Origin of the sequence: Paenibacillus sp. Soil766 (assembly GCF_001428105.1) — a bacterium.
Taxonomy (GTDB): domain Bacteria; phylum Bacillota; class Bacilli; order Paenibacillales; family NBRC-103111; genus Paenibacillus_E.
This window is the reverse complement of record NZ_LMSJ01000058.1, coordinates 1-57,671: the sequence shown is the minus strand read 5'-3', so window position 1 is coordinate 57,671 and position 57,671 is coordinate 1. Positions and strand designations below refer to the sequence as shown.

Genomic DNA, 57,671 nt, shown 5'->3' with positions numbered 1-57,671 from the left:
TTGGCTGACATGGGACGGAGCATGGGAGTTAATTAATGGCAAACCCTATAATATGCCGCCCGCTCCGACATCATTGCATCAATATATTGTAGGAGAGCTTTATTATGCTCTACGGACTTTTTTGCAGAATCGGAATTGCTTTGTTTTTGTGGCTCCATTTGATGTGTTTTTTAGCGAAAGTGAAGATTATGAGTCGCCCGATCATGTCACCCAGCCCGATCTCTCAGTCGTTTGCTCGAAGGATCAGATTGCAAAAAGTGGCTGCCAAGGTGCTCCAACTCTAATCATTGAAGTGCTATCCCCATCTACGGCATTGAAAGACTTTAATGAGAAGTTCAATTTATATCAGAAATATGGGGTACAGGAGTATTGGATTGTCGATCCAGGCAATCGAACAGTTCACGTATACTGGCTGCAGGATGGCTGCTACCAGGTACAGCATTTATATACAGAACAGGATACTATCCATTCTTTCCTATTCAAAGATTTGCAGGTGCCGCTAAATACGTTATTTAGCTTAGAATAAGAGGAGAAGCTCGTGCAGTTCAGACTGAAAGCACTAGACAGCGAGGATTAATAAGGGACCTACGATTCCGAAGAGGAACGTGGGTCCCTTATTTACTTGTAAATCGTGGTTATCGATGAGTTTGAGTTCGGGAACGTCAGTTCGTTATTTTCGATTTACACACGTATATCAAGATTTCCGCCTAAGTTCGGCTGTACACTGCGTTCAATCATTTGAACCATTTGCTGGCCTTGGTCGGCCATTTGCTCTTTCGCCATTTTCATTACACTAATTCCAACTGCTTGGGATAAATTGTTTTGGGCTAATGACATTGACATAGCTGGAATGTCCATGAGGTTCCTCCTATATTTCTGAGTATCTGACCATTTCTATATCGGAATATTGGTCTGCAATTTTTAGCGAGATTTCCTTTTTTCAAGCCATTGACATCGCTATGCGAATGCAAAGAAGGAGGTTGTCAAACATTTAATCGAAGAATAGTGTGTTGAGGATAATAGTAACATATCAACCATCCTAACCTTATTCTCTCCTACAATAATGACCCCAAATACAAGATTATTATCTGGAAGCGCCGGTAACGGCGTATATTTGCTTTTCACCTACAAGTGCGTAGATCAGAAGTGCTATAGAAAGTACTGCTGAATTTGGGGTTTTGGTAATAAGCCTAATGAACTACTTGTGTTCCTAAAATGGAGGAATTCGGTAAATCTATGTCGAAATAGATTACTTTCCTGTGCTAGAATGCTTTTTTTTTCATCCTTTGTCCCATCTTTGTATGATATATATTAAATTTGATAGGATATAAAAATGATGGAAATCAGAGCTTGAGGATAAGTAATCGAAAAGTAAGAACGGTTGCTAAAGAAATTGTTTGAGATACTTGGGACTCTGTAAAGCGCACTGCTGTTAGTGCGTGGGAAGGTGTAAAGAGTTTTGGAAGAAGACTCTTTGCTTGGTGAGTTGTGAAAAATATTTGATATAACTAAAAGAGGAATGCGACTATGGACTCAAAAAAAAATGCCTTTAGCTCGTACCTTAAGTATGTAGAGCAGGAACTTATTGATGCTTATGTATCCAGAGGAGGGGCGACATGTCGTTTTGTGGAGGGGGATCATGCAGAGCGACGGGGTGTGTTAACTCAATCGATCAGACAACTTGCGCTTTGGAAAGGCCTGGTAGTCACCGAGGTGGAACTTTCAAACGACCTACCGTTAAACGATTGGAAACAGATTACGCAGTATGTATTGAAAAATATGGAGGCCAACATCAATGGCATTCTGGTTAGGTCGTTCCCTGCGATTGTTGCCAAAATAGCTGAAGTTGGTGAAGTGGAGCTGGAGATGTTGCTTCAGAAGGATCACTCGCTACCGCATGCCGGATTTAGGAATGCGATTTGGTGGTTATGCCAGAAGGAACAGCAAGGCTTAGCTCAGGACGAAGCGCTTCAATCTTTTTTACTGGGAGAGAAGGTTTCGGTGGCTGAGCTTAATAGTTTCGGACTGAACGGTGTCAAGGGCTCACTTACTCAGAAGAATGCTGAGTTGATTCTGCAAACGGTATTCTCTGCCTTAACAATGCTAAATGCCTCGGGTTCCCTACTCCTTCTGACCGAACAGGAGGACCATTTCGTCTATAACAAGCAGTCAACTGCTTTGGAGAAGCTCCGTATTTCCGCCAATGTCATTCGTCGGTTGATAGACGGATGCACGACGGGTGTTCTGAACGGCACGCTCGTATTTACTGTTAGCCGAAAGGGTTTCCTTGAACGGTGTGCGGATGTTTATCCCGCAGTAGGCCAACGGCTTCAGATCGTAAAGAATGGCTTGAGGAGGGCCGCATGGCGGTTCCCGATCGCCTCACTGGACCAATTGACTAATGAGAAGGTGGAGTCATGGGAGCCGTATTTCGGTTTAAACGGTGATATGTCAGTGCTAAAATCGCTGGAATCCCTCCGTTTTGGCCTAGTTCCTCATAGACATGTAGAACGGCTAACGATTGGTTACGCTGAAATTGAAAGATGGGCAGAACAATGCCGTTCTGATCTTAACTTGCCTGGCATCCATTTGATCACCGGACCGTTTGGCACGGGCAAAAGCCATGTGATTGAAGTCCTACGACATACCGCCAGTAAAAGGGGTTCTGTCTTTACCAGGGTTGAGCTCGACGGACGTAGTGTAAGTATGAGTGAACCGAACCTGCTCTTCCGCGCCATCTGTAGAAACCTTCAGTTTCCGGATGGTGCGAATGAGAGCCCTGTCATCTCACTATATGAAAAGGCCATTGAGCGAGGGCATAATGTCCTTTCTTTTCCCTCGAGCGGCATGTACAAAATTAAAGATTACTTCGAGACGATTCAGCTATTGCAGCGTTTCGGGAAGCTAGACAACTTCGCATTTCAGCTGGAATCCGTCTTTTCGGGAGGAGAGGAATTCCCGATACGGAGCCTAATCCATGATATCGCAGTGGAAACAGGCTTGAGGCAATCACAGTTTCAGATTGAGTCGTTGATCGACAGAAGCTTGGACAAGCGGACGCATTCATTCTTGGAAGCGTTGGCGGGTCTTGCAATTCTTTGCCGTCTATCCGGTTATGATGGTCTGGTTGTGGCGTTTGACGAATTCGAAGTGGAGACACATGGGGATAAGAAACAGTTTGAACGTGTGCTGGCTTTACTTAGGGAAATACTGACTTACGTAGAGCAAAGCGGGTTGATTCCGCCCTCACCGGTGACATTAATCTTCTCTGCGGTGGGAAAGGCAACGGCAGGAGATGCTTTCTTGGAGCGCCTCACGGCATTAGCAGGAGGCAGCGTCTACAGGTTGAGTCAGTGGACGGATCATCAAACGATTGAACTAGCGTCCAGAATCTTTGAATTGTACGCTGATTCCTATGATCTGTGCGAATCTTTTGATTCGACGCTCGCTAGAAGCGTAAACCAGCTCTTACAAAACAATGGGATGGCCGGAAATACTTTGATACGTTCTTTCGTCAAGTGGTACTTAGCGCTACTGGATATGAAATACGGACCTCCGGTGCTGCTCAACACAAAAGAAAGAAGAGCATGAGTTCAGTACATAGCCAACTTATTTACCTGAAATACAATGAATAGAAGGAGTCGATTAATATGAATTACCGTGAAAATCTAATAAGTTTACTGGAACAAGTGAAAGAAAAGGGATTGCAAAACCAAGTAGCTCCCCACATTCTGGAGCAAAATGAATTAACTGAAGCTGAAATTATCAATTTCCGTATTCTCGTTCCACTAATCGGTACCTTTAACGCTGGAAAAAGTACGTTGCTCAATACTTTCCTGCAGCGTGATGTGCTGCCAACCGATTTCTTGCCCGAGACTGCAATTGCCGCTGAACTGCGCTATGGTACGCACGAGCATATCGTAGGTTTTAAGAAAAATGGAGAGATGGAATCATTTGAGCTGGAGTCTATCAAATCAATTACATCAAAAGATTTCTCCCATATTCACGTCTATTTACGTTCTGATGCTCTTCAAGAGCTGAACAATATCGTGCTTGTCGATATGCCTGGCATTGACTCCGCTTTGCAAGAACACAATAATGCGATATTGTCTTACATCCGGAATGGCGTCTACTATCTCGTCCTCACTGAGTCGGAATATGGCTTGAAGGACTCGGTGCTTGATTTTCTTAAGGAACTGAACGTGTATGAGATGGATTGCTCCATCCTCATTTCTAAATCGGACCAGAAGCTACCTTCTGATTTGGAAAGTATCATCAAGTTGGCCGCCCAAACAGCAGAAAATCTTGCTGGATATACGATAGATGTAGGTCATGTTTCTGCGAAAACCGGGAATATTGATTCTTTTCACCATACACTGGCATCCTTGAATCAGCCGGAATTGCTGGTTAAGCATTTGGAGCCGAAAGCACTGGAAGCAGTAGACCGCGTATATCGCGATCTTCAGATCCGTTACAAGCACCATACGCTCGACATTGCTGAGATCGAAGAGAAAATAAAACGGTTTGAACGAAGCTTGATACACCTCGAGAACGAAGTAGAAGCCGAGTCCCGCAACATCGCTCAGACCTTTGGGTACCAGACGGTGACGGAAATTCAGGATGACGTCCGTCTTGCGCTAATGGACAATCTGGAGACGTTGACCCGTTCGGTCAAAGGCGGTGCAGAGCCATTTAAGAAGACATTAAACCAAATTTTGCGTCCAGTACTTGTTCATTCCATCGAGAGCCGTGTGAGCGCTGTTCTCAGCAATAGTTACGAAAAGATTAACCGAAAGAACATTGAAATTGAGGAATTACTAGAACTTTCTTCGTTCGAGCAATCGGAAGGCCATTACCTAGAGAAATTCGTAGATACGATTTCTAATCCAGCATTCCGGGCGATGATCGGCGGTGTAGCGATCCTGACGGCGATCGTTGCACCTTGGCTGGAGGTATTGCTATTCTTCGCACCTGATATTATCAAGTTGTTTATGAATCAGGAGAAGCGGATTCGCGAGCATCTGGAAGCTAACGTCATACCGGAAATTCTAGAGAAGCTGCAGCCGGAAATTATTCGTTCATTGGAGGAAGTCAATCAACAGTTCATGCAGCAAATGCAGAGTGATCTTGCACAGCGGCAGACTGATGTTAAAGCGTCTCTGGAACAAGCCAAGCAGGACAAGTGGGAAGCTAAAGAGAACGACGATCAATTCCTGAATAATCTGAAGGAAACGATTGAAGAGTTAGAAGTGATTCGAAATCAGATCGTAGAGAAGAGGAATATTCTTGTCCATATGGGATGAACTTGATGATCTAGAGGACTTCGATCCGCTGAACCGATATATCTCCGATCGGGACTTAGGAATCCGACTTATTTCTGAGTTGGTAAACCGGTCGGACCAACAAACTGCGAGTCAGCAGGCTTATATTGATTTTAAAGAGCGGCTGCAGTGGCAATTTCTGCAGGAATTCCGGACATATTCATATCCAGTCTGTGAGGAGGTCTATCCCCAGCTCCTAGAGCTTTGCGAACGGCTTGGCCAGTGGATCGAAGTGCCAGAAGTGGCGGGGAAGCTGTTGGTGGCGATAGGTGGCGGCTTCAGCGCGGGCAAATCACATTTGATCAATTCCATTATTGGTCAGGATATTCTTCCTGTAGATACGACACCAACAACATCGGTACCTACCTACATCATGTCGGACAGTCGGACGATCTGTAAGGTAGTTAATGTTTATGGTAGCACAGCTATTTTGGATGAGGAGGCTGTAGGGGCTCTTACGCATGCTTTCGCTCAAAAGTACCGTTTGAATCTGGCTCCTTTGATTCAACATTTGCTGATTAGGGCTAAGATAGGCAAAGGATTTCCTTATGTTGTGCTCGACACGCCGGGATACTCTAGATCCGATCAGCATAAAAGTGAAGCTGATCGTGACGAGTCAGTCGCCCGCGCTGCTCTAAACCTTGCTGATGCGATTATCTGGGTTATCGATATCGAGAAGGGTGTCATACCTGAAGATGATATCCGATTTCTTCAGAGCCTGGAGCCGAATAGCGAGCTATTTATCGTCTTGAACAAAGCTGATGTCAAGCTGCCGGAAGAGATCAAGCGGGTAATTAACACTGTAAAAAAAACGCTTAAGGATCGTGGTATCGCCTGCAGCGGTGTGGCGGCGTATTCTTCTAAGCTCAAAAAGGAATACGCTCCTGATAAATTGGGAGCACATTTGAAAAAACTAGCGAAGGGCAAAAAGCGTATTGTTGATTGGACAGATGAATTCCGGGAGTTGGCAGACATATACAAAAAGGCTGCAAACGATGCCGTAATGACAGCAAGGCAATCATTGAAGGAGCTTAACCATCGTGCAGTTTTCGCTTCCAACAATACAGAAAGGGAGCTGCTTGTCCGTCTTATTGCGGAGCAGAGGGCATCGATTGCCACGCATACAACTAATGTCAGTGCGTATAACGATAGACTTGAGCCGTATCTGGTCATGTTAACAGGTATCCAGCTGATGATAAAGACGCCACTTCTGATTGAAAAGCTAATTCAAGAGGAGAAGACGGCTTATCGGAAGAAATTCATCTTACGTTTTCTGGAACTCCAAACAGAGTCGCTGCTTGAGCAGGATATCCAACCTCTCATCGACCAAATGGAGACTGGGGAACTACCGGTAAAGCTAGAGCTCCAGGAGCAGTTGTTAAGCCGGTTGGAGCATATGTTTGCCCGGAAAAAAACCACTGCGAGTCTATTCGAGAGCTTTCGCTTTCAACTGGAAGAGATGCTTAAGATTCGCAGCTATCGGATTGATGCCAGAGATATGAGTGTGGCATTCAGCAGTCAATCAATGCTGTTGGCCGAATCCATCCGCGAATCTGTCTTGAAGCGGATAGATGTAGTTTCAATGGAGCTGTTTTCTGATATTCCAACCTACCCTGTTGGACCAGAGACTCGTCTTCTTTTGCACGAAGAGCTCAAGTTATTGACCAACATAATGAAGGAATCCATATTGTCCACAAGAGAGCCTGTTTACGAGCTTCTCCTTCCTCCTGAACTTATGCAATACAACCTGCCTGTGCAAGGGCTGCCGTTACTGCAGCACTTACTTCGTAAGGAGCTGCAGACCTACGCCGTCAAAACTGCATCGGCTTTAGATGAGGCTTGTAGATCGGCTCTGTTAGAACAATTATCTACCGAGGAGACTGAACGTGAAAACTCAAAACCTAGAGACAATCAGCAAGTATATTCGGCTGTTTGAAAATATCACAGACAAATACAAGGTGCACCAGGATGTGCTTGGACTTGATCATTACCATACCATCGCTGAATTCTCGAGTTCTTTTCGTAAAGATGCGGAGTATGTGCTTGAGGAGAATAGGAAGTTGAAAATTGGTGTTGTCGGTCAGATCAAGGCGGGCAAATCCTCCTTTCTTAATGCGCTACTCTTCGACGGAAAGGATGTCTTGCCAAAGGCATCCACACCGATGACGGCAGCTCTCACCGTAATTACCTATGCCGATTCGCCTAGAGCGGAGATTGAGTTTTTCACCCGGGAAGAGTGGGACGTCATTCACAGCAAGGCTAAAAAGCTCCAGGAGCTAATCGATCGAATGAGGGAAAAGCTGTCTGAAGAGCCAACTGGCGGCATAGCGAGGATTGGCAGAAGAGTTAAGGAAATGACAATGAAAAAGGAACGGAAGCTATCGCACCAGGAAATCATTGCAATGTTGAATGCGCCCGACGAGCTTAAAGCTGCTCATGAGCTTGTCCTGTCTGTTCAACAAGGCGGACTACGCATTGATGATTACCTGGGTACGACAATAGAGCTCGCTGAGATGCAGGAGACAAGTCAACTCATCGGCGAGCTGCAGCAATATGTCGGGGCGGAAGGGAAATTTACGCCAATTGTAAAAAGCACCATACTGTACATCCCTGACGAATCACTCCAACACATGGATATTGTAGATACACCGGGGATTAATGATCCGATTCTGTCGCGTGGGCAGCGGACAAGGGATTATCTAGGGCAGTGCGACGTTGTCTTCCTATTAAGTTATACCTCACAGTTCATGGATTCGGTAGATGTGGAGCTGTTGACCCAGAATATTCCGGACAAAGGGATAGTCAATATCTTACTTGTAGGCAGCAAATTCGATCTTGTCTTGTATGGCGATGGCAATAAATATCCGTCTCTTCGGCATGCATTAAAATACATTACGGATAAATTGCAATCTCAAGCTGAAAATACTATTATGCCAATGATTCGAATGTATCCGGACAATCCGATTATGCAAAGTTTGAGAAACAGCATGCCGCCGATCTTTGTGTCATCCATGGCGTATACAATTGGGAAACATATGCAGAATCTGTCAAACGAGCAACAGCATGTACTGAAGTTGCTGCAGGGGACGTTCGCCACTGACAAGCTCACACCAGAACTGCTCATCGGATTGTCCAATATCGAGCAGATACGCGACGTACGTATTCCAGAGGTGCAAAGTCGGAAGGAAGAGATCTTGAAGAATCGCTTCGGCCATTTACTCATGGCACAGCAGGATGCATTTATCAAGCAACTATCAAATTTGATGGACGAGCTGCGGAATGACCTGAGGTTAATTAGTGAATCCTCGGGTGAGGATATCGAAAAAACATATAAGGCCGTTGTAATGACGATGGAGCGGGCCCGTAAAGAAGTGGATTTGATTTTTGATAACTTTATTACTAAGGTCAAAAAGAAATTCAACGAACTTCAAACAGAATTCAAAAGCATCGCCCAAAATTATCGTCGTTTCCAAGAGTCGAAGGAGTCTCGACGCGAATTCGTCAAGTCAGAAAGATACGGATTTCTATGGCTCAAGAGCCGTGACGTTTACGAAAACCGAACTTATTCTTATGCGAACGTCCACCAGACTATTGATCAGGTGGCAGATTTTGCGATTGAACTGGAGAAAGGCTTGAAAAGTTCTTATGATGAGATCATGAACCTGGAGAAGCTCGTCAATGATCTGAAAACGGCTATGTTGCGGATCCATGATCTTTCAGACGAGAGCTTCGATTTCAATGAAGTCATCGTACCGGTCCAGAAGACAATCAATAAGATATCACTACCTACTTTTGATCTGGATAGTGGTGTTTATCGGAAGCGGATTACAGATAAATTCGGTATGGGTAAGGTAGAAGGTGGTGACGTCGAGAAACTGAAACAGCTATTCTATGAACAAACTGATGTGATTCTGAATGATACAACAGATAAAATGAATCTTAAGCTGCGCGAGGTGGAGCACTCTCTTCAAGAAATCAGCTCCGATTTCATCAACGATGTGCTGAAGGAGTCGGAAGCGAAGCGTAACAAACTGCAGAAGAGCATTCAGAACCGGGATCAGGAAATGCGAAAATACGAAGAGGTGCTGGCCCTTCTTAAGCAGGATATCGAGAATTTTAATAAAATGGTTATATAATATAATCTTGCAAACGTCTTGTTTGGAGTGTCCGACGAGAAAATCGTAAAAATAGAATGAGAGAGCCTTCTTTTCTTATAGAACTGAAGACTCTTTTATCTCTATTTTTCTTGAGAATAGATTTTGTTAAAGGAGCTGCTCTATGAATTCGCACCAAAAAAGAAGAATGCGCAGATTTGAGTTAGATCTACCCTCAGTTGACAAGACATTTGCTCCATTGGATGCAGGTTTGACTATAGGAAGCCATTCAATGGCACAGTGGATGGCCCAGGAGTTCAACCATAACTTTGACGCATATGACAAAGCAATCGATTCTGTTTATAATTCCACCCATATCGGCGGCTCACAGTACCATCACTTGTTGGACGGACAACATAGCTTCCTAGGCTCTTTACAAGCGGTGAAAGATGTTAGCTCGGATGATTCGTTTGTTACGGAGCTTTCACAGGCAGCGGAACATCTCCTTCGTGATACAGCATCTGTAAGTGGGATTAATCCATTTTTATCATTTACCCAGCATCAATTCGATCGAATAGCCGATTCCTTGCAGCAGATAGGAATTTCAAAGCCGTTCCTTGCTGATGCCTTGACGATTAACAGTCCTGAGCTATTAGGTGGATCTATAGCTTTATTGGGAAGTCTGATTTTAGGGAAAAAAGGGGATCCGAGCCGTATATCTAACTTGGCGGGGTCTTATCTTGTCTCATCCATTGCCTCAGCTAATCCAGTCCTGCTACCTATTGCTGCAGGTGGACTTGTTTATTCATTGTACAAGTCAGAGGACAAGAAGAAGAGTCTTGTTCAAGCAGGGAAGGGAACAATCGTTTCAGGAAGTGCTTTAGCTGTGGGTACCTTAATAGGTGGACCCGTATGGATTGGCTGTTTAGCAGCAATTGGCACAGCTGTAGCGGTAAAGTATACGCTTGATAATCCTGATAAAGCGTTCAAACGAGTGCAGGAACTAGTCGCGCCGGCAAAACGAACACTTCGTCACATGATTCTACAACCTTAAAGTTGGAGGCTGACTAATGAGCAAATACCGGGTACTAGAGCCGATTATTGGATTGATTGCGTTTCAAGATACCTTTCGGCAATTAAAAGAAATTGATGAAAGCTTAGCGAATAATATTGAACAATCCTTAAAAGCATCAATTGACAAGTTCCACGTTGTTCTAACCGATCCGAATTCCCATAACCAGCAAAAACTCGTAGTTTTGCTGCAGGAACAAATCACGATTCAAGCCATGGCCAGCCAATATTTAAACATCTGTGAGCAGATGACTTTTCGGGAGAAACAGCTATGGCAGTACGTTCCGGAAAGTGTTGAGTCCTTTTTTGATAACTTATATGAAAAAATGGACGTTTATTTTTTGGCCAAAGAGAAATCCATGTGCAAAGAAGTTGAAAAAGATGGCGAATGGTATACAGGCATACGCGATACCGCTAAAAAAGCGGGGAGTGTAGTCAATTGGGTTGTAAAGAAGGCGAATGAAGCAAGTAAAGAAATAACTGGGTCCAAATTATCGCAACAGGATTCGGTCATCGATGATCGAACGGTAGTAGAACGGGTCATGGAGCAGTTCTTAAAGCCGCAACAAGTAGGTAAGGAAATGAGCGCTCTAATGTCACAGGCAGGAGAGCAGTATCAAGAAGATTGGAAAGCCCATATTCAAAATCAGGTACCGGATATAGAGCGACTGTCTGCCTTTAATTTGGCCAAGCAAGCCAATGATTCCATCTCTATCGATTTTAAAATGGGAGTCTCTGAACAAGCCTTTATGGTAGGCATGGGATCGGCAGTGGTCGGAACGCTTGGGCTGGCGGCGGGTTGGCATACAATAACCTATGCCTTGATGAACGTTTTTCCACCTATCGCTATATTTGCTGTTGCTGCTACGGTCCTACTAGGTGTATTAACGAAACAGCACGCCATAGAACAGCGGAAGAAGCAGGTCCGGGAAGCAGTCAAGCAGTACCAACGATATTTTATGATGCAGTTTAACGTGGTGCCGTTGCCGAATGTAAGCGGTATGACACTTAGGAAGTATATGATACATGTGAGTGAGAAAATTGTTAAGCAAACCTTAGAGCAATGGGAGAAAGGGTTACTTGGTCAATTCAAAATGGAGCATTACCGTTTGCTAGTGTCTTCCTTTTCAAAACATTTATTAATGATTCAAGAGGCAATCGATATTTTGGATAACTATTCCTAGATACAATATTTAGAATGGTTTTTTATTCCTATTTAATTACATATAAGGGTTTTACACCTTTTTTCAAACTATTAAATCCAGCTCTCCCACAATCCGTTAATGGAATGACCAACTAGTAAATTTATCTAAGTTATGTTGAACGTCTTACCGAAGCTTCAATGGCTAAAGCGAGTCGGCATCCAATAAGCACCGAAGGGTAGATAATATCTGTCCGAGCAAGACATGAAGCAAGGGAAAGTTTATTCCACTGAAGAGATGGTTGAAGAGATAGAGCGTGGTGAACTGTAATTGATTGTGCAATGGACCGAAACGGCGGGAAATCGATTCCGAGAAATTCAAAAGCGATCATTACAGCGTGCAGGAAACAAGCGTATATAAGATTAATTATTCGGCGAGTGGAGCAAAAGGTCGTTCAAATAGGGATAATGATGCTCTCTCGCGAATAGCACGACACCTATTATTACATGGAGGACCGATATGTCGTATCCTACAAGCTGCTAGATAACGGTGAGCTATACGTGAGTCCTCGTTCAAGATCGGCGGCATGAAACACAATCTTAACTGTTGATCATGAATCGATTACTAAATGAGTCAGTTTTTTAAATGAATGAAATATTTGAGTTGAAAAAGAACCACTGGGTAATCCGTGAACCCCAATGGTCCTTTTTACATATTGTGTAAGCGAATTATAATGATCTCCCCTACAAAGGTAGGCTTTCTCTCACAAAAACCTCCGATGATGCTTCTTCCCATCAAAGCTAAACAACACCGGCTTATCCTCCACCATCGTATGCATATGAATGGTCTTACCCCACAGCTTATAAATATACGGCAGTGTCCGCTCGACATACTTCAAATCCAGCTCCACGCTTTCATAAGCGTGCTTCAAATACAACTCCCCGTTACGCTGATAGTCACCATCCTCAACAACGATGTAAGGGAAACCACCGTTTACTCTGGAGTAAATGAGCTGATCTCGCGTATTTTCCCACGTTTTGTCCGTGATCTTCCACTCAGGACCTTTCTTCTCAAACACATATAGGTCTAACTCTTCAACCAATGGTTTATTCAAATAATTGCGGATAAATGAGGTGTCGGATTCATATTCGCGAACCTCAAAGATTTTCTTCCTGCCTTGCCCAGGTGTCCGCCCGAATTTGCGGATTTCCTCATCGGTCGGTGCATCCCAGCGCTTCTCGATGTCTTCAAATATTTTGACACCTAAATAATAGGGATTTAAAGAATGGCGAGAGGGAACGACGACAGAGGAGTTCAGTTTGGAGTACTCAATCGTTTCTTCCTCGGTCAAATCCATTTCGCGCAGGATGTGTTGATGCCAGTACGAAGCCCAGCCTTCGTTCATGATTTTGGTTTCGAGCTGCGGCCAGAAGTAGAGCATTTCATCGCGAAGCATGGTCAGAATATCCCGTTGCCAATCTTCCATATAAGGGGCATGTTCCTCGATAAAAAGAAGGAGATCCTTCTCGGGCTTCGGCGGAAAGCGCTTCGTATCTACTTTATCCAAGGAGACAGCAGCCTTGTTTCGGCTATCTAAGTCCCATAAATCCTCATACCCGTAGGTGGCTTCCGACCGCGCCGCTGGTGCAGCCGCTTTGTTATTTTCTTGGCGTTTGCGAGACTGGCCATACGTTAGCGTGAGTACAGGGTCAATGTGCTCTTGAATGGCAAGGACAGCATCTATGAATTGTTCAACCTCATCGATCCCATGCTCAATTTCATATTGGCGGATGCGTTCAGCCGTAGCGGACATGCTCTCGACCATATTGCGATTTGTTTTGGAGAAGCGTGCGTTATTTTTGAAAAAGTCGCAGTGGGCAAGCACGTGCGCGACGATCAATTTATTTTGAATCAGCGAATTTCCGTCTAAAAGGAAGGCGTAGCACGGGTCCGAATTGATGACCAATTCGTAAATTTTACTAAGTCCAAAATCGTACTGCGTTTTCATGCGATGAAAATTTTTGCCAAAGCTCCAGTGACTGTAGCGTGTCGGCATTCCGTAGGCACCGAAGGTATAGATAATTTCTGCTGGACAAATTTCGTACCGCATGGGAAAGAAGTCGAGCCCAAAGCCCTTCGCGATCTCCGTGATTTCATCAATGGCATATTCCAGCTTCTGGATTTCGGATTTACTCACTGTACAGGCACTCCTTCCTGTTTGGTAAAAAAGGTTTTTAACGCTTTATATACTTCACCTTTTTCACGGATGACGTAATGTAGGAATTTCGGATTGTTGATATGACGGAATGCGGACATAAGTGTAGAACTGCGGTTATATTGATTCACTTCCCCGTAGCCGAACATGTTCGAGCGCTCCATTAATTGTGTAATCAGCTTCACACAGCGCTCGTTATCGGAAGTTAAATTATCCCCGTCCGAGAAATGAAACGGATAAATATTGAACTGAGAAGGGGGGTACCTTTTATCAATAATATCAATCGCGGTTTGATAGGCCGAAGAACAGATCGTGCCGCCGCTCTCGCCTTTTGTGAAAAACTCTTCCTCTGTGACCTCTTTAGCCTCGGTATGATGCGCGATGAACACAATTTCAACGTTCTCATATTTCGTGCGCAGGAAGCGGGTCATCCAGAAGAAGAAGCTGCGGGCTATGTATTTCTCGAAGGAGCCCATGGAACCAGAGGTATCCATCATGGCAATGATAAGCGCATTGGAGTGCGGTTTTTCGATTTCCTCCCATGTTTTGAAACGCAAATCATCTGGTGAAATATGATGGATGCCCGGTGAGCTGCCTCGCGAATTGCGGCGCATGTTTTCGAGGATCGTCCGCTTCTTGTCGATGTTGGACATGATCCCTTTTTTGCGGATATCGTTGAAAATCACTTCGGTGGACGTCATGTTCCGCTTCTCTTTTTGCTGCAAATTCGGCAGCTCGAGCTCCGAGAACAGCATCGCTTGCAGCTCTTCCATACTCACTTCGGCTTCGTAATAATCATCGCCGGCTTGATCACCAGCGCCTTCGCCTTTACCTGGGCCTTGTGCAGGCTGCGGGTCTGTGCCCAGCACATCGCCAACCTGCGAATCGCCGTCGCCTTGACCGACATGCTTGCCTTTGTTGAAGTTGTAGCGGAAGCGGTATTCGTCCAAGCTTTTTATCGGTACCTTCACGACTTGTTTTCCATTGGACATGACAATGCTTTCGTCTGTAACCAGATCAGGAAGGTTCTGTTTAATGGCATCTTTGACCTTCTCTTGATGTCTGTTTTGATCTTGGTATCCTTTGCGGTGGAGTGACCAATCCTCTTTGGAAACGATAAATAAGGGCTCTGTCATGGGGACACCTCCTTGGCGTTTATGATAAGCAGACGCTAATCAGACATAGGGAAATAAAGCTTGTTATTAAATATATTCAAGTGTGCGGGGGATATGTGGTGAATTGTGAGTGAATGTTTTTGTGAAGAAATTAATGTTATAATAAATGAACAAGAGGATAGGTGGTGATCGTAATGGAAAAAGTAAATAGCTCCGAAGAACTTATGAACACTATCATCAATATGAGTAGTGAGCATTCAGTTCGTCAATTTCTTATTCCTGGAAAAGGAAAATTTACGGTTGTTCTTCAAGAGGAAGATCATCTTTCCATTAGTTCTGAAGTTACAGCGAATCCAGAACTTAAGAACATGATTACTGGAAGCCGTGAAGAATATAAACAAGGTAAGGGAATGTCGACTACGGAGCTTTTGAAATCATTGTCACCTAAGGATTTTGCATAATGAATAATCGCTCGATCATATGGCTCCCTACTGTTAGGGCAAAGCTAATTCAGTTTCGCAGTGAACGGTTTACTCCGGAAGAAACATTTGATTTCATTTCTCAGGTTGTTTTGGAAGTTGAAGATTACTTGAAGAATCCGATAATTGGCAAGGCCTATACGGAGGAGTTTGGTGAATACAGAGGAATAACCCGTATAGTGGTCAAAAAATTTAGAATCTATATTGAGCAAGTAGATGACGTATGCAACATTGTTGCTCTTTTATTTCCTGGCGAGAAGTAAGTGCCCCGGTAAATGGTAAAAAGTCTGCTTAATCTCCCACGGCTACTCTGGAGATTAAGCAGACTTTTTAGTTACTACTGAAACATCCATGAAACCAGTAGTTTCCATTATGGCAATAATTAACGCATTTGAGTGCAGGTTTTCGATTTCTTCCCATGAAACATAGACCATCTGGTGAAATATGATGAATACCCGTCGCGCTGCCGCGCAAAAAAGAAGGTAATATTTTCAGTAGTCTTCGTTAAACTGTTTAGAAGTTAATTTCTGATATAATAGAATCATCTCACTTTACTAGGAGCATGAATGCATGAATTTCAATTCGCGTATACGTACGCACTTACTATCATTAAAGAAAGTTAAAGTTTCTATTGACGAATTATATGCACTATTCGATGGCCAACCATGTACTTACGAACAATTCGCTCAGTCAGTACTTGAGCTTGAAGCTGAGAAGATCATTCAGATGGTTCAGAGCAAGGGGAGAACGGGTAAACGACCATCCCTTGCCTATCAATATAGCGTGCAGAAGAATCGGTTAAAAGTAGATACGCACAAGGACATCCATCAGGCCAGAATGCTGCTGCATCCTGATATTCAACTGGATGCCTATTATTCATTAGGAGCGGAAATTTGGGAGCAAGATAAGCTTTACATTGCAATGATCGACACTTATTTGAAGGAGTATATGCTTCCAACTACCCCAGTACCGGCACCAGAGCGAAGCTTCGAGCTTGTTGCAGATGAGAAATGGATAACAGAGAAGCGGGGAGGAGAGCTGCTGACCCGAATAGGTTTGTGGGACAAGTTCCTTATTCTTCTCGTTGATGACCCCTTAATGTTTGCTGTGAATCCATATGGTTTAACGAATGAGGTCCATAGGCATCTAATTGTTGAAAATAAAACAACGTATCAAGCGTTGCTGCAGGCATTGCCTGATGTTCCTTTTGCAACGCTAATTTTTGGTGGAGGCTATCGCATAACGAAGAGCATTGAGCTGCTGTCAATGCAGCTTCCGCTTAAGGATCCTGTGCATGAATTCTATTATTTTGGCGATATCGATAAAAAAGGTATTCACATATGGCATCTACTTAATGAGCAGGTGATTAAACTTTTTGGTAGACCAGCTAAATTGGCCTTTCCTTTTTACAGAGCATGTCTGAGCAGAAAATTTGCAAAAGGAAAAGAATACCAGCGTAGTCATGAGCAGGCCTTGCAAACTTTTACCTCTCATTTTACGGAGGAAGAACGGAAGATAATTAACCAGTGTCTAGCATCAGGAGGCTATTTCCCCCAAGAGATACTTCCATCACACGAGCTTTGCAGGATTTGGAGGCACACAGCATGGACTACGTAGAAATTGGTCAAGTGATTTCCGGGTTTCGGGAACGGATGACCAAGCTAGCGCTTTTTGATCCGCTTTATGAGCTGCAGAGAAAGCGGCAAACCGATCGACAAAACAAACCAATCGACTTTATGGAACTTGGGCTGCTCACGCTGCTTTATTTTTTTGAGCAGAAGTTGATGCGAAATAACAAGGCAGGTGTCAAAGACTTAGCGGAGTTTCTTCAAAAGGTGACGGGGATCTTCATCGATTTGGACGAAGCTGGATTTGAGGATCTGGCTAGGCAGATTACGCAATTGTTTCGCCCGACGACAGGGAAGAAACGGGATTTTACATTTATGAACTGGGAATCGGGGCAGACGGAGCATATTTACATATCGATTCTCAAAGCGAATGCCTTTGATTTAAAAACAAATACGCAGTACTACACGCTCGACGAAGATGGGTTGGAGCTTATTTTTGCGACCAAAGAATTTTATACGGAATTTCAATTATCCATCCATCAGTTGGTATTGCGTAAGCAATTGGAGAAGGGCGAGTTCGAAGGTGCGCTGCGCCAAATTAACGAAATGCGGATTGATGTGGAAGCTCTTCAGGAGCGGATGGTTAAGCTAGAGCATGAATTGAAAAGAAACATAGTGTCGGAGGAAACATTCGTACGTTACAAAGGTCTGTTAGAAGATATCTATTTGCGCTTGCACATGGAGAATGAGGAATTCGAAGAATTACGCCAATTCGTCAAAGAGACCAAGGATCGTGTTCAGGCACAGACTGTTAGACAGGCAGATCAGCGACCTTATGAGTTAATTTTACGGATATCCAATGAGCTGGAGAAGGTGCATGGTGAGCATTCCGTTCTTTTTCATCAGAGTATGGTGCTCAAATCACATGCCTTGGGCGCAGCACAAGAATCCTTATATTATACGGGACTGGATTCCTTTAATTTCGATCAGGATATTGCTTCTCTTATCTTCAGTACGCCGCTGCCGCCAGAGACGATGCAAGGCGTGATAGCACCGTTCTTACCGGTGCAAGAGTCGAAGATGTGGTCGCTTTTGACAGTGTGGGCTCAGCAAAATTTGCTGGAAGACAGCAGCGGTCAGGAGCGGGATGATACGTTTCTAGAAATTGGTGGAGACAGCGAGGAATACCGGTACCAAACGATACAGAAAAAATTGTACAAGCTTCTTATGGAGCTGCTTCTGCACATGATGGAAGAGCAGGACCATGTTGAAGTGAACGTTTTTATCCAACAATTCGAAGGACATGAACATGCAAAATTGCTAGCAGAGAGAGCTTTCTATGATTTTTGGATCTATCTGCATCAAAGAAGCCCCTTGCGCGCAGTGGATATGGATACAGAGCAAAATGAAGAACAGGGAACGTTGCTGGAAGATATGTATGCACTTCTAGGAAATCGCTGTTTGGTTGTGATTGAACAACAGGACATCATTAAGGTTAATGATAGATTTAGCATACAGAATATGTTAATTACATGGGGAGAACAGGATGACAATCGGACTTGAAAATGGAACGGTAATGAAGGCTTTTCGGATTTACACCTTGCTCGCGCGTGATAACGAGGTAGGGAAAGAGTGGCTTCAAGCCTACATGGCAGACGATGTGGTACGCGGACTTGTGGATCAATTTGCGCGTGAAGTCGATTGTGTAACGATTATTGCTGGCGAACAACTGTATATGATTCCGGAGACTAGGCTATCGCCTTTTCATATGAATAACGAAGTGATTAAACGGACTTATCTGCGGGCGAACGCCGTGAATGCGGATCTTTATTTGATGTATGTCAGCATTATCGTACTTATTGGTGCCTTCTATGATAGTTACCAAACGATGGAGCCGACGAGAAGTTTTATTGGGATTGAAGAGTGGACGGCGCTTGTGAATGAGCGTATTTCCCTATTGAAGACACATCCAGAAGCGGAATTAAAAGAGATGGAGAAGGAATTCTCCTATAACTGGACAGCCCTGATCGAAAAATGGAGTGCCATGGACGATATTAAGGAAACGGCCGCGAAGCAAAGCGGGAATACGATTAGCCGGGTCAGCTTCATGGATTCTGTCCGCAAGTTTCTCATCGCGCAAGAACTGGTGATCGATATTGGCAATCAAGAAATTACATTGACCGAAAAGGCCAAAGTGGTTGTGCAGCGATACTTCATGGAACTCGAGTATAACCGAGGTATTTTGGAGTTTTTATATCAAAGCCATACGTTTGAGGGGGAGGGAAGCGAACATGCCAGCGATCTCTAGAATACGATTTACAAATGTCGTCTACGAGGACGGAAATAAGCGCTACAACGATGAATTGTTTCATTTTGATGGACATAACGGCGCGATTCTGTTGGAAAATGGAGGCGGCAAGACGGTTTTCATCCAGTCAGCCATGCAAGCCATTCTGCCTCACGAAGAGTTAGCCGGACGTAAAATCAAAGATACGTTAAGTCTTGAAAATGGTCCTGCGCATATCGCGATCGAGTGGATATTAAGTGAAAGACCTCGGAGATATGTCGTGACCTGCATTAGTTTGTTTCTGACAGCAACAGGGATTGATTCGTATCGGTATGTGTATGATTATCCAGTGCTTGATCCCGATGCGATTGATCGGATTCCTTTTGTGAAGGGGAGTGCTGGCCATATTCGAGCAGCGGATAAGGGTGAAATTCATGATTACTACCACGGGATGACGGTGAAAAGAATGAATGCGAAGCTGCCATCCACGATGAAAGAATATAAAAAAATATTAGAAAACGACTATCATATCATCGCTTCAGAGTGGGAGCGGATTGCGAAGATTAATAGCTCAGAGGGCGGGGTAGAGAGCTTCTTTGATGAATGCAAAACAACGGGCCAGTTGTTTGATCGCTTGTTGATCCCGACAGTAGAAGATGCAATGGCTGGTTATGAACAAGGCGAGTTCGCGAATAATTTCGAGATGCACAGGGACAGCTTCAAAAAATATAAAGAATTAAAAGAAAAAATTGAAGAAAACAAAAAAATTCTTGTTGAATTGGACCAGTATGTGCTTCGCTATGCAACGATGGATACGAAGCAGGTAGCTTATTTAGCTGCGCAAGCTGAAACGAAGGCCTATTGGTTGCTCGTCAATGAACAGAAGAATGAGGAAACCGCCAAGCTTTCGGGGTGGCATCAGATGATGTCAGCATGCGAGGAGCAATTGCAGGGATTAGCACGGAAGAAGGAATCGCTCCATATTGCGAAGCAAAAGCAGGAGCAATCCGTTTTGGAAACAAAGCTAAGTTTGGTCGAGGAAGACGTTGAATTCAAAGAAAAGCTCGTGCGGAGTGCGAGAGAGAGCTACTATTCGTTGCGTTTGGCCGATTACAGGCAGCAGTGGACCTCGGCTGAGGAGCGCATGAACTATGTGCAGCGCGAACTTGAACAATTCGGTCATACCCAAGAAGAGGATGTTTTGCGGAAAGCATGGATCCAGAATGGCGGGCAAATTCGCAGTATTTACAGCAAGATGGAACAAGAGTGGCAGGCTGAAGAAGAGAAACTCCGTCAGGAAACAACAGCTCATCAGAATAGGTTAAACCTAGAGGAAACGATTTTGAATGAGCTTTCAAGTGAACTAGAGGGATTAAACAAGCAGCTCATTGCACACAGATCTCTTGTGCAAGCCCGCGAGAAAGATCGAGACGAGCTAAGAGCAAATAGTTTGGCCAATCCAGCTGTCGAGAGCATGGAAGGCAGCATGGCGGATTGGATTCAGCGTTATCAGAAGTTGGATGAGGGCAATGTTCTCCTAGTGCAGAAGAACAAGGAGTTGGCAACCGGTAAAGAGGAAAGTGAGAGACAACTAGTAGGCGTGAGTGATAACCTCAAGACCGCCTTCGTGGAGCGTGCTAATGCCGAGCATAAGCTCGAATCATTTAGAAAAGTGCATCAATCCATGCTTGAAGAAATTGCTTCATACAAGCCTTCTTGGGGGAGACTCTCTTCTGTTTATGAGAAGCAGAGTTCAATTGAAGAGCGACTTCATGAGGATACGGAAAAGCTGCTGCTTGAGAAGGAAGCTTACTTGCTGAAAGAGCGTCTTGCTTTCCGTTATATTGATGATTATAGTGCTCAGCCTACATTTTTCGCGGATGTCTATGTAGCGGGCTTAGTGGACAAATGGAGAAATCAGTTCGACTTATTGGAGACAGGTATTCAATATTTGCAGAGTTTGCAATTAACTGAGCGGGCGATGACGCACCCTCTGTGGTCTGTGACATTAATTACAACCGAAGGTGAGGTTGGGGTAGTCACAAACAAGCTGCGTCAGTACGCGGAAGATATGCAGTTCCCGATTCAAGTGATCTCTTCACAGGAAGCGGCACGGCTAGCCAATAGTGATACGCCAGTAGCCGCGGAGGATAGGGCTTGGGTTGAACCGCAGCATTGGCGTGACAATGCGGAGGATATGGAATTCATCAGCTGGAAGCATACGATCTCCCAAAAGGGTGAAGAAGTTCGGTCGGCTCGCAGAGAGAAGGAAAGAGATCTGCAGCGTACCTCTGATCTTCAAGCATCTTTTCGCCGATTCCTGTCAGCATATCCGCTTGAAATTGTACAAGAAATGGAAAGGCAAGTGGGACTTGCACGCGATTCTGTGCGTGAGCTAGAAGGCCAAGAGGATGCCATTCAGAAATCTATTCGCCAGGTCGAGCAGACGATTCATCAGCATAATGCCGTCATGGATAAGCAAAAAGAGGAAATGGTTCAGCTTGGGCAATGGATTGAAAAAGGGCGGAAATATGTCGAGTTGGGTAAAGAAATCGTTGCGTTGAACAGTGCCATCGAGCAGCTTGCTCAGCAGTCTGACGACCAGCAAAATAAGCTGGAGGGCAGGCGACGTTCGATGGAGCAAGCGAAGCTGCAGAGCGAATCCGTGAAGGGCAGAATGAACGCCTTGCGAACGGAGAAGGCGAGTCTTCAAAGCCAAGATCTGTATATGGAATTAGGAGATGTACAGCCTATAGAAGCGAATCATAGCTTAGATTGGCTGAAAACAGAAAGAAAAGATTTGCATCTCAAGCTCCATCATGTTTCACAAGGACGTCAACAGCTTGAAACGGAGTTGAAGCATGCCCAGGCTAGCAGAACAACGCTCGAACGAGAGATGAGCAAACTTCGCTTGGAACAAGCGGACTTGAATTTGAACGAGGAGCTTCCGTTCTCTGTGACGGGTGAAGATCAGATGTCACAGCTAATGCTCGAGCTCAAGGAACACGAATTACGGTTGACACGCGATAAAGAAGAACTGGTACGGGTAGGCAAGCAATTTAATGAATTGACAGCTAGGATTAAGTTACTGGTTGAACAGTATAGGGGTTCACATGAGGGTGAAGGGCCATTGACCTTTACAGAGTCGCTGAGCGCAGTAGATGTACATGTCCAAAGTGAGGATACACGTCTACAACAGATGAAATCGGGCTTGCAGCAGCAATATGCGCAAATTCAGGTGCAATTAGGTAAAATTGAAGATGTGATCCAATACTTAAATCAATACAAGATTTTGCACGGGTTTGAAAATCCACTCATTCCAGTAGCCTTTATCTCACAGGCACAGAGAGCGGAGTTTCCGAATGATAGAATGAAATGGGTGCGGAAATCTGTGGCGACGCTAACCGCCTTGATGAAAGAGCTGGAAGCAGAAGAGTCGACGGTGAAGAAGGCCAGACTGCATTTTATTGATTTTTGCCGGAAACAAATCAAGGATGTCAAGATGAGAGATATGGCTGAGCAAGGTGTTGAAAACAAGACCAACTATCAAGAACTAACACAATTTCAGCATAAAATGCACAGCCGTATTGAACGCGTCAATCATGTTGCGGAAGAGACGATGCGCACACACAATCAGCAACTCGAACAGTACATCATCCATGTGCACGGCCATTTGAAGCTGATTGCATCCGAACTTCGAGATATTCCGAATAAAACGAGAGTTAGAGTCGAGGATCAGTGGAAGCTTATTTTCTCCTTTCTCATTCCAGAATGGGATGAACTTGAGGCAAAAGATCACTTGCGTAAGCATCTGGAGTGGATTTTGACGGAACTGGACAAAGGACATTACCGCGATGATAACGATCAAGAAGTCAAAACAACGGTTCGCAAGGAACTTGAAAAATGGCTGGATACCAAGCAGCTTCTGCAGATTGTTCTGCAAGAGAAAGTCATGAAAGTTTCGTGCCGTAAAGTAACCAATGAGAATAACGTAACGAAGGCTTCCTTCTCATGGGAGCAGTCTAATAATTGGTCTGGCGGGGAAAAATGGAGCAAGAATATGACGTTGTTCTTAGGTTTGCTCAACTATGTCGCCGAGAAACGCCAGCATATTCAAGCGAACATGAAGCGGCATCGTACCGTGATTCTGGATAATCCTTTCGGGAAGGCATCGAGTGATCATGTATTAAGTCCTGTGTTTTTTATCGCAGAGCAGCTTGGCTTTCAGATCATCGCACTGACTGCACATGCGGAAGGCAAATTCCTCAAGGATTATTTCCCAGTTGTATTTAGCTGTAGGCTCAGACAGGCAGCGAATGGAAGCAAGCTGGTGATGACCAAGGAAAAGGAAATTAATCAGGCTTATTTCCGTGATCATGCGCCGATTTCTCTGGAAAGATTAGGGGACGTTAAGCAGATGGAGTTATTTATTTAGTGGTGTAAGTGGTTAGGGATTCAGTGGCTGAGATGGTGATAGTACCACTTCACTACATAGGAACTATAACAAAAGTCTGCTTAATCTTCCGAGGCTGTTCGTCGGAGATTATGCAGGCTTTTTGTTACGTCTGAAATCCTCGTAGAACCAAGAGCATCCCATCATCGCAATAGGAAAGGGAGTGCTGAGTTCTTTTTTTATCATCAATAATGATAATCATTATTGATGATGGTATAATCAAATAAAAAAGGATTGTTATTGCCGACAAGGAGAGAAGAATATGAGCACATCGGTTCAGGCTTATATAGCGGAAAATTACGGAGTTACAACGGAATCTCATCCGGACCCGCTTTTTACGATGGCAGGACAGCTGCTTTTAACGGAAAAAGGGATGCAAGAGCTCTTAGCTGCTTACGCACCACTGATGAAAGCGCTCGAGCCCGCAGCTGCTGGCGCCTATTTGATCAGCCGTCTCGGAAGTCTGAATGCGGCGATGCAGTATATGGTGACACATGATGAATTAGTTGATCTGTCCCCTGCGTTATGGTCGCTGCAAATGTATCGAAGTGAGAAGGGATTCATCGAGTTCCGTATTGTGCTTCAGGAATTAAGAAAATTGAGCGGTCCATCGTGCGGACTTCGAAGCGAATGGCGTGAAGAACACTTATCCCGCTGGTATGCTGGGACTATTCGTCCAATTGTCGAAGCGATAGCCGCCGCCGCAGAGATGGACATTATGCATTTGTGGAAAATTGTACCTATGCGCCTTCGGTTTATTTTCGGACAATGGAAAGAAACGAATACGTCAGAAGAATGGCATGCTCGTTATGAAGAGGACCATGTATTCGTTACAACGGAGTTACAAGGTGAGGTATTCGGTCGCCTTCGAAATCCCTTGTTTGTAAAAGTTGTGAATCTGGATTACCCTGGTAAACCTGGAGAGCCTGATACGAAAATTAAAATGAAGACGGCCTGTTGTATGTACTACCGGACAGAAGGCGGGCAATATTGCTATACGTGTCCACGGATGAAACCGCAAGAGCGCGAAGAGCGCAAAGAACGACTACGAATTCAATTCGCCGAAGAAGCAGCGGCTCAAATTGCTGCGAAATAACGCACTTATACATGTGTACTGGAATGCTTGCAAGAGTTCCACGAAAGTCTGCCTCAACTCTCCCGCGTCTGGGCATTGGAGATATGGCAGGCTTTTTTAGTTGCTTTTTACTGGATTATTATGCTAATTTATCTAACTAAATGGTATGATGATAAGGAGTATTTCCCCGTATTCATGTAGGGGTGGGGAATCCGCCAAAGGAGGACCTGTGTGTGCGAGGTCAGAAACCAAATGATGAATTAAGTATATCTTTATTCGACGACTATCCCTTGCTTACTACGAAATTATATATTCCGCATCAGCCTTCTTATCTTGTTACCAGAGAACACTTGATGGAGAAAATGTCTAGGGCGATGCATTGCAAAGTGACTGTGGTCACTTCTCCACCAGGATTCGGTAAGACGACGATGGTTAGTCAATGGATTCTACAAGGGCAAGCACCTGTAAGTTGGGTCTCATTAGATCAAGGTGAGAATGATTTGCTCCGATTTTGGACGTATGTCATTGCTGCAATAAATCGGATATGTCCCGGAGTTGGCCATAAATCGTTTTCGTTACTGAAGGCAATATCGTTTTCACCTGAACAAATGATTTCTTGGCTAATCAATGATTTATTTAACATTCCTGATCCAATCCTGCTTGTACTAGACGATTATCATCTGATTGAATCCGATGAGGTACATCGTTTAGTTGCGTTTTTTATTGAGCGAATGCCCTCCCAGATCCACTTGTGTATACTCAGTCGTAAACAACCTCCAATCCCGTTCGGTCAATTACGCGTTCAAGGTCAACTTAATGAAATCAACCTCTCAGAATTAAGATTTACGGGACAGGAAATAGCGACATTCTGGTATCGGCAAACAGGGGACTTACCTAATGAAACCTCGCTTCAACTGTTGTCTGATCGTACAGAAGGATGGGTTGCTGGTATCCAACTAGCTGTATTATCCCATTTATCAGGTCAACAGGATGCCTTGCATCATTTTAAGGGAGACCATCGCTATGTTGTTGATTATTTGATGGAGGAAGTGTTCGATCACTTACCCGAGGGAATTCGTTCATTTTTATTAAAAACGTCTCTGTTAGAGAGGATGAATGCAGAGCTCTGCGCGGAGTTGACGGGGGAGCCTGCTTACACAGGACGATTGCAAGAAATGGAGAAATTGGGCTTGTTTGTCATTCCTTTGGACGCTGAAGGCAAATGGTTCCGATATCATCACTTATTTGCTGATTTTTTACGGTGCCGTCTTCATCAGCATTATCCGGAAGAAGTTATTTCCTTGCATTGGGCAGCTTGCGAATGGTTCGTAAAGCACAATTATTTAGGTGAAGCTATAGAGCATGCTTTGGCAGCAGGTGCGTTTGATAAAGCCTCTGAGATCATTCTTACTATTGCGACCGAGCTGTTGAAAAGAAGGGAACTAACCACCTTGCATCGTTGGTTGCTCCAATTACCTGTTCCCATCCGAGAACGTCCGAGCATACTGATCATTCAAATATGGACGGAGCTGTTCATGGGTCACCAAGAGCAGATGGGTAAGCACGTGAAAACGTTGCAAAAGGAGCTTGATGCACCCAATAGTATGAACGATTCGCAGTACATTGGCATACGAGAAGATATGAAAGTTGTTAAAAATTTTCAAGCTATGCTGCTCGGTGATTACAAGCAATGTTATTCCCTGTTGAATGAGATGTATGAGGATGAGAATCTCCCCAATATTGAAGGGTTGCCTATGTTATTTGGCTTAGGCATGGAGCTGAATGACGGGACCATTCCACTCATCCGAAGTTATTATGGCTATAGTGGACGAATCAAGAAGGCAGAGCGATATCACCGATTTTATGGTGAGTTTATTGATAAGAATGGGTTTCACGCGTTTCCGTTCACGGCTTATCAGCGGGCGGCTCTATGTGAGGTTTATTATGAAAAAAATCAATTATCGGCAGCTTTACAACTTGCTGAGGATGCCATCCGCATCGCTAAACAGAATAACGTCATCGGGGCTTATGTCCCTGCCATGATTGTACAGTCGAAAATAATTTGGGAGAGAGAGGGTAAAGATGAGGGGATAGCCATTATTCACGAAGCGCTGGATTATCTTAAAATGACGAATCAGTTCCATTCACATTGGCACGGATTATTGCAGGCGTTCCTGACGCGTTGTCGACTTGATAACGGAGAGATGGATGCCGTGAATCACTGGATGAGAATGTCACCATGGAGCAGGCGTATTGAAATTAATGGGGACCAGGACTTTGAGCTTCTGGTTTATATTCAGGCGTTACTTGCTAAAGAAAACGGGGAGGAAGCACTTTCTTGGTGTGAGCAGCTACTCAAGAAAGCTAGAAATTCCAGCCGAATCATGACGGAGCTAGAAGTTCTTTTAGTACTCTCGCAGATTCATGGGAAAATGAACAACCCACATACCAGTATGATCCATCTGCATCAAGCTCTAATCCTGGGTGAACGGGAGGGTTATCTTCGCATTTTTATCGATAGGGATATTAAACCCTTGTTGCAGCAATATGCGGATGTGCGGAAGAACAAATACATGATTGAAGTGCAGGCTGATGGGGTCTCTATCCACTATCTTCAAGTCGTTCGATCTCTTTCCGCGGAGAAAAGGCAAACTGAACGAGGAAACTCTCGCGAAGCATCTTCCGTATTTATGCTGACGATTCGTGAAAAAGAGGTGCTGCAGCTCCTAGGAGCGGGATTGTCCAACAAGGACATTGCAGAGAAATTAGGACTTACGCAAGGGACAGTCAAACTTCATCTTCACCGGGTGTACAGCAAGCTCCAAGTAAGCGGGAGAACGCAAGCTATTCAGAAAGCGAATCAACATCGATTAATTTGAGCAAAAGATATAACCATCGTATATATCCTTCGTTGGATGGCTCCATCCTTTACTTCTGATAAGCTGAAAGCAATCAGTCTGAAGGAGGAAGAAAATGTCAGTAAAAAACTATGATGTCATTATTATCGGTGCGCGAGTTGCCGGTTCAACGCTAGCTTATGAATTATCGAAGGCCGGTTACGAGGTGCTGCTCGTGGATCGAAGTACATTTCCAAGTGATATCCTCTCCACGCATAATTTCTTTAACAATTCAGTAGCCATGCTCCGCGAGATGGGTGTATTGGAGCAATTGCTTCAGACGGGCACGCCAATGTATAAACGGGCATATATTCAAATGGATGATATGGTCGTGGATGGGGCATTTCCCGAAGTTGACGGGGAGACACATTGTTTATGTGTGCGTCGCAAATATTTGGATCAAGTGCTATTCCGGCATGCCTGTGGACAAGAACGCGTTACCGCTTTAGAAGGATTTCGAGTCACGGAGTTGCTGTATCAGGGAGATACAGTGTCGGGGATTACTGGTATTGGGCGCGATGGCAGGGTGGAGCAGTTTACTGCCAAGCTTGTTGTCGGTGCCGACGGCCGCAATTCAACGATACGGAATTTGGTGAACAGTGAAAGGAAAATGGCGGTTCCAACTGATTTCGCCTCGTATGTGGGGTACTTTTCTAATTTTCGCCAAGAGGGCGAGCCCTGTGTGGAATTTTATAAAATCCAAGACAAGATAGCTATTGTTTTTCCTACAAGCGATGATCTTGTTGTCATCGGGATTATGTTTCCTTTGCAAGATAAAGAATGGAGCGAGAAGCTCCGAAATCATCCAGAGACGGGGTTGCGTGAGTTGGTAGACAAGGGGTTCGCCAGCACGACATTCCCAGAGCGGCTGCGAGAAGCCTCGCTAGATGAGCCTATAAAAGGGCTACTCGGTTATGACAATGATTGGTTCCAAGGCATGGGCCCAGGATGGGCTCTCGTGGGGGATAGCCTTTCATTCAAGGATCCTGCGGTTGGGCAGGGTATGCATGATGCGATCTATGGTGCACGTTTGTTGCGGGACACTTTAGCAGAAACAAGTGATTGGGGAACGAACTGGTCCCAAATGGCTGATCAATACCAGACTGCGATGGAATCCAAAATGATGTCTCGCTATCACCTGGCGTGCCAAACAACGAAGAATACCCCCGTTACACCTGAACAATCCATGGTAAATCAATTAATAGGCAGCAGTCCAGAGGCATCTCAGGCTTTTCTTGGTATTTACAATTATGCCAATGAACCCGAATTGTTACAGATGACAATCATGCAATTGCTTCAAGCAGGGGCTGGTCTAGAAGAATAAACCACCGATAAAAAAATGGGTCATCCAATTTCGCTGTGAAATCGGGTGACCCATTTTTTGTTATTTCGTAGTTTCGCCTAGATGTCTTCATTTCTGGCCATTTTCCTGTTGGTTTTTTTCTGTAATATGCATACAATAAGGGGGAGAACTTATTCGATGCAACAGGGTGATGAACTTTTTGAAAAATTGGCTAATTAGTCATATGAAATCGGCATTGATTTTCGGTATCCTCGTACTTCTTACGATTGCTGGCGGAGTGTTAGGCTACTTGGGACTGCTCCGAGACAGCGATGGGGGATTTACCCTGCATACGCATTCGACCTTTCAGCCAGATGTGGTTGTCATGGGTACAGAATTAGAAGGCATGTATCTTGCTCAAAAGGCAAAAAAGGAAGGGCTCGACGTATTAATCCTCGAAACGAAAGGGCGTTTAGGCGGGCAACTCATTCAGGGTGAGATGCTCTATCTGGATGGCACCTATGATGATGAAGGCACTCAGCTCATGCAAGGCGGCATGAAGGAGCTTTTCCAACAGTATACACAAGGAAGTATCCGCAACAAGACCGATTTTGCCCATTATTTTCACAAGCTTATTGAAGGCATCCCCGTTGAGAAAAATATCGTGCTTGAAGACTTGAAAGTGACAGGCAATAAGGTCATTTCTCTCGCCTATCAAGACGGTGATGGGAAAAAGAGAATGGTGAATCCTTCTTATCTTGTTGATAATTCGGATGACGCTGCGTTGATTCGCAAGCTTGATGTTCAGCCGCTTCCAGGGTTGGAGGCACTATATGAGAGCAAAGAACGCGAATATATGAGTGGCACGTATATGATGAAATTTAAGGGAGTCGATTGGGACAAGTTTCAAACTCAGTTTTGGAAAATGACGAAGATCGAACGTGCTCATACATTCGGGCCCGAAAGCTATGTGAATTCGCACATCGCATATGGGTTTCCGCCAATCGTATCGTCCTATGAACTCCACAACAAGAATGAACTTAATCTCCGAGGATTGAACATTCTTAATCAAGGTAACGGCGAAATCATAATTAACGCGCTTCAGGTATATGGCATCGATCCAAGCCGGGAGGAAACAATCGAACGGGGGATGCAGCTTGCGAAAGAAGAAATGCCTTTCATACGCGATCATCTACGCAAACATATGGCTGGCTTCGAGAAGCTGGAACTAGGCGGAGAGCCGAACGATCTGTACGTCCGAGAATTTAACCATTACCCAACGGAATACGTGTTGCAGGCATCGGATTTAATGAGCGGCAGGATGTTCTGGGATAACGTCAGTGTTGGAGGGTATTTCATGGACATTCAAGGCTCACGCTCTAATCGGGAGGGACTAGCTATTGGTCGCCCGGATAAATATGGGATGCCGCTGCGAAGTTATTTGCTTCAAGATTACGACAACGTCATAACCGCGGGGAAGCTGGTTGGTGCAACAGCTGTGGCCTACGGAAGTGCAAGAATTCAGCCGAATGGGGCAATGGCTGGGGAGACCATAGGTGTGTTGATGGCGCAGTTGCAGGGAAGAAGCTTGAAGTCGACGACCCCAGAGGAAATCGCTCGGCTGCATAAGCGGATGGAGAAGACCTATCAGATCAAGCTGCATGATCAGGTCGCGAAGGACAAAATTGCTCATCTCTCAGAGGTGGAGCGAGCAGAGTTGGACAATGGAAGGATTACATTGCTGAAAGGCAACAAAATTGCACATCATTTGCCTTTTATCCGAATCAGCCTTGAGGGTCAAGCAATCACATACAACGGGATCAAGCCAATTGTCATTGGAGGCATCCCCTGGGTGCCGCTCAGTCAAACGTTCAAGAAGCTAGGCCAAGGTGATGCTACATATGATGAAGAGAATAAGCGTATTCAATATACGTTTATGGGAAGGACGGGAACGATTTCTTCGGCAGAGGTGCAAGTGCTGAACAATTTCGTGCTCGTAAGCTGGGCGAAACTTGCGGAAGAATTAGGCTGCCATTGGGATTGGAATGAGACGCGTGACGAGGTAATGGTGAGGCGTTTATGAGGGTGTTTGAAGTTTGAAAAGTCTGCCTGAGCATATGCTCAAGCAGACTTTTTTTGGTGCGCCAGAATTAACTTGGGGGAATAAGCTTCCTGTTATTTCATATAGCTTGCTGATGTATGGCATGTTGGTTACGAGTTGTGCTAGGTCAGGAAAGTGAATTAATCGTATTGGAGTTTCGTAATGTGCCTCTGCGCTAGAATAAATGGATTTTTTACAGTTAAATACTGGGATTTTCTGAACGAATGCAGAAGCCCACACCACCCACCGACATAAGCAATAGTTTACTCTATAGGGTGATTGGGGGAGTGTATATACAGATGAATATATACGGAACGGTTCAGCGACTGGTTAAAATCAAAAGAAAAGCTAGCTTGCACGTGGCAAAGCCAATCCAACAACGCGTGTATGCCATCCGTAAAGTTGCTAAGGCCATGTTGCCTTTCTACCGCAAGTTGGCGAGCAGTCCTACATTCTCCGTCCAATGGGCGAAGGCCGTGCGGGAAGCCGATATTGCACGCATGAATAAATTACTGCGCTCAGTCATCGGTTCAGAGCCACTTTCGGCATTGGCGTCGAATGGCGTGGGGTGGTTTGTCGATTTTCCGCTGCCGAAACCACATCTTGTGATCACGAATGGGACGACAATTCGCCCAGGTCAAGTGCAGTTCACGTTCAGTTCCACGATTAATCGCGCGATTGCGAAGGCAGTCATTCCCCTTTATCGGGAAATCATTTGCAATCCGAGTTACGCGGCACTGATAGTGAAGGCAATCAATACGCAGAATGAGGCTTTGCTGAATTATTTGATACGAAGTACAGTAACGAGTCGGAGACTGATTTCTGTTCAGATCGATTTCTCCGGCTTCTTCCTCGGGTTCAAATATCCAACGAGCAAATATGTGTATTTGAATGAAGTTTTTCGTGAGTATGTCATGTGATAGGTGAAGATGAGGCGCCTCGATCCTTGAGTTCGGAGGATTCTGAGGTGCTTGGCTGATTGACAAATGGACAAGCCCAGTTTAGCAATGCCTAGCCGTGTCAACTGCCAGCATCGGGAAACCTATCTCCTTCAGCGCTCGTTCCTATCAATAATGGATATGTCTCTGTAAACGCTTCATTTGTGATAGTTTTTATCAAGGCAGCGTCATATATTTCCCAGGTGCAGGATGATATTCTCTTATTAGGTAGAACAAACCATTCAGGAGGAAGCGGATATGAACAAAAAATGGGGTAAAATGCTCGGCAGTGTGGGGATTATGACGGTACTTGTCTCCGCGGTTGTTGGATGTAGTAGTGAGAAGGCAGCGGTAGAGACGACGAAGCCAACGCAAAGTACAGAGACACCTAAAGCGCAAGCAAAACCTGTGACACTACGGTTTGCTTGGTGGGGATCCGATGCCAGACATAAAGCAACTTTAGCAGCAATTGAGGCTTACACTAAATTGAATCCGAATGTGAAAATCGAAGGCGAGTACCAAGGTTATGAAGGCTACCAACAAAAGATTATGACGCAAATTGCTGGCAACTCTGCTCCTGATCTAATGCAATTAGATTACCCGTGGCTGCCAAGTCTATCTGCACAAGGTGATATTTTCGTAGATTTAGGCAAAGAATCAGCGATTGATCTCAGCCAATTTCCGAAGAAGATTTTGGATGAATATGATTCCGTGAATGGGAAGCTAGTTTCACTGCCGATGGGGACGAATGGTTTTGGGACGATGATTAATAAAGCCTTTTTCGATAAAAATGGTCTCTCCACCGACACGGTCTGGACGTGGGATAAGCTCATTGAGTCAGGGCAGAAAATTAGTCAGACCAACAAAGGGAACTATCTATTCGCGCTGGAGCCAGGTACGACAACAGGTGGGTTAGGTGAATTCATTCTAGGTGAATACTTATATTCCAAAAACGGAACATATTGGGTATCGGATAAACCTGCGATTACAGCGTCCAAGGAAGACATCTCCGAGGCATTGACGATGATGAAAAAGTTATTTGACAGCGGCGCTGCGCAGCCATTGGGTGATGCGGCTCTGTTCAGCGGTAAAATGGAGCAAAATCCAAAGTGGGTCAATGCCGAAATCGGGATGACATCCGATTGGTCCTCAACGGTCAGTAAGTATAAAACGGCTGCGGGCGAAGGTAAATTCGCCGTGGGTATGCCGATATTTGCCAAGGACGGTAAGGCGCAAGGCGTGAAGACGAAACCGTCGATGATACTTTCGGTCAACAAAAAGTCACCGAACACGGCAGAAGCTGTGAAGTTCAGTAACTGGCTATTGAATAGCAAAGAAGCTGCACTCATCCTTTTAGATACACGTTCTGTACCGACTTCTGAGATTGCTAAGAAAACGTTGGTTGAAGCAAATAAAATTGATCCCAATGTTGCCAAAATGGTAGACAATGCTGTGAAGAATCCGACGTCACCACCGCCGGTTGTCCAGAACAATCCAGAGGTTGCAGACATCATCCGTGATATTTGTGAGAAGGTTGTCTATGGTAGCCTTACTCCTGACAAGGGTGCAGATCAGCTTATCCAACGTGTACAGGATAAATTCAAAGACTTGAAATAAACCGATAGGGTGATGTGCCAGTCGAGACATCACCCTATTCTATTCCACATAAAGTCAGGTGAAATCGGAATGAGTAGCTTTCTTAAATTGACTAAAATGAATATTGGTCTCGTTTATATCGCACCTTGGTTAATTGGTTTCTTGATTTTTCAGCTGTACCCTTTCGCCTCATCCTTCATTTATTCCTTCACGGATTACAGCATTACGAATACGCCTAGTTTTGTTGGGCTCAAGAACTATATCACGATGTTTACGAAGGATACTGCCTTCTACCATTCCTTGATCATCACACTTCTGTATGTTGTTATTTCTGTTCCGATGAAGCTGGTTTTTGCCCTACTTGTGGCTCTAATGCTGAACACGAATATGAAATTCATTAACTTTTATCGGACTGTCTATTATCTACCATCCATTCTTGGAGGGAGTGTGGCAGTCTCTATTCTGTGGCGATTTTTGTTCATGAAGGAGGGGATGGTGAACGGCATCTTGAAAGCGATGCATATCCCGCCTGTTGATTGGCTTGGAAGTCCCAATATGGCGCTATTTACCTTGAGTTTGCTGTCAGTTTGGCAGTTTGGATCCTCCATGGTTCTTTTTCTGGCCGGCTTAAAGCAAGTTCCCAATGAACTCTATGAAGCATGCAGGGTGGATGGTGCATCCAAATTTAGAATGTTTTTCACGATAACACTGCCGCTCATCTCGCCAATTATTTTTTTTAATGTCATCATGCAAATGGTCAATGCATTCCAAGATTTCACGGGAGCATTTGTCGTAACCAATGGCGGTCCAATGAATTCAACGTATTTGTTTGCACTCAAGCTGTATGACGAAGGCTTTAAGTTTTATAAAATGGGGTATGCCTCCGCGCTCTCATGGATATTATTTATTATTATTTTGATTGTGACATTGGTAACGTTCAAGTCCTCCAAGCATTGGACTTACTACGAGGACGGAGGTGACCGGAAATGACGCTAGCAGGCGTAAGAATGAAGCGTGTTCTCAACATTGCTTTCCTCACGATTTTCGGATTAATGATGGTGTATCCGCTCATTTGGCTGTTTTTTGCCTCGTTCAAAGCGAATAATGAGATCTTCGGGACGCTCAGTCTTTTTCCTAAACATGTCATTTGGAATTCATATGCCAAGGGCTGGCAGGGAAGCGGGCAATTTACGTTCGGTGTGTTTCTATTCAATACGATCAAAATGGTTGTCCCTGTCGTACTGTTTACACTGCTTTCCAGCACCGTTGTGGCCTATGGCTTCGCACGATTCACCTTTCCACTGAAGAACGTGTTGTTCGCGATCATGATCTCGACGCTCATGCTTCCCAATGCGGTTATCATTATTCCGCGCTATATTTTGTTTAAAGAATTCGGTTGGTTGAATAGTTATTTACCCTTTACGATCCCAGCGCTCTTCGCTTGCTATCCATTTTTTATCTTCATGTTGGTGCAATTTTTCAGAGGATTGCCGAGGGAATTAGACGAGTCGGCGACGATAGACGGGTGCAATTCGTTCTCGATTCTGACCCGAATCCTACTCCCATTATGTAAGCCGGCGTTATTCTCAGCAGCAATATTTCAGTTCATCTGGACATGGAATGACTTCTTCAATTCCTTGATTTACATCAATAGTGTGAAAAAATTTACCCTGGCGCTCGGGCTCCGAATGTCACTGGATGTCAGCTCAGCCGCAATGTGGAATGAAGTGATGGCGATGTCCATCGTGGCGATTGTGCCTTGTGTAATGATCTTTTTCTTTGCTCAAAAATACTTCGTAGAAGGCATCGCGACAACCGGTTTGAAGGGTTAAGGTTTGGAATACAGGGGATGCAGCACCAGGAGAGAATACTTGGCGCAGCATCCCCTATTCGACTATCTCGGGCGAAATCGCGATCTCCATTCGCCTAAGCAGTTGTAACAAGAGCATCTGGATATATTGAACCTTTTCTGAATATTCCGGTGCTACAAAGATCAGGGATATTTACTATAATAGAGTGAATACACGAGGTGAGCATCCCAAATTCAAATCATTGTGTCCATCTTTCATTTTCTTACATATATCTAGATGGATCGTTTTAAAGGGGATGTCGGATGATGCGTATAATCATGTCGTTTGAGGATATGGACGAGAAGGGAAGCGTGCTGTATAGTCTTTGCAATGGCTATGTTCGGTAGGTATGGCAGTTAGTAGGGGGATATTAATAGTTTTGGAAGCGCTTAAATAATGGCGAAGTAAGAGATGAAGAACTTAGGCATGGGGGTTACTATGTACAGATTGCTAATTGTGGATGATGATTTTGAAATAAGAAATGGACTATGTAAATTTTTCCCTTGGGACTCTATTGGATTTCAGGTCGTAGGTGATGCGGAGAATGGGAAAGAAGCTTATTCGTTTATCCGAAATAATCCAGTAGACGTTGTCTTGTGTGATATCCGAATGCCCATCATGTCAGGGGTTGATCTAGCGGCAGAACTTAGTGTCCATTATCCCAAGATTAATATTATCTTCTTCAGTGCATACAAAGATTTCGATTATGCTCAAAAGGCAATAGAGGTTGGTGTGAAACGGTATATTCTGAAATCCACGAATTTTAATGAACTGGTACGTGTATTCACGACAATTAAGACAGAACTGGACAGTCTGAACCAAGCGGCACCCTCACTGCAAGCGAGGAGTCAGTCGGAAGATCTATCTAATTTTGCCGATAAGATGATCCATACGATTAAAGAGCACGTGGAGCAGAACTATCAGCATGTGACCTTGGAGGATCTGGCGCGAATCGTGAATCTAAACCCCGATTATTTGAGTAAGTTTTTCAAAAAACACGCAGGCATTCTTTTCTCTGAATACTTAACGCAGGTTCGCATGCAGCGAGCGGCACAGTTCCTGGATGACATTCAATATAAAACGTATGAAATCAGCGAAATGGTCGGCTATAGCAATGCTTTCAATTTCACAAGGGCGTTCAAGAACTACTACGGGATGAACCCGAGGGATTATCGTAATAAGAGGGAAATGAAATGAGGAAAAAGTTTTTTATCAAAAGCCTTATTCGCTTAATGATTCCTTTATTGATTCCACTGATCATTCTGGGGACATTTTCGATTATTACGACGCAGCGTTATATCAAGAAAGAAGTCAACACATCCAATTATAAAACGCTTGAACAAACGAAAAGTACAATTGAATTGCTTTTTAATGAGCAGGAATCGCTGCATTATACGTTTAACTACAATGCACGATTGATTCAAAAGCTGAAGTCTGTTTTGCGAAATGAAGAATTGAATCCTTATGACATCGAGGCTTATGGAACATTCATGAGTATGATGAATTCCCCAGCGAATATTAAACCTTATATCCATTCGATCTACCTGTACTTTTCCAATGACAAAGGGAACTTCCTTGCCTCCAATGAGGGGATTACGAGTATTGCTCAGTTCTATGACACTACGTGGTACCGGACTGCGAACGCGATGACAGTCGAAGGCAATCTTATTATTGAAAATAGATCCATTAAGAGATTCTCTTTTGATAAAACTGAAACGCCGGTCGTGACGATTTACAAAAAAATATATGCGCCTGGCTCAACGAAGCCTGATGGCTGCCTTGTGATGAATATTAAGAAGGATGATATAGAGAAGGTAATGAGGGATTTCTTATACCTGCCACATCAAGCTATTTTTCTTCTGAATGCCGGCGGTGAGATTATTGCGAGCTCGAATGAAGAGGAGCTGGATGTCAGTAAACTGCTGGACGCGAGTCAGCTTCCTTCGGACTTCTATGAGAAGACGACTTCGAATGAACGATACATTATATCGAGTATTGCTTCTTCCCAATATCCGATGACGTATGTGACCGTTTCGCAGGAAAAGTATTTCTATCAGCTGCCCATTAAACTCATGTATGTGACGTTTACACTGCTCATAGTCTCCCTGATCCTGGGATTTGTTCTTGCTTACTATGTGTCGCGGAAAAATTATAACAATCTCGTAACGATCTTACTTACGATTGACAAGGCAGAACGGGGACTGCCGATCCCAGAGTTGACGGTTAAGATAACAGATGAGTACAGTTTTATCCTGCAAAATATGATTAAATCCTTCATTGAACAAAGCTATTTGAAAATTCAGCTGTCGGAGAAGAAATATAGGCTGCAAGCGATGGAAATGATGGCGCTGCAATCCAATATTAATCCTCATTTCTTGGCGAATACGCTGCGAACGATCTTCTGGAAATCGATGGGCCTAACCGGCGGGCATAACGAAGTGAGCCAGATGATTGACTATTTGTCAGAGGTTGTGCAGTATTCGATTAGCCAGGGGAATAAAATGGTAACGCTAGCCGAGGAGATTTATCATACGAGCAATTATATTGAAATTCTCAAAATTCGCTACAAATCGAAATTTCAAATCATTTGGGAATACGACGAGGCGATCACACATCATAAGGTAATGAAGCTGATGCTGCAGCCGCTTGTTGAGAATGCCATTTATCATGGGATTAAAGAAAGTGAGCGCTTCGGCTATATCCGAATTCGAATGAGAGCTCGCGGCACTGTCATAGCGATTTCGATATTGGACACAGGTGTTGGAATGACGAGAGTGAAGCTGTTGGAGCTTAGGAAAATGTTGAAAGCGGAGGATCAAGTCGAGCATATTGGTCTGTTTAATACGAGTAAACGGCTTCAGCTCACGTTCGGGAATAAGCATCGTTTTCACATTCGGAGTAAGGTGGGATATGGCACGGTGATTGACATTACCTTCCAAACAGAAGCCGGATTACTCATAGAAACGGATAAGGAGAGGGATACGGTATAAATTTCTAGGTATGAACTAATCAATTAGGTGCATTTCGTAGTATAATGTTCCTATTGATTATTGGAGGCACATACATGACATTAATTAAAAATATGCAAGCACCAGATGAATTTACGGGCTTTTACTTAATTAAAGAGCTGGAAATTAAACAGACGAATACGACACCTGCCAAAGATTTCATGGATATTGTACTCTGTGATGCTAGCGGACAGGTATCCGCCAAAATGTGGGATGTCAGCACTGCAGATAAAGAGACTTTTTTTCCGATGACCTTAGTGAAAGTGCAGGGACTTGTTCAGTTGTATCGTGAACGATTGCAAGTGAAGGTTGGGAAGATTCGCAAAGCGCGGCCAGAGGATGGTGTGCAAATCACTGATTTTATCCGCTCTGCGCCGATCAATCCAGCGGATCTGATTCACACGATTAATGGGGTGTTGGCGAGTATTACGAATCCAACAATTCAGTCTATCGTCTCGTTTTGCGTGGCGAAGGTCGGGGATAAGCTGGACCACTATCCAGCGGCTAAGACGCATCACCATGCGTATTTCGCAGGGCTTGCTTATCACATCGTGCGGATGCTGGAGCTTGGTGAGTTTATTTGCAAGCAGCGGCCATTTCTCAATGCGGACTTGATCAAAGCAGGCATTATCCTTCATGATATCGCGAAGCCAGAAGAAATGATCGCGCAGCTCGGCATCGTATCCGATTATAGCGTGCAAGGGAAGTTGTTGGGCCACATCTCCATGGCGTCCAACTGGATTACGGAGGCTGCTCTGCACCTTGGGTTAGATCTTCAATCAGACCTCGTCATTGGATTACAGCATATTGTCCTTTCCCACCACAACTTGCCGGAGTGGGGAAGTCCTGTGCTGCCGCAACTGCCGGAGGCTGTCGCTCTACATTACATCGACTCGATGGATGCGAAGTTGCAAATGGTCGAGGACACGCTGCTCGTTACACCAGAGTCCGAGTCTTGGACGCCGATGATCCGCGGGTTGGAAAACAAAGCGATGTATCGCTTGAAGCTGTAGGCTAGATGTGCGTTTTGGATCACTGACAATTTAGAACCGTTCGCCTGTTGGAATACGGTGAGCGGTTCTTTTTGTTTGTATAATGTTTACTTTGTTAAGAAGGAAAGCACATAACACCGTCGAATTCATTAAATGTAAATTACTTACAGGAATCCGGGGGGAAGGTGAATACATGCAACAATGGCTTCAAAAATATCATTTGCGTTGGAAAATGGCGTTAGTTATCATCATTGGTCTACTATTTACGGCTAATCATGTGATGGCTGAGCAACCAGATGGTGTGAAAACGATTCCAAACTGGGAGCTGAAGTGGGGGGGGCCCAATGATAGGATTCAAGATATCATAACTTTGTCAGATAAAGAGCAGTGGATGACGATTGAGAGTGGAGCAGAAATGCCGGATAAACCAGAAAAGATATCCACGGTTTGGATTCGCATTCAACTTCCGAAACAACTTCCGAAAGACTATGGCATGTATATTGATGGGATATATGCACAACAGTTGTTAGTCTACATGGATGATCAACTTATTCGCGAGATTAAATTTGACTTTCCAGTTGATGAACAACGAAGTTTATTTCCTCTTAGCACGGAAGACGGTGGGAAAGCTGTTTATTTAAAGCTCCAAACTTCCATGGACCGACTTGGCATCCATTCGGATGTTCGAATAGATCATTTTGAATCCTTAACACGCGCATACATACTCCAGGATTTGCAAAGTATTATTCTCGGGTGTGCCTTTCTTTTTATTGCTGCTATCATGCTTATATGTTCCTTGTTTCTTAAACAAATACAGCAAGCTAGCTGGATTTCACTTTGTTTGATTATACTTACACTTGGAATGATTTTTCTCGGATATACACCCTTTATCTATGCTAATTTCACTGGTTTTGGGGACGTATTCTTGGATGTTTTCGACATATCTCTGGCAATATTTCTACCGGCACTTACTTACTTTTTTGAGAAAATCTTTGATAATGGCAACTTTAAATGGATCCGACTTTTCCGTAAATTTCAGATAGGTTATTCGGTTTTCACTATTATCTTTATGGTATTTAATCATCTCAATCATTATCGATTTATGGATACTTATGTATTTTTCACACTTACCTTGTTAAGTACAATTATGATCATTCAATTTATTCTAATTATTGGGGTTTCCATTTATTTCGTATTACGGGGGAACAAAGAGGCGGTTATTTTCTCCTCAGGCTTCGCCATACTCGCTTTAATGGGGATGTTTGACCTGATCATTTACTATGCAAATAATCAAAAGTATCAATTCTTCCTTTGGAAATTTGGTGTGGTGGGCTTTATTATAGCGCTCATTGTCATCTTAGGCAGGCGTTTCGCAATTAATCAGGAGCAGATGTCGAACTATTCGAAAGAACTGGAATTTTATAACCATCAGCTGCAGCTTTCCGAGAAAATGGAGATGATTAGTTCCTTAGCGGCATCGGTCGCCCATGAAGTTAGGAATCCATTACAGGTTACCAGAGGGTTTCTACAACTAGTTGCCGCTAGAACGGATGATAAGAATAAGGAGTATATGACTATTGCGATTGAAGAACTGGATCGAGCTTCTGTCATTATTACAGATTTCTTAACGTTCGCGAAGCCTCAGTTGGATGAGATCGTGCAATTGAATGTGAGCAAGGAAATTAATCAAATTGAGGGTATTATCGTACCCTTGGCCACGCTTAACGGTGGACGAATTATAGTTAATGTTCCATCAGATTTACATATTAATGGAAATTCCTCGAAGCTCAAGCAAATTTTAATCAACATTATCAAAAATAGTATCGAAGCGTTTCAAGTCGATGGACAAATTCATATTTGGGCTTATGAAAAGAATGATGAGATATTCATCCATATCAAGGATAATGGTGAGGGGATCGAGCCCGTGCAGCTAGCAAAACTAGGCGAGCCCTATTATTCAACGAAGACGAAGGGTACTGGTCTAGGTTTAATGGTTACGTTCAGACTGATCGAGATTATGAAGGGTCATATCGAGTTTAAAAGTCAAAAATACTTGGGTACTGAGGTTATTATTCGATTTCCCAAAGTGGTGGTAAATTAAAGAAAAGGTGTTCCGCTGGATTTGCGGGACACCTTTATTATTTTACCACAGTGCTTCTACAGCATTGGATGTTACAAGAATTTTAGCTGGGTTAGTAGGGATTACTAGAACAAATTCTGTCGATGTTTCTTCAACAGCTTTAACCTTGATGTCATCAGGAAGTGTAATGTTAAATGCTTGCTTCAGCGCAGCTTTTGGATTGTCTAGAAGTTGTTGTTTGAACGCTTCGTCTTCCCAAGCTTTTTGAATAATTTTGGCTTTTACGCTTTCATTTGTGGACATTTGTAATCACTCCTAGTCATTTGGGTAATTTTTCCTACAAATAGAAGTATATCATGTTCATCTCTATTAATCTATCAAAATCTATCAGAATTAGACAAGAAATAGTAAAATCCACCAGAGACTAAAGTTGCTCTTCGTTCTTTGACTTCGTGGGCCAAACGATGGATGTTTTGCACGAGAGAATCATGGAAGGCCAGCAGCTGGTCCATGCCTACAAACAAGCTTAGCAGGTGCTCGTGGTGGGTGTCAGCAGTCTTGCCGTAATCGATGAAGAAATCATGGACATAGAGTTGCTGTTTGACCATTTCAGGTGTAAGGACATCACCTGCAGACAGCTGCAATTGCTTGCGGATAGCTGCTAATAAGCAATTATACGATCCATCCTCAATATCCTCTTCCCAATCTGACCAGTCATCCAACATTTGAAGTGTTACAAGCGTTTGTTCAACTGCTATTGTAACTACAGGAATGAGGTCAGCTTGGTTGGCAAGTAGTAGAGCTCCCGTGCTGGCATTTTTAACAGGACTAGCTTTCTTGGCAATTTGAAATTTGTCCTCGTGGAAATAATCGGATTGCTGTTCATTTGTGACACTTTTCGACCATTCTAGGATGTAGGTATCATAATAGTCCCAGAAAGGGGAATTTGAAGGAAATAGCGCTCGATAAATGGAAAGGAATTGGACATAAAATAAGTTGGCGAGTGGCAGCTTGCTCACGTGTTCCCCTTTGCTAGCATCCATAATATCATCTTGTATAAAGTAGTACAGCATGACGAAGACATTCGCAAGGGAAAGTTTGTTAAACGACTCTTCAGGTAGCTTGCAGATGTCTTTCATCCAATAGGGAAGAAGATAACAAATATAATTTTTGCTGCTGCTCTCGTTGGTGGGGTCAAACTTAGCTAAATAGTTAAGTCCTAACTGGTCCAATGGAGTGGGGAATTGGCGTATTACTTCCTTTGCTTCTGCAAAAATAAGGTGCAATTGACTCTTGTGAGCATTTAGCCATGTCATCGTTCATCAAGCCCTTTCTGTAGAAGCGTATTTTCATATTTGAGCTGTTTGCGGAAATCGTTCGGAGTGATCCCATTATACTTTTTAAATAAGCGGTAGAAATAAGAGTCGCTCGTGAAGCCTGTCTTCTCCGCGATTTCAGCAACGGATAGGGATGAGTTTAAAAGCAAATCTTTGGATTTGTTCATCCGCACATCTTGAATCACATCGGTAATGGCAGCCATCGTATGCTGCTTGTACAAACGGCTAATATAAATGGAAGACATGGCGAGCTCATCTGCAATCGAGTTAAGCGACAAGCTCTGATTCGCATAATCCCGATCAATGATGTCGTTCATTTTCTTGATCAGCTCCACATGCTTGGAGCTTCGCTTCTCATCTAGCTTTTTCTGAAGCTGCTTGAATAGGTCAATGAACTGTGCATTAATTTCTTCAATGGTTTCGACGTGGGTCAGAGAAGCGACAGCAGCATCCAAGTAGAGGGGGAAGGCCAGCGCATTATTCTTGTTGATCGTCGTTAGTACATTATTAACAGTTAAGGTCAGGTGCGAAATGGCCAAATGGACGACTGTGTAAGGATATAGCGATGTTTCATTCACAATGTCGGTATAATGCAGTTCAGCCTCTTCCGAATCGCCTGTCATGAGGCAATCGACGAGTTGTTTTTCCTTCTGAGATGGAAATTTGTACTCCTTGGTACGGTACGCAATGATGTCATCCGACCAAATGATACAGCCATGACCTCTAAATAAACGATGATAAGAGGCCTCCAACAGCTGTTTATAGAGTTGAAAACATGGCATCGCTTCGTCTTGCAGCGGGCTTACAGTAATTGAAACTGATAATTTAATGAAGGAAGAAATGGATGCTTGCATATTTTGAAGTAATTCAGTGAAATCAACAGGTTCCCATTTGAAATCCGCCTCTTTCGCAGAGAGCAGCAAGAGAATATGATCATCTCCCATATCGATGCCTTCCGCGTGAAAGGTGGAGGAGCTGATTTCGGTACCAATATTCATGATTGCATAGCGTAATAAGGTAAGTTGATCTTTATAAGTTCGAATGTTTTCTTCATATTTATCAATTTTGACCATGAGAAGCAAAGAAGGATGATCAATGGTGATTTTGGATCCGAAATAGGTTAATTTCGATTTCAAGGCTTCAGGGTGATAGGCATCTCTGCCCAGCATAATATTTCTCAGGAAATTTTGTCGTAAAATTTGAAGGTTATCGCGTTTTTCAATTTCTAATGTTTTTAAACTTCGAATGACCTTATCTATAGGACCGAATAATCGTTTGGACATGAAGAACGAAATGAGCAGCCCAATTAGAAGGATACTAAGCGAGATATAAATCGTTTTGAGACGCATGTCTCTGATCTCTTTTGTAATAATGGTGTAAGGGGTTGTTCGGACGTAACGCCATCCTAAGGAATCAGGGGCTGTATACGATATTAAAGACGGATTGTCATTGACGTTATCGACCAAATAACCAGGTGAAGAAGCATTGGCAATAATTTTCTGGATGTAGCTTTTATCTGCATAATTGGAAAGTACAGGATTGGATCCATCTGTAGAGATCAGAACGCCCGCTTTATTAATAATAAATTCGTTGCTTGCCCGATTGTTTGCGATTTTTTTCAACGATTTATTGAAGAATGATTCAGAGATATTGACGACAACGGCTGAATTCAAGGAATTATTTAAATTGATGGCATCATAGCACAAATAGGAATAGATTCCGACAGTCGTTGTTTGAAGTGTACTTACATTGGTTGACTTGAAGGTCCTTGGAATCGGCAAGAAAGGAATATAGTCCTGAAAATGATCGAGGATATCGACCATACCCGGATCGCCAAGATTGGCTTTCGTTTGGATGCCGCTTTGAAAGTTGTTCGAGCTGACGTAGAAAAGCTCTGAGGTTCCGTTATACACATAAATCGAATCGATAAAAGGCATCGCTAACCGATATAAATTCAATTGGGCCATGCTGCCTTGGACATCGTAGATATCTGGTTTATCGTAAAACAATAATTTACTGATGACGAAATCACGATAAATTTGAAAGGACAGGGAAGTTGCAGTTTCCGTAATCGTTCGGATTTCTTGACTTGTCTGGAGTAAGGAGTTGGAGTCGGATTCGTATACTTGCTTCAGCGCAATATTGTCGAAGTTGAAGTAAAGAATCGTAGAGGAGACAAGCAGGGTAATGACAATGGATAAAACGATACTGAGAAGTATGTTGCGGTACATAAATTTGCTCTCTTGATTTCGAAGCATCATGCTATCTGTCCCCCCCATTAGTAAAAAAAGTATATCCCAACTTAATACAGCTTGCAATGGAATCGGGGAGCTCAGAGGCTGAAAAAGCACTAGAAACGCCGAATTCTCCATGAAAGTTTACATTGTGCATATGCAGATTAGGCCGTTTTGGGTAGGTTCGTTCATAAATGTTAGCAGATCTTCAGTATCCTTGACGGAACGATTCTGTCTATAATTCGAGTATGGCAACCGACAAGATTAACAGGACATAATAACGCAGGGAGGTTTTACAGCATGATCCGGAAGAAAGGATTTTTCTATGAGTTAAACAAAAATAAATTGTTGTTTCTCATGATAGCGCCAACATTGATCTTCTTCTTTATTAATTCGTACGTACCGATGGTTGGAATCTACTTCGCATTTACCCGATTTGATTTTAATGGGGGACTTTTCGGAAGTCCGTTCGTAGGGCTTACGAATTTCAAATTCTTATGGAAATCAGGTGTGTTGTGGACGCTAACGCGGAATACGGTGGCCTACAATCTGGCATTTATCGTGTTCTTGAATGCGGCAGCTATCTTTTGCGCCATCCTATTAAGTGAAATGACAGGGAAGTTTTTCAAGAAGCTTACGCAATCCGTGATGTTCTTACCTTATTTTATTTCATTTGTTCTTCTCAACGCAATCGCTTACAACATGTTTAATTATGATACCGGGTTTGTGAACACGACGCTTAAATCATGGGGATCTAACCCTGTTGACATCTATAACACACCATCTTCATGGGTTTTTCTGCTGATTATGTTCTATGTATGGAAGAATGTGGGCTACACCATGGTCATTTATCTCGCCACGATAACTGGCATTAGTGATGAGTATTACGAAGCGGCTACGATTGATGGAGCTAACATTTTCCAAAGGATTTGGTACATAACGGTTCCGATGCTGAAGCCAACGTTCATTATATTGCTGTTATTCGCACTTGGCAGCATTATGAAAGGTCAATTCGATCTCTTCTACCAATTAATTGGAAATAATGGAATCTTGTACAATGCAACAGACATCTTGGATACGTATGTTTTCCGCTCTTTGAAGGTTACGTTTGACATCGGGATGGCGACTTCAGCTGGATTGTTCCAGTCGATCTTTGGTTTTGTACTCATAATGACAGTGAACTATCTGATTAAAAAATCAAATGATGAATATGCACTTTTCTAGGAGGTGACTGCACTTGCGTACCAGAGGAATTGATTCCGTTACATTTAATATTATTGCCTATCTTGTTATAATCGCGTTTTCTGTGATCTGTTTGTTTCCTTTCCTTCTCATCATTTCGGGTTCCTTAACGGATAACGAATCCATTATACGAGATGGATATCACCTCATACCGAGTGTCTTTTCATTGACAGCCTACAAGGCGGTTCTAACGTTCCCTGAAAAAGTATTAACGGCTTACGGGGTTACGATCTTTGTGACAGTGGTCGGGACGGCTCTCGGGTTGTTCATGATGACGATGGCCGGTTACGTGCTGCAAAGGAAAGATTTTAAGTATCGGAATAAGCTTTCCTTCTATATTTACTTTACCACGCTTTTCGGTGGCGGCCTTGTCCCTTGGTACATCATGATGACGAAATATCTGCAGTTAACAGATACGTACGCAGCACTGATTTTCCCAGGGCTCATGTCTCCCTTCCTTATTATATTAATGCGCAGCTTCATTAAGTCATCTATTCCAGAAGAGTTAACAGAGTCTTCGAAGATTGACGGCGCGAATGACTTCACGATTTATTACCGTGTAGTGCTTCCACTGGCTATGCCTGGGATTGCCACTGTTGGATTATTCCTAGCTTTACATTACTGGAACAGCTGGTTCTCGACATCGCTCTTTATTAATGATCAGAACAAATACGAGCTGCAGTATTTCTTGTATAACATCATTAATACGGCTGCTGCGGTTTCACAGCTTGGTGTCTCTACGGGTGTAACGATGAGTCAGGACATTCCATCGGAATCTACCAAACTAGCAATGGCTATCATCGTAACTGGACCGATATTGTTCCTGTATCCATTCGTTCAACGATTTTTCGTTAAAGGCCTAACGATAGGCGCTGTGAAAGGTTAGAACTGTAACGGAGTTATTCCGTCAGCTAACATAGATTGTTGGTCCTATTTCAATTATGCACAAATAAAGGGAGGATTTACATGAAAAGTAATACGAAAAAGATGTACAGTGTGTCAATGGCAATAGCACTTGCCGGTTCCGTTGTAGCAGGGTGTAGCAGTTCCACATCCAGTAGTTCTCCAAGTCCTTCCGCAGCAGCAGCAACGAAAGCACCTGAAACAACAGCAGCAGCGGCTACAGCTAAGCCAGCAGGTTTAGATACATCGAAGAAAGTAGAATTGCAATTCTATATGCTAGGACCTGCACCGAAGGATCTTCCGGTCATTGAAGAAGAAATTAATAAGCTAGCTTTGAAGGATCTGAACGCAACTGTTAAATTTAATTTCACCACGTGGACGGATTGGGATCAGAAATATAAGCTGTTATTATCTTCCGGCCAAGCGGTGGATTTGATCTTCACAGCGGAATGGACGCAATACCAATCCTACGCCAAAAAAGGAGCTTTCCTAGCACTGGATGAGTTGCTTCCGAAAGCAGCGCCTAAATTGAATAGCTTCGTACCGAAGGATATGTGGGAAGCTGTCAAAATTGATGGCAAAATCTACACCGTTCCTGCCACGTATAAAGAGTACGTTACGACAGGCTTCATCTGGCGTGAAGATTTAAGAGAGAAATTCAATTTGCCGAAGCCGGATTCCCTTGCTAATTTTGAAGCGTATCTAGCTGGTATCAAGAAAAATGTGCCTGATATGGTACCATTGGCAGCAAATAGTGATGTAAAAGGCAGTCTATCTGATCAATATAAAAACTTAACAATCGATCCAATTGGAGCAGTTCCTTATGGGTTGAATATTGGTTATAAAACGCCTTCAGAAGTTGGCTTATACTGGGGCTCTGCAGAGCACTTAAATGAGCTGAAAACAATGAAGAAATGGCAAGATGCTGGCTACATTACGAAGAACGTACTGAATACGAAAGATGCGATGACCGATTTGATTACAAGCGGTAAAGCAGCAGCGAATTTAGGAGATAATCCGAGCCGATTTAACGATCAGAAGCTGAAAATTGCTTCAACACACCCAGACTGGAAGCTTGAGTATTACCCAGCGCCAATGATTAAAGGTCACGCAGAGCCAGTTCACCCGATTCACAATGGCTTCGCGATTCCAAAAAGCAGTAAAAACGCAGAACGTGCACTTGCCTTCTACGAAAAAATGGTAACGGACAAAACTTACAATCAATTGACTGAATATGGTATTTTAGGCAAAAACTATACCGTTGATAACGGCTACTACACAATGATCGGTGACACGAACAGCAATGGTTTCCCGAGAGAAGCTATGCAGGGTTGGGCTTGGAGAAATCCTGAGTTTATGTTATTCGATAAAGGTTACGATGGCGTGAAAAAGATCTTCGCTGATCTGGACAAAATTGCATCACCTGATAAATACACAGGCTTTGCAGAAGACTACACGAGCTATCAAGCTGAAAGAGCGGCATTAGAGCAAGTGGAGAAACAATATCTGTATCCACTTGAAGCAGGTCTCGTTGCGGACGTTGAAGGCGGACTGAAAACATTTATGGAAAAAGCCAAAGTTGCAGGGCTTGATAAAATCCAAGCAGAGTACAAAAAGCAATGGTTGGAGTATGTGAAAAGCCAAAATATTAAATAAGTAAATTTGAAAAACACGGATGAGCTCCCACTGGATGGGGGCTCATCCGTGTTTTGTATTGACAGTCGGAAGCTTTTTGTTTAAATTGGAAGCAAAACGATTGTTTACAATACGACGGAGGGAGAGAAACGACGATGAGCAGCAGTGAATTTTTGAAGCTGGAGAATCAGCTTTGTTTCAGCTTATACGCGAGTTCCAGAGCGATTACTCGTATGTATCGTCCTTTTCTTGAGGAGCTCGGAATCACGTATCCGCAATACTTGGTTCTGCTTGTGCTCTGGGAACAACAGGAAAGCACGGTGAAAGAGCTAAGTGAGAAGCTTGATCTGGATTCAGGCACACTGACCCCGATGCTCAAGCGAATGGAAGCACAGAAGTTGCTCGTTCGGAATCGCTCACAGGAAGATGAGCGGGTAGTTCTTATTCGCATCACAGAAGCAGGGCTAGCACTCTACGACCAGGCGCTATGCATTCCGCAGACACTGTTTGCTTCGAGCGGTTTATCGCCGGAAGAAATAGCGAATTTCAATGAGCAGTTGAAACGAATTATCACAAGCGTTAATGCCTCCATGTAAGGAGCATCATGGGGATTCTCGATGAAGTGAGGCTATGTAATGAATTATTTCGTGTACATTCTAATCAACAACATTGTTCCGATTTGTATCATGATTGCGATTGGCGTGACCATGTATCGCGCCTTTCAGATTGACATTCGAACACTCTCGAAGCTAAATTTCTATGTGTTTTCGCCGGCGCTGGTTTTTGTAAAGCTGTATGAATCCGAAATGAGTCTCTCGATCCTCATGCAGGTGCTCTTATTTTTTGTCATTTTCTTCAGCCTTCTATTTGCCATTATTGAAGTGATCATCCGTATACAGAAGCTGCAACGCGGCATGCGGATTGCTATGCGAAATAGTGTTATTTTCTACAATAGCGCTAATTATGCCCTGCCACTCAATCAAACCGTATTTGGTGGCAACGCCTATACGTTAGCTATCCAAATCGTCATTATGATTATGCAGACGCTCATCCCTAATACTTACGGGATATACACGTTAAACGCACATAAGGCTACTTGGAAAGCGACTATGAAAACGATTCTCTCATTACCCGTCATTTATGCCATTCCAATAGGACTCTTATTGCGTTATTATCATGTGCCGGTACCATCTTCGATCAACATCCCATTGAACTACATCGCTAATGCCTTTATGGCCACAGCGCTGTTGACGTTAGGTGTACAGCTTGGTGCCATGAAATGGACATTTCAATTCTCGAATGTCTTGTTGTCGAATATGTTGCGTTTGGCGATAGGTCCGCTGTTAGGCTTTCTGGTTGTGTGGATGTTGGGGATTGAAGGTTTGACCGCGAAGGCGTTAGTTCTGTCCTGCGCAGTTCCTACTTCCTTAAGTAGTGTACTCCTTGCTATTGAGTATGAGAATGAGGCTGAGTTTTCTTCACAGGCGGTCTTTACTTCGACATTATTTAGCATGTTTACAATACCTATTGTCATATTTTTGTTGGATTTTATGTGAACTTGATGGGGAATTATAAAAATAGCAGGAATATCGACATTTTTTGGCGAATGGGTACATATACCTAAACACATCCAATCCAAGGGGGAGTTTTTACGATGAGATACCAATTTTGCCAGTATGTTACGATTGTCGATATGAATGATGAGATTTTGTCCGAGGTACTATTTGAACATGGAGAATTTGAATCGAATGCCGTCACCATTGGTTCTTCCGTTTTGATTCACCAGTTAGGTTTGAAGCAGTTTGACGTTGTCTATGACAAGCGTGAAGGTAAGACGACTCGTTATAAAATTGAAGATATTGAAGTGAATTTAATCGAGCAGCCTACGGTTACACGTGTTTTCTTGGAGCCTGTTCGTTTAATTGTGGGCCAACACGATATTGGTGAGGTCGAGTAGTTCATCACAGCAGTGAAAGGAAATGTAGTCTTATGATGAAGTTATTTTTGATATTTGGAAGCTTGAATGCTTTCTTATCTGTCGCATTAGGTGCGTTTGGTGCCCATATTTTAAAAGCGAAAATTCCAGATAAGATCGATGTGTTTCAAACAGGTGTTCATTATCACATGATCCACGCGATTGCATTACTCGTGATCGCGCTGCTCTCGGACAAGCTAGGAAACACTTCACTGGTGAATGCCTCAGGATGGGCAATCTTCATCGGAATTATCTTGTTCTCTGGCAGTTTGTATGGATTAAGCTTGACGGGCATCAAGGCTTTTGGACCTATAACTCCGCTAGGCGGAATAAGCTTCCTTGTCGGTTGGACCCTGTTAGCCATTGCAGCGTTTAAATTAAAATAGCCAAAAGAGCCGGAGAAATCTGGCTCTTTTTCGCATTTTATGGCGAGTTAGCAGGAAATGGCACGACCTTTGTAGAAAGTAAACACTGTTTGGAAATGTGCGCGAGATTACTTTATATTATTTGGGAGCTAGGTTCGGATATCTACGAAAGGCTTCCCTATCGAACATAGAACTATAGGAGGAGGCGAATTCGTGAACAATCGGCTCTATATTGGCGTATATGTCGTCGTAGCCATATGCGTTAGCATTTTCGTAAAGCCGTACGCCCCATGGATTTGTTTCTTGGGCGCACTCGCATTGCTTTACGTACTGCGTACGAAGAAACCGCTGCGACAACCGCAGGTACCCAAGGAACTCCCGAGAGATCATGCGTATCTAAGTGTTCTAGATTCACTATTTGAACATAATCCCAATGCAATCGGGATTTTTAATGATGAAGGTATATTCATTCGAATGAATCAAGCGGCAGAATCGATTCTGGGATACTCGGTCTCAGACCTCATGCATCAACCCTTTACGGATATTGTAACGGAAGAACAATTGGAAGCCACAAAGTGGCAATTGCAACAGAGTCGCGATGGGATTCCATATACCTTTGATACGTCGGTGCTGCATCAGCGCGGATATCGTGTCGATTTGCATGTAACAGCTGTTCCTGTCGATATCTATCATCATTCCAAAGGGAATATTCTGATTTGTCAGGACGTCACAGAACGTAAACGCGGCGACGAGCAAGTCCGATATATGGCCTATTACGATGATATGACGGGGCTTCCGAATCGAAGGTTATTTAAAGATCATTTGAATGAACGAATTCGTCTATGTAAAGAAGAAGGACATAAGGTTGCCGTATTCTATTTGGATATTGATCGCTTCAAACTTGTAAACGATAGCTTTGGACATGACTATGGTAACATGCTGCTCCTCCAATTAGCGGAGCGATTCACACGATGTTTGACTGCTGAGGATTTCCTAGCGCGTACGGAAGGTGACGAATTTGCTTTTTTCTACTCCAATGTGGAAGATGTCAATGATGTGATGACCGTCATTGCCGAAATTAATCGTGTCTTAGAGAAGCCATTCCTCCTAGAACAATATGAGCTTCATATCACTGCAAGCATAGGCGTCGCCATTTCCTCGGAAGATACCGATGAGGCTGACGAATTGATGAAATATGCGGACATTGCATTAGCCAGAGCCAAGGAAAAGGGAAGAAACGATTTTCAGATATTCAATTCGGACATGAAATCGGTTTCGATTAATCGTTTGAAGTTGGAGAATGAACTGCGCAGAGCTTTAGTCAATGAAGAATTCGTACTTTACTACCAACCTCAGGTGGATATAGGATCGGGGCGTATTGTTGGTGTGGAGGCATTAATTCGGTGGAATCACCCGGATAAAGGGATGGTTATGCCTAATCATTTTATCCCATTAGCGGAGGAAAGTGGATTGATCGTACCTATTGGCGAGTGGGTGCTCCGCGCGGCTTGTAAGCAAAATAAAACATGGCAGTCTGAAGGATATGCCCCTATTCCAATCTCAGTGAATTTATCGATGAGACAGTTTTTCCAGCATAATCTTAAAGGGAAAATAAGCCGTGTTCTTGAGCAGACGGAGCTGGATCCGCAATATTTGGAGTTGGAAATTACCGAAAGTATGACGATGGATGTGGATCATGCGATTCAATCCCTTCTTGAATTGAAAGAGCTTGGTGTAAATGTGAGTATCGATGATTTCGGTACAGGCTATAGCTCACTCTATTATTTGAAGAAATTTCCGATTGATAAGTTGAAGATCGACCGCTCCTTCGTACGCGATATTATGGTTGATCCGAATGACGCTGCCATTGTTGTGACCATTATTGCTATGACGCACCATTTGAATCTGAAAGTTATCGCGGAAGGTGTAGAGACAGAAGATCAATTGAAATTCTTATATCAAAATCGATGCAATGAGGTTCAAGGCTATTGGTTTAGTCCTCCTGTGGATCGCATAGAGCTAGAGTATATGCTAAAGCATGGAATTTCTGTTGCTGCTGCGACAGGTGAATAGAAAAAGGTACCCTTGCAGGTTGTTAGCAAGGGTACCTTTGTTTTCAATTTGTTGCCACGTAATCATCGATTTCATTTAACTTAAACAGATATACCTTCTTCTCATCTACATGATAGACGGTCACATTCTGGCTGCTCGCGTCAAAATTAAGGATTCGACAAGGAAGACTCAATTTAATGCCTTGGGCTTTGATAACCGTCAACCGAATCAAAGTATTGTTGGTCTTGAAATTCTCTAACTGTTCAACAATGTGTTTTGCGGCTTCGGAATGAATCGTTCTGCCTGCTGCTGTTGGCGTAGGAACGAGAGGCTTTTTATTTGTATATAAGGAAGCGGAACTTCCTTGTTTCGTGTTCAATTCAATAAGTTGACCTAGCTGAATACCTTTAAGTATTTGATAATCTTTGATCGTGTCTACGTTTAACAAATGAAGGAGCTTTTCCATTGCAAGGCCATTGGTTTCAGCTTCAATTAAAATCTCTACGGTGAATAAATGTCCATTCTTCGGACTTGTGTTTGAATCCCGTGGGTTCATCATAGCCTCCTAACTGCACTGCAATTGCACTACCTTAACTATAGCATGATATCATTAGCAAATGTAGCTTCGTTTTCATAAATGGCTCTTATTGAATTTAGCAAGAGCGGATCTGGAAGCCATTCTCAAAGAAGCAGAAGAGGAATATGATTTATTTGTAAGGCGATTAAATCAACATCCCAATTCGATCTCCAGTAAGCTTGAACGAATATGATATGAAGGAAGGTTGCGCTATGAAATGGATCATGCTGGCTATTATCCTATTGAGTGTGCTTCTTTTTATTTATAAACTTACTTATAAATTAAGAGATAAGGTTGAAACGACCAAGATTATACAAATGTCACTATACGGGAAGAAAGTTTCCAAAGTGAACAAGCAAATGTGTTCGTTCTGTCGAAAAAAAGATAGGAAATTAAGTTTCTATTCAGACGAGCAAGGAAGAGTTGTTGGCGTTTGTCAGGTATGTAGACCTCAAGCTGAGCGGAGAGCTTTGATGAGGTTATAAATTAGCTTTTTTTCACGATAATACAATCCAAAGGAAAAACACACAGAATCTTTACAGTGACCTCACACCGTACTAGCCGCAGGCGCATATACTACCGTAAGACTGCGAAGAGGAGCTGTGCAGAGCATGATGCGCGTAGAACCCATTCTTCTTGAAGGACATACAGCAATCGCGATAGAGGTTAAATTGCCGAAAACGACCTTGCTGGTAGTGACGACGGATAAAGGTTACATTATGTGCGGCGCCCTCGATGTAGCGCTGCTCAATGAGCGATTAAGTGACAGGAATATTGTAGCGGCGCGAGCTACCGGGGTTCGAACGATCGAGGAGCTGCTGGAAGCACCGCTTGAATCTGTAACTTATACGGCAGAAGACCTGGGTATTGTAGCCGGGATGACGGGACGGGAAGCAATACTTAAAATGATGTAAGACAGATGAAATGGCAAGCTCGAGCGCTTGGGTCCTTAAGACCTAGGCGTTTTCTTATTATGCAGAACAACAAAACGGGTTAGATGAACTGTGCAAGCAGCTGAAAATAGTTCGAAATACACATTTCCTTCAATTTCCTCGGATATTTATAGTAGATAGGTGTTGTTATTTTATTGACCAAGTGTTAATATATGATTCGTCCAATACATAGAACGGGGGAAGAATGATGAAAAAATTAATGATTTCTGTGGTAGCAGCAGCTTTAGTTTTAACAATGGCAGGTTGTGGCTCGAAAGATAGCGGTGGCACGAAAGTTAAATTTGCAACAGATGCGGCTTACGCACCGATGGAATATATGGATAAAGACAAGGTGGCAGGTTTTGATATCGACTTCCTTGCTGAAGTTATGAAAGAAGCAGGTCTAGCTTATAGCGTTACTAACACTGGTTGGGATACAATGCTGACAAGTGTTGAACAAGGGAAAGAGTACCAGGCAGGAATTTCCAGCGTATCTATTACGGATAAACGTAAACAATCCTATGATTTCTCAGCTCCTTACTTTGAGTCAACGAATATGATTCTTGTTAAAGAAGGAAGCCCGATCAAGAGTGCAGTCGATTTGAAAGATAAGAAAGTAGCGGTTCAAATCTCTACTACTGCTGATACGCTTATGACGGAAATCATGGGTAATGAAAACAAGTCACTAAAACGTATGGATAACAACACACTTGCACTGATGGAACTTGAGAGTAACGGTGTTGACGCAGTTGTTGCGGATATTGCTATTATTCGTGAGTATGTTAAAAACAATCCAACCAAAAAATTTGTTTCGATAGCTGACGCAAAAAACTTCGAATCCGAGTACTACGGCATCTTGCTTCCTAAAGGCAGCGACCTCAAAGCGAAGCTGGATCCTGCTATCAAAAAAGTAATTGAGAACGGCACTTATGCAACAGTGTACAAGAAATGGTTCGGTCAAGAGCCAGATACGAAGAAATTGCTCGATCAAAAATAAAAGCTTAAAAGCATGCGTGACTTAACCTTACGCATGCTTTTCTTCTGTAAGTAGCAGAATAATTAATGGAAAGGAAGTGTAGAATGGAATTTCGCTTTGATATCATTCTTGATTATGTCCCCTTGCTGCTGAAAGGTACGCTATGGACGATTGGTATTTCCATTCTCTCCATCTGTTTCGGGTCTGTATTAGGGCTTGCAGTTGGATTAGGTAAAATGTCTCACCGCGGCTATTTGAGATGGCCGACTAGTATATACGTTAACTTTTTCCGCGGCACACCGCTGCTGGTTCAAATATTGCTTGTACATTTTGGTGTTGTGCCCTTGTTCTTAGGGGAAACGAACCCGATTGTCGCTTCGGTTGTTGCTTTATCCTTGAATTCGGCGGGGTATATGGCTGAAATCTTCCGTGCAGGTATTCAATCCATCGATAAAGGCCAAACGGAAGCAGCGCATTCCCTAGGTATGACTCATTTCCAAACGATGAAATCGGTCATTTTACCGCAAGCCATCAAACGGATGATTCCGCCTTTTGGTAATGAATTTATCGTTCTGATTAAGGATTCTTCCTTGTTTGCGATCATCGCGGCACCTGAGCTTATGTATTGGTCTAATGCCATGCGGAGCCAATATTTCAAAGTATGGGAGCCGTATTTGACAGCTGCACTTATTTATTTCATTCTTACTTACTCTCTTAGCAAGCTTCTTGGCTATATCGAAAGGAGGGTATAACCATGACCGCATTAATAGAAGTAAAGAGCTTGAAGAAAGCGTTTGGAGATAACGTTGTTCTTCGTGATATAAGTACAGAAATTCAGCACCAAGAGGTGCTGGTTGTGATTGGCCCTTCAGGTTCAGGAAAATCAACATTCTTACGATGTTTGAACCTATTAGAGGAGCCTAATGGTGGAACAATCACGATTGATGGCCGTAATCTGATGGACTCGACTAACAAAATTAATGAGATCCGCATGGAATTAGGTATGGTGTTTCAGCGGTTTCACTTATTCCCGCATATGAAGGTAATTGATAACATCATGCTTGCGCCTATCCAGGTACGGAAATGGCCGGAGGATAAAGCTCGGAAGAAAGCGATGGAGCTATTGTCCAAGGTTGGACTCGCAGACAAAGCAAACGCGCTTCCGGATTCTCTATCCGGTGGACAGGCGCAGCGTGTTGCGATTGCCCGTGCGCTTGCGATGGAACCGAAGATCATGTTGTTCGATGAACCAACCTCAGCGCTTGATCCCGAAATGGTTGGCGAGGTGCTGGGCGTCATGAAGCAATTGGCCAAAGAAGGTATGACGATGGTCGTCGTTACACATGAAATGGGCTTTGCGCGTGAAGTTGGCGATCGGGTTATGTTTATGGAGCAAGGGGTAATTGTTGAAGAAGGCAAACCTGAGCAAATTTTTGAAGCGCCGACCCAGGAACGTACGAAGTCGTTTTTGTCCAAAGTGCTATAGTGTAATATATAATGAGGGTCGCGCTTAGCGCGGCCTTTTTTTCATGCTTGGTCGTGAAGAGTTGGTGGGATGGAGATGGGCTGAGTGGATGACCCTGTGCGATGGGCCTTGTGCGAGGGAGCTTGTGAGATGTGCCCAGTGAGAGGGAGCTTGTGCGAGTGACCCTGAGCTCCCGGCGAATAACTGGATTTTCTACAGTTAATTTATGGGATTTCTCCATCATGCGCAGAATAGATGGAAAACTTACAGTTAATATTAGCCATTTTACTCGATCTGAACAAAAAACGGTTCGGCCCCTTAATTATGGAGTCTTTCTAATAAATACTCGCCATTTCGCAGTTTCTCGTTTTTTTGTATCTCGTGTGAACTGGACCAATTTTGCTAAAGGGTAAA

General features: G+C 43.5%; 45 protein-coding genes (1 of these 45 running past the window's edge). 38 read left to right on the top strand and 7 right to left on the bottom strand.

Features of this window, described 5'->3' with window-relative positions:
* Positions 1 to 526 carry the 3' portion of a Uma2 family endonuclease gene (locus ASG89_RS31395; protein ID WP_321166546.1) on the top strand. Its footprint begins 41 nt before the window's first position, so only the last 526 of its 567 coding nucleotides appear in the window; the start codon falls outside the window, past its left edge; it ends in the stop codon at positions 524 to 526.
* 155 nt (positions 527 to 681) lie between these two features.
* On the opposite strand, the gene ASG89_RS35940 is transcribed toward ASG89_RS31395, so the two are convergent.
* On the bottom strand, positions 682 to 858 hold the full coding sequence (locus ASG89_RS35940) for a YjfB family protein (protein WP_082593730.1): 177 nt from the start codon (positions 856 to 858) through the stop codon (positions 682 to 684).
* A gap of 669 nt (positions 859 to 1,527) precedes the next feature.
* Here ASG89_RS35940 and ASG89_RS31390 point away from each other — a divergent pair.
* From ASG89_RS31390 to ASG89_RS31365, 6 genes are all read left to right on the top strand, one after another.
* Entirely contained in the window at positions 1,528 to 3,591 is a 2,064-nt protein-coding gene (locus tag ASG89_RS31390; RefSeq protein WP_057315280.1) for a BREX system ATP-binding domain-containing protein, read from the top strand.
* A 59-nt stretch (positions 3,592 to 3,650) separates the two neighbouring features.
* A complete protein-coding gene (locus ASG89_RS31385; protein WP_057315279.1) occupies positions 3,651 to 5,303 on the top strand; it encodes a dynamin family protein in 1,653 nt (550 codons plus the stop codon).
* Entirely contained in the window at positions 5,287 to 7,257 is a 1,971-nt protein-coding gene (locus tag ASG89_RS31380) for a dynamin family protein (RefSeq protein ID WP_057315278.1), read from the top strand. The genes ASG89_RS31385 and ASG89_RS31380 overlap by 17 nt, the downstream gene beginning before the upstream one ends.
* The gene (locus tag ASG89_RS31375) at positions 7,208 to 9,457 is read left to right on the top strand and encodes a dynamin family protein (protein ID WP_057315277.1); all 2,250 of its coding nucleotides are present in this window, start codon (positions 7,208 to 7,210) and stop codon (positions 9,455 to 9,457) included. The genes ASG89_RS31380 and ASG89_RS31375 overlap by 50 nt, the downstream gene beginning before the upstream one ends.
* A 250-nt stretch (positions 9,458 to 9,707) precedes the next feature.
* On the top strand, positions 9,708 to 10,469 hold the full coding sequence (locus tag ASG89_RS31370; RefSeq protein ID WP_057315276.1) for a hypothetical protein: 762 nt from the start codon (positions 9,708 to 9,710) through the stop codon (positions 10,467 to 10,469).
* Positions 10,470 to 10,485: 16 nt separating this feature from the next.
* A complete protein-coding gene (locus ASG89_RS31365) occupies positions 10,486 to 11,670 on the top strand; it encodes a hypothetical protein (RefSeq protein WP_057315275.1) in 1,185 nt (394 codons plus the stop codon).
* A 721-nt stretch (positions 11,671 to 12,391) separates the two neighbouring features.
* On the opposite strand, the gene ASG89_RS31360 is transcribed toward ASG89_RS31365, so the two are convergent.
* Entirely contained in the window at positions 12,392 to 13,825 is a 1,434-nt protein-coding gene (locus ASG89_RS31360) for a SpoVR family protein (protein WP_057315274.1), read from the bottom strand.
* A complete protein-coding gene (gene yhbH, locus ASG89_RS31355; RefSeq protein ID WP_057315273.1) occupies positions 13,822 to 14,979 on the bottom strand; it encodes a sporulation protein YhbH in 1,158 nt (385 codons plus the stop codon). The genes ASG89_RS31360 and yhbH overlap by 4 nt, the downstream gene beginning before the upstream one ends.
* Before the next feature lie 173 nt (positions 14,980 to 15,152).
* Between yhbH and ASG89_RS31350 the strand changes: the two genes are divergently transcribed.
* The 18 genes from ASG89_RS31350 to ASG89_RS31265 all read left to right on the top strand — a co-directional run bounded on the left by ASG89_RS31350 (position 15,153) and on the right by ASG89_RS31265 (position 41,585).
* Complete coding sequence (locus ASG89_RS31350) at positions 15,153 to 15,419, top strand: hypothetical protein (protein ID WP_057315272.1); 267 nt, start codon at positions 15,153 to 15,155, stop codon at positions 15,417 to 15,419.
* Positions 15,419 to 15,700 (top strand): hypothetical protein, encoded by a 282-nt coding sequence (locus ASG89_RS31345; protein ID WP_057315271.1) that lies wholly within the window; start codon positions 15,419 to 15,421, stop codon positions 15,698 to 15,700. Before ASG89_RS31350 ends, ASG89_RS31345 begins: the two co-directional genes overlap by 1 nt.
* Positions 15,701 to 16,007: 307 nt before the next feature.
* Positions 16,008 to 17,054, top strand: coding sequence for a Wadjet anti-phage system protein JetD domain-containing protein (locus ASG89_RS31340; protein ID WP_057315270.1), 1,047 nt, complete (start codon positions 16,008 to 16,010; stop codon positions 17,052 to 17,054).
* Positions 17,042 to 18,568 carry a hypothetical protein gene (locus tag ASG89_RS31335; RefSeq protein ID WP_057315269.1) on the top strand — a complete coding sequence of 509 codons (1,527 nt, stop codon included), beginning with the start codon at positions 17,042 to 17,044 and terminating at the stop codon, positions 18,566 to 18,568. The genes ASG89_RS31340 and ASG89_RS31335 overlap by 13 nt, the downstream gene beginning before the upstream one ends.
* Positions 18,552 to 19,313, top strand: a complete 762-nt coding sequence (locus tag ASG89_RS31330) for a DUF6063 family protein (protein WP_057315268.1) — start codon at positions 18,552 to 18,554, stop codon at positions 19,311 to 19,313. Before ASG89_RS31335 ends, ASG89_RS31330 begins: the two co-directional genes overlap by 17 nt.
* Positions 19,297 to 23,727 (top strand): hypothetical protein, encoded by a 4,431-nt coding sequence (locus ASG89_RS31325; RefSeq protein ID WP_057315267.1) that lies wholly within the window; start codon positions 19,297 to 19,299, stop codon positions 23,725 to 23,727. The genes ASG89_RS31330 and ASG89_RS31325 overlap by 17 nt, the downstream gene beginning before the upstream one ends.
* A gap of 280 nt (positions 23,728 to 24,007) precedes the next feature.
* Positions 24,008 to 24,841 carry a (2Fe-2S)-binding protein gene (locus ASG89_RS31320; RefSeq protein ID WP_057315266.1) on the top strand — a complete coding sequence of 278 codons (834 nt, stop codon included), beginning with the start codon at positions 24,008 to 24,010 and terminating at the stop codon, positions 24,839 to 24,841.
* Between the two features lie 212 nt (positions 24,842 to 25,053).
* A complete protein-coding gene (locus ASG89_RS38490) occupies positions 25,054 to 27,699 on the top strand; it encodes a LuxR C-terminal-related transcriptional regulator (protein ID WP_057315265.1) in 2,646 nt (881 codons plus the stop codon).
* Positions 27,700 to 27,793: 94 nt separating this feature from the next.
* Complete coding sequence (locus ASG89_RS31310) at positions 27,794 to 29,041, top strand: NAD(P)/FAD-dependent oxidoreductase (RefSeq protein ID WP_057315264.1); 1,248 nt, start codon at positions 27,794 to 27,796, stop codon at positions 29,039 to 29,041.
* Between the two features lie 178 nt (positions 29,042 to 29,219).
* A complete protein-coding gene (locus tag ASG89_RS31305) occupies positions 29,220 to 31,082 on the top strand; it encodes an FAD-dependent oxidoreductase (protein WP_162259748.1) in 1,863 nt (620 codons plus the stop codon).
* 317 nt (positions 31,083 to 31,399) lie between these two features.
* Positions 31,400 to 32,020: a hypothetical protein gene (locus tag ASG89_RS31300; RefSeq protein ID WP_057315262.1), complete on the top strand. Its 621-nt coding sequence runs from the start codon at positions 31,400 to 31,402 to the stop codon at positions 32,018 to 32,020.
* A 276-nt stretch (positions 32,021 to 32,296) separates the two neighbouring features.
* The gene (locus ASG89_RS31295; protein WP_057315261.1) at positions 32,297 to 33,655 is read left to right on the top strand and encodes an ABC transporter substrate-binding protein; all 1,359 of its coding nucleotides are present in this window, start codon (positions 32,297 to 32,299) and stop codon (positions 33,653 to 33,655) included.
* Positions 33,656 to 33,724: 69 nt separating this feature from the next.
* Positions 33,725 to 34,624, top strand: coding sequence for a carbohydrate ABC transporter permease (locus tag ASG89_RS31290; RefSeq protein ID WP_057315260.1), 900 nt, complete (start codon positions 33,725 to 33,727; stop codon positions 34,622 to 34,624).
* On the top strand, positions 34,621 to 35,466 hold the full coding sequence (locus ASG89_RS31285) for a carbohydrate ABC transporter permease (RefSeq protein ID WP_200963588.1): 846 nt from the start codon (positions 34,621 to 34,623) through the stop codon (positions 35,464 to 35,466). Before ASG89_RS31290 ends, ASG89_RS31285 begins: the two co-directional genes overlap by 4 nt.
* Positions 35,467 to 35,922: 456 nt before the next feature.
* Positions 35,923 to 36,681, top strand: a complete 759-nt coding sequence (locus tag ASG89_RS31280; protein ID WP_057315259.1) for a response regulator transcription factor — start codon at positions 35,923 to 35,925, stop codon at positions 36,679 to 36,681.
* The gene (locus tag ASG89_RS31275; RefSeq protein ID WP_057315258.1) at positions 36,678 to 38,474 is read left to right on the top strand and encodes a sensor histidine kinase; all 1,797 of its coding nucleotides are present in this window, start codon (positions 36,678 to 36,680) and stop codon (positions 38,472 to 38,474) included. Before ASG89_RS31280 ends, ASG89_RS31275 begins: the two co-directional genes overlap by 4 nt.
* Before the next feature lie 74 nt (positions 38,475 to 38,548).
* A complete protein-coding gene (locus ASG89_RS31270; protein WP_057315257.1) occupies positions 38,549 to 39,505 on the top strand; it encodes a 3'-5' exoribonuclease YhaM family protein in 957 nt (318 codons plus the stop codon).
* 172 nt (positions 39,506 to 39,677) lie between these two features.
* The gene (locus tag ASG89_RS31265; protein ID WP_057315256.1) at positions 39,678 to 41,585 is read left to right on the top strand and encodes a sensor histidine kinase; all 1,908 of its coding nucleotides are present in this window, start codon (positions 39,678 to 39,680) and stop codon (positions 41,583 to 41,585) included.
* A gap of 42 nt (positions 41,586 to 41,627) precedes the next feature.
* Here the strand turns inward: ASG89_RS31265 and ASG89_RS31260 are convergent, their stop codons facing one another.
* The 3 genes from ASG89_RS31260 to ASG89_RS31250 form a co-directional block, all read right to left on the bottom strand.
* A complete protein-coding gene (locus ASG89_RS31260; RefSeq protein WP_057315255.1) occupies positions 41,628 to 41,867 on the bottom strand; it encodes an NHLP leader peptide family RiPP precursor in 240 nt (79 codons plus the stop codon).
* 74 nt (positions 41,868 to 41,941) lie between these two features.
* Positions 41,942 to 42,796, bottom strand: a complete 855-nt coding sequence (locus ASG89_RS31255; protein ID WP_235549995.1) for a hypothetical protein — start codon at positions 42,794 to 42,796, stop codon at positions 41,942 to 41,944.
* 80 nt (positions 42,797 to 42,876) lie between these two features.
* Positions 42,877 to 45,162, bottom strand: a complete 2,286-nt coding sequence (locus ASG89_RS31250; protein WP_057315253.1) for an AraC family transcriptional regulator — start codon at positions 45,160 to 45,162, stop codon at positions 42,877 to 42,879.
* A gap of 273 nt (positions 45,163 to 45,435) precedes the next feature.
* On the opposite strand from ASG89_RS31250, the gene ASG89_RS31245 reads away from it, so the two are divergent.
* From ASG89_RS31245 to ASG89_RS31210, 8 genes are all read left to right on the top strand, one after another.
* A complete protein-coding gene (locus tag ASG89_RS31245) occupies positions 45,436 to 46,359 on the top strand; it encodes an ABC transporter permease (protein WP_057315252.1) in 924 nt (307 codons plus the stop codon).
* A gap of 13 nt (positions 46,360 to 46,372) precedes the next feature.
* On the top strand, positions 46,373 to 47,263 hold the full coding sequence (locus tag ASG89_RS31240) for a carbohydrate ABC transporter permease (RefSeq protein WP_157257131.1): 891 nt from the start codon (positions 46,373 to 46,375) through the stop codon (positions 47,261 to 47,263).
* Between the two features lie 80 nt (positions 47,264 to 47,343).
* Positions 47,344 to 48,936: an extracellular solute-binding protein gene (locus tag ASG89_RS31235; protein ID WP_057315251.1), complete on the top strand. Its 1,593-nt coding sequence runs from the start codon at positions 47,344 to 47,346 to the stop codon at positions 48,934 to 48,936.
* A gap of 134 nt (positions 48,937 to 49,070) precedes the next feature.
* On the top strand, positions 49,071 to 49,511 hold the full coding sequence (locus ASG89_RS31230) for a MarR family winged helix-turn-helix transcriptional regulator (RefSeq protein WP_057315250.1): 441 nt from the start codon (positions 49,071 to 49,073) through the stop codon (positions 49,509 to 49,511).
* 39 nt (positions 49,512 to 49,550) lie between these two features.
* Positions 49,551 to 50,471 (top strand): AEC family transporter, encoded by a 921-nt coding sequence (locus ASG89_RS31225; protein ID WP_057315249.1) that lies wholly within the window; start codon positions 49,551 to 49,553, stop codon positions 50,469 to 50,471.
* Between the two features lie 98 nt (positions 50,472 to 50,569).
* A complete protein-coding gene (locus tag ASG89_RS31220; RefSeq protein ID WP_057315248.1) occupies positions 50,570 to 50,872 on the top strand; it encodes a hypothetical protein in 303 nt (100 codons plus the stop codon).
* A gap of 35 nt (positions 50,873 to 50,907) precedes the next feature.
* The gene (locus ASG89_RS31215; protein WP_057315505.1) at positions 50,908 to 51,276 is read left to right on the top strand and encodes a DUF423 domain-containing protein; all 369 of its coding nucleotides are present in this window, start codon (positions 50,908 to 50,910) and stop codon (positions 51,274 to 51,276) included.
* 192 nt (positions 51,277 to 51,468) lie between these two features.
* Positions 51,469 to 53,328, top strand: a complete 1,860-nt coding sequence (locus tag ASG89_RS31210) for a putative bifunctional diguanylate cyclase/phosphodiesterase (RefSeq protein ID WP_057315247.1) — start codon at positions 51,469 to 51,471, stop codon at positions 53,326 to 53,328.
* 43 nt (positions 53,329 to 53,371) lie between these two features.
* Here the strand turns inward: ASG89_RS31210 and ASG89_RS31205 are convergent, their stop codons facing one another.
* Complete coding sequence (locus ASG89_RS31205; RefSeq protein ID WP_235549994.1) at positions 53,372 to 53,866, bottom strand: hypothetical protein; 495 nt, start codon at positions 53,864 to 53,866, stop codon at positions 53,372 to 53,374.
* 230 nt (positions 53,867 to 54,096) lie between these two features.
* On the opposite strand from ASG89_RS31205, the gene ASG89_RS31200 reads away from it, so the two are divergent.
* The 5 genes from ASG89_RS31200 to ASG89_RS31180 all read left to right on the top strand — a co-directional run bounded on the left by ASG89_RS31200 (position 54,097) and on the right by ASG89_RS31180 (position 57,278).
* The gene (locus ASG89_RS31200) at positions 54,097 to 54,369 is read left to right on the top strand and encodes a hypothetical protein (protein ID WP_057315245.1); all 273 of its coding nucleotides are present in this window, start codon (positions 54,097 to 54,099) and stop codon (positions 54,367 to 54,369) included.
* Positions 54,370 to 54,495: 126 nt separating this feature from the next.
* The gene (locus tag ASG89_RS31195; RefSeq protein ID WP_056624253.1) at positions 54,496 to 54,798 is read left to right on the top strand and encodes a YunC family protein; all 303 of its coding nucleotides are present in this window, start codon (positions 54,496 to 54,498) and stop codon (positions 54,796 to 54,798) included.
* Between the two features lie 226 nt (positions 54,799 to 55,024).
* On the top strand, positions 55,025 to 55,813 hold the full coding sequence (locus ASG89_RS31190; protein WP_414813315.1) for a basic amino acid ABC transporter substrate-binding protein: 789 nt from the start codon (positions 55,025 to 55,027) through the stop codon (positions 55,811 to 55,813).
* An 83-nt stretch (positions 55,814 to 55,896) separates the two neighbouring features.
* Positions 55,897 to 56,544 carry an amino acid ABC transporter permease gene (locus ASG89_RS31185; protein WP_057315243.1) on the top strand — a complete coding sequence of 216 codons (648 nt, stop codon included), beginning with the start codon at positions 55,897 to 55,899 and terminating at the stop codon, positions 56,542 to 56,544.
* Between the two features lie 2 nt (positions 56,545 to 56,546).
* On the top strand, positions 56,547 to 57,278 hold the full coding sequence (locus tag ASG89_RS31180) for an amino acid ABC transporter ATP-binding protein (RefSeq protein WP_057315242.1): 732 nt from the start codon (positions 56,547 to 56,549) through the stop codon (positions 57,276 to 57,278).
* Positions 57,279 to 57,671 lie beyond the last annotated feature (393 nt).

Coding starts and splice junctions, on each gene's coding strand:
- ASG89_RS35940 (WP_082593730.1), bottom strand. CDS start 858: ATGGACATTCCAGCTATGTCAATGTCATTAGCCCAAAACAATTTATCC.
- ASG89_RS31390 (WP_057315280.1), top strand. CDS start 1,528: ATGGACTCAAAAAAAAATGCCTTTAGCTCGTACCTTAAGTATGTAGAG.
- ASG89_RS31385 (WP_057315279.1), top strand. CDS start 3,651: ATGAATTACCGTGAAAATCTAATAAGTTTACTGGAACAAGTGAAAGAA.
- ASG89_RS31370 (WP_057315276.1), top strand. CDS start 9,708: ATGGCACAGTGGATGGCCCAGGAGTTCAACCATAACTTTGACGCATAT.
- ASG89_RS31365 (WP_057315275.1), top strand. CDS start 10,486: ATGAGCAAATACCGGGTACTAGAGCCGATTATTGGATTGATTGCGTTT.
- yhbH (WP_057315273.1), bottom strand. CDS start 14,979: ATGACAGAGCCCTTATTTATCGTTTCCAAAGAGGATTGGTCACTCCAC.
- ASG89_RS31350 (WP_057315272.1), top strand. CDS start 15,153: ATGGAAAAAGTAAATAGCTCCGAAGAACTTATGAACACTATCATCAAT.
- ASG89_RS31345 (WP_057315271.1), top strand. CDS start 15,419: ATGAATAATCGCTCGATCATATGGCTCCCTACTGTTAGGGCAAAGCTA.
- ASG89_RS31340 (WP_057315270.1), top strand. CDS start 16,008: ATGAATTTCAATTCGCGTATACGTACGCACTTACTATCATTAAAGAAA.
- ASG89_RS31335 (WP_057315269.1), top strand. CDS start 17,042: ATGGACTACGTAGAAATTGGTCAAGTGATTTCCGGGTTTCGGGAACGG.
- ASG89_RS31330 (WP_057315268.1), top strand. CDS start 18,552: ATGACAATCGGACTTGAAAATGGAACGGTAATGAAGGCTTTTCGGATT.
- ASG89_RS31325 (WP_057315267.1), top strand. CDS start 19,297: ATGCCAGCGATCTCTAGAATACGATTTACAAATGTCGTCTACGAGGAC.
- ASG89_RS31320 (WP_057315266.1), top strand. CDS start 24,008: ATGAGCACATCGGTTCAGGCTTATATAGCGGAAAATTACGGAGTTACA.
- ASG89_RS31310 (WP_057315264.1), top strand. CDS start 27,794: ATGTCAGTAAAAAACTATGATGTCATTATTATCGGTGCGCGAGTTGCC.
- ASG89_RS31300 (WP_057315262.1), top strand. CDS start 31,400: ATGAATATATACGGAACGGTTCAGCGACTGGTTAAAATCAAAAGAAAA.
- ASG89_RS31295 (WP_057315261.1), top strand. CDS start 32,297: ATGAACAAAAAATGGGGTAAAATGCTCGGCAGTGTGGGGATTATGACG.
- ASG89_RS31290 (WP_057315260.1), top strand. CDS start 33,725: ATGAGTAGCTTTCTTAAATTGACTAAAATGAATATTGGTCTCGTTTAT.
- ASG89_RS31285 (WP_200963588.1), top strand. CDS start 34,621: ATGACGCTAGCAGGCGTAAGAATGAAGCGTGTTCTCAACATTGCTTTC.
- ASG89_RS31280 (WP_057315259.1), top strand. CDS start 35,923: ATGTACAGATTGCTAATTGTGGATGATGATTTTGAAATAAGAAATGGA.
- ASG89_RS31275 (WP_057315258.1), top strand. CDS start 36,678: ATGAGGAAAAAGTTTTTTATCAAAAGCCTTATTCGCTTAATGATTCCT.
- ASG89_RS31270 (WP_057315257.1), top strand. CDS start 38,549: ATGACATTAATTAAAAATATGCAAGCACCAGATGAATTTACGGGCTTT.
- ASG89_RS31265 (WP_057315256.1), top strand. CDS start 39,678: ATGCAACAATGGCTTCAAAAATATCATTTGCGTTGGAAAATGGCGTTA.
- ASG89_RS31260 (WP_057315255.1), bottom strand. CDS start 41,867: ATGTCCACAAATGAAAGCGTAAAAGCCAAAATTATTCAAAAAGCTTGG.
- ASG89_RS31250 (WP_057315253.1), bottom strand. CDS start 45,162: ATGATGCTTCGAAATCAAGAGAGCAAATTTATGTACCGCAACATACTT.
- ASG89_RS31245 (WP_057315252.1), top strand. CDS start 45,436: ATGATCCGGAAGAAAGGATTTTTCTATGAGTTAAACAAAAATAAATTG.
- ASG89_RS31235 (WP_057315251.1), top strand. CDS start 47,344: ATGAAAAGTAATACGAAAAAGATGTACAGTGTGTCAATGGCAATAGCA.
- ASG89_RS31230 (WP_057315250.1), top strand. CDS start 49,071: ATGAGCAGCAGTGAATTTTTGAAGCTGGAGAATCAGCTTTGTTTCAGC.
- ASG89_RS31225 (WP_057315249.1), top strand. CDS start 49,551: ATGAATTATTTCGTGTACATTCTAATCAACAACATTGTTCCGATTTGT.
- ASG89_RS31220 (WP_057315248.1), top strand. CDS start 50,570: ATGAGATACCAATTTTGCCAGTATGTTACGATTGTCGATATGAATGAT.
- ASG89_RS31215 (WP_057315505.1), top strand. CDS start 50,908: ATGAAGTTATTTTTGATATTTGGAAGCTTGAATGCTTTCTTATCTGTC.
- ASG89_RS31205 (WP_235549994.1), bottom strand. CDS start 53,866: ATGATGAACCCACGGGATTCAAACACAAGTCCGAAGAATGGACATTTA.
- ASG89_RS31200 (WP_057315245.1), top strand. CDS start 54,097: ATGAAATGGATCATGCTGGCTATTATCCTATTGAGTGTGCTTCTTTTT.
- ASG89_RS31195 (WP_056624253.1), top strand. CDS start 54,496: ATGATGCGCGTAGAACCCATTCTTCTTGAAGGACATACAGCAATCGCG.
- ASG89_RS31190 (WP_414813315.1), top strand. CDS start 55,025: ATGAAAAAATTAATGATTTCTGTGGTAGCAGCAGCTTTAGTTTTAACA.
- ASG89_RS31185 (WP_057315243.1), top strand. CDS start 55,897: ATGGAATTTCGCTTTGATATCATTCTTGATTATGTCCCCTTGCTGCTG.
- ASG89_RS31180 (WP_057315242.1), top strand. CDS start 56,547: ATGACCGCATTAATAGAAGTAAAGAGCTTGAAGAAAGCGTTTGGAGAT.